This is a genomic window from Escherichia sp. E1V33 (genome assembly GCF_004211955.1).
In the GTDB taxonomy this organism is placed as follows: domain Bacteria; phylum Pseudomonadota; class Gammaproteobacteria; order Enterobacterales; family Enterobacteriaceae; genus Escherichia.
Genome location: NZ_RHJI01000033.1, coordinates 1 through 55,654, shown reverse-complemented (window position 1 = coordinate 55,654; position 55,654 = coordinate 1). Strand labels below are relative to the sequence as shown.

Sequence of the window (55,654 nt, the reverse complement as noted above, 5' to 3'; positions counted from 1 at the left end):
GAGAATTTGCCCGGCGAGTTGCAGCGCCAGAAACAGAAACTGGAACATCAGCCCGAATAACATGCCCCATAAAATTTGCTCCACCGTCAGGATCAGACTGTTGAGCGATAACAAATCGTGGGGAATGGGATGGGGGATCAACGGCGTGATGATGATTGCCAGCGCCAGCGACAAAATAATTCGCACGCGCACGGTCAGGGCGCTGTTATCCAGCACTGGCACATAGCGCAGGAACGCCATAATGCGCACGAAGGGAAACCACAGCCCCAGCGCCAGATCCATCAGTTGCGTAACGTCGCTTGTGCGCATCTTAATGCACCAGCAGGGCGGCCTGGGTAAACAGATGAATGCAGAGATCATGCAACTGGATAATCATCCATTTGCCGCACACGCCCAGCACCACCAGCGTGACAATCAGCCTTGGCAAAAAGCTCAGGGTCTGTTCGTTAATCTGCGTTACCGCCTGGAACACGCTCACCAGCAGGCCGACCAGCAGGCTTGGCACTACCAGCACCGAAACCAGTAAAATCACTACTTTTATACCGCTGGCGACAATGTCGGCGGCTACGTCTACGGTTAACATAATCAGCCCAGCCCCAGCCCGCGAATGCTGGTGGTGAGCGTGCCGATGGTCAGCGACCAGCCGTCGATCAGCACAAACAGCATCAGCTTAAAGGGCAGCGAAACAATCAGCGGCGACAGCATCATCATCCCCATCGCCATCAATACGCTTGCGACAATCAGGTCGATAACCAGAAACGGGATGTAAATCATAAAGCCAATCTGGAAGGCCGTTTTCAGCTCGCTCAACACATAGGCAGGCACCACGATAGAGAGATCCTGATCGGCGGCATTGCCCTTCGCGCCGCCGATGGTCATGATTTGCGCCATCGCTTTTTTATCGGTCTGCGCCAGCATAAAGCGTTTCAGCGGCGTCGCGGCGGTGCTTAGCGCATCGGTCAGGGTAATCTGATCGTTTTCAAACGGCACCACCGCGTGGTCGTAAATATTGAGCCAGATGGGGCGCATCACCAGCATGGTGAGGGAGAGCGCAATGCCAATCAGAATGCGGTTTGGCGGCGTTTGTTGCAGCCCCAGCGCCTGGCGCAGCAGCGACAGCACGATAATAAAGCGCGTAAAGCAGGTCATCATCAGCACCATCGTCGGCAGCAAACCGACGAGGGTCATCAGAATCAGCACCTGAATTTTGACGCTGTACTCCTGAGTGTTGCCGTGGGTGACCACGTTAAGCAGCGCAATATCGCCGCCCTGGGCGAATGCCAGTGGGGCGAGCGCCAGCAGCCCAAGGCCCAGCGTCAGTTGAGTGCGGCGTTTCATGGTGCCAGGTCGTTGATATCGCGGGTGTTAAATTCCAGCACGCGCAGGCCGTACTTCTCGTTGACCACCACCACTTCTGCTTTGCCCAGCAGGATATTGTTTACTTTAATATCCAGCGGCTCCCCGGCGAGTTTATCCAGCTCAATCACCGTGTCGTCGTCGATGTTAAGGAGGTCGGCTAACATTATTTCTACTGATGACACTTCCAGCGTTAAGGTCACCGGAATGCGTTTTAGCAGCGTCATCGAGTCGGAAAAACGGTCTTCCAGGCGGGTGACCAGCGTTTCAGCGTCGGCGGATTTTGCGACAGGCGCAACTTCATCAGTGAGGCCAAAATCCCCGGCTAAAATATCTTCTTGCTTACTCATAGCTATTCTCATTCTTGCCCGCCAGCTCCGACAAAAACAGCTTGTCTTTGTCTTCCACAATCAGGGCGCTAAATAATTCAGATTGCCCAATCGCTACCGGGAACGTTTCTCCCAGTGAAATGGGTAAAATATCCCCGGCTTTTATCTGCGTGAGATCCGCGACATTCAGCGACAGCTCGGCAATTTTGACGTTCAGGGTCAGCGGCAGGGAGCGGATGATTTCTTTAATCAGGGCCGGTTTATTAACGGATTTCGCCACCTGCTGTGGTTTACTGTGCTCGCTGTGGCGGATCAGATTTAAAATAAAATCGGTGTGGGCGTCGTCGAGCAAAATACGAAAACTGCTCTCTTCATCGCCCGCGAGGGTAAAGGTTAATTGATACGCCCAGTGGGTAATTACCGTGCTGCTGTCCAGTTTCAATTTCAGCGCAATACCGGAGGTTTGCAGATTAAATATCAGCGTGCAGATATCCAGCGCCAGGCGGTTCTTTAATCGTGTTTCGGTTTTGGTCGGCAGGCCGTTATGCGCTTTAGCCTCTTCCAGAGACGACTCCAGACCATAAAAATTGCCCAGCAGCATTAACAATAAGGAGCGATCAATATCAAACGCCAGATGCCCGACCTGGGAAACCATCAGTTCGGCGTTTTTATTAATAATATCCATTTCGCAGCCAATCTTTTTTAAGGTGATATTGCTGCGATGCTTTTTGAGAAAGTAGCTGCCAAGATGCGAATCAATCACGTCAAAATTCCCCGTAAACAGGGTCGGCAGGCGATGGTAGGGGCGTCCGAGCCGATTACCTTCTAATTTAAAGATGCCTGGCGTTTTACTGTACTTCAGCATGGCTTACTTTCTCTGCTGTAATGGTATGGGCGTTTTTGTGCACGCAAATCCGGCAGTGACACAAGGTGAGGTATTAAATAGAGAGGGCGTGAAAGGGGCAAATTATTAATAGGGTGAAAAAATAATTAAATTATTAAAGGGTGAGATGTCGGGCATCGTCATAAAACATTGCACGAACTGTAGGCATGATAAGACGCGCAGCGTCGCATCAGGCATCGGTGCACCATTGCCGGATGCGGCGTAAACGCCTTATCCGGCCTACGACTCTAAATTATTGTTTAATATGAAATAATATTTTTATTATCGTTTAATTCGAACTTGTTAATCCCGCCGATGATACGCTTCAGAACATCCTGTTTTCTGTCGCTACTTATATCGTTCACCCTATGTCTGAACTTATTGCAACTGCCGCTTCCAGCATTAACGCTTTTACTCTGGCAAAGCGTGTCGCCGCTTTTAACGTACCGGTGCTCATTCAGGGCGAAACCGGTGCGGGCAAAGAGTGCGTGGCGAAATATATTCACACCGTAGCCTTTGGTGAAAATGATAACGCGCCCTATATCGGCGTGAACTGCGCGGCGATCCCGGAAAACATGCTGGAAGCCACGTTATTTGGCTACGACAAAGGTGCATTTACCGGCGCGATTGCCAGCGTCCCTGGAAAAATGGAACTGGCGAATAACGGCACCTTATTGCTCGATGAAATTGGCGATATGCCGCTGGCATTACAGGCCAAAATATTACGCGTATTGCAGGAACAGCAGGTTGAGCGATTAGGCAGCAACCGACAAATTAAACTCAATTTTCGCCTGATTGCCTGCACCAATAAAAACCTTGAACAGGAAGTGGCTGCCGGGCGTTTTCGTGAAGATCTCTATTATCGTCTGGCGGTTATTCCTATTACCATGCCGCCGCTGCGCGAACGTCTGAACGATATTATTCCGCTGGCTGAGTCATTTATTAAAAAATACTCCACGGTGCTGGTGAAAAATATCACCCTTTCAGAATCTACCCGCCGTGCGCTGCTCAATTACCGCTGGCCCGGCAACGTGCGCCAGCTGGAGAACGCCATTCAGCGGGGAATGATCTTAAACCGCGACGGCGTGATTTACCCGGATGCCTTAGGCCTGCCGGAAACGACCATTGCCGACCACAGCGAACTGCAATGGCCTGCTCAGCCCGCCGTCCACATTGCCGAAACCAGCGATTTAGGCCAGCACGGACGAAGCGCGCAATATCAATATATCGCCGACCTGATGCGTAAATATCAGGGCAACCGCAGCAAAATCGCCGACCTGTTAGGCATTACCCCGCGCGCACTGCGCTATCGGCTGGCCTCCATGCGCAAGCAAGGTATCGAAGTTTTCTCCTGACCCGGAAGTTAAAAATGAGCATTACCACAATCAACAGCACCATGCAGGCGCAAATCATGCAGGACGTGCAGCGGATGCAGGCCAACGCCCAGGCGCCAGTGCTGCCCGCCATGACCTTCAGTTCCACCAACCCGGACGTTTCGTTTAACCGCATTATGCAGGGCGCGCTCGGTCACGTTGACCAGTTCCAGCAGGTGGCGGAGCAGCAGCAAACGGCTGTCGACCTGGGTAAAAGCGATGACCTGGCAGGCGCGATGATCGCCAGCCAGCAGGCGTCGCTCTCTTTCTCCGCGCTGGTTCAGGTGCGCAATAAAATCGCCACCGGATTTAACGATCTGATGAGTATGTCGATCTAACCCTATGAATGCACAAATAAAGAAGTTAACCCAGGCGTTTCCGGCGTTTCGACTGCGTCTCGCAGATAACAAACGCTGGGCGTTGATGGCGGGAGTGGGGCTTGCCGTGGCGGCGACGGCGATTATCGTCAGCGTGCTGTGGACCGGTAATCGCGGCTACGTCTCGCTCTACGGACGCCAGGAAAATCTGCCCGTGTCGCAGATTGTCACCGTGCTGGACGGCGAAAAGCTCACCTACCGCATCGACCCGCAGAGCGGGCAGATACTGGTGCCGGAAGATGAACTGTCGAAAACGCGCATGACCCTTGCCGCCAAAGGCGTGCAGGCGATTTTGCCCAGCGGCTACGAGCTGATGGACAAAGACGAAGTGCTCGGCAGCAGCCAGTTCGTGCAGAACGTGCGCTACAAACGCAGCCTCGAAGGGGAACTGGCGCAGAGCATCATGTCGCTGGACGCGGTGGAGAGCGCGCGGGTGCATCTGGCGCTCAACGAAGAAAGCTCGTTTGTGGTCAGCGATGTGCCGCAAAACAGCGCCTCGGTAGTGGTGCGCCTGCACTATGGCGCGAAGCTGAACATGGACCAGGTGAACGCCATCGTGCATCTGGTTTCCGGCAGTATTCCGGGGCTGCACGCCAGCAAAGTCAGCGTCGTCGATCAGGCGGGAAATCTGCTGACCGACGGCATCGGCGCAGGCGAGGCGGTTTCTGCCGCTACCCGTAAACGCGATCAGATCCTTAAAGACATCCAGGACAAAACCCGCGCCAGCGTGGCGAACGTGCTGGATTCGCTGGTCGGCAGCGGGAATTACCGCGTCAGCGTAATGCCGGATCTCGACCTCAGCACCATCGACGAAACCCAGGAACACTACGGCGACGCGCCGAAAATCAACCGCGAAGAGAGCGTGCTGGACAGCGACACCAATCAGGTGGCGATGGGTGTACCCGGTTCGCTCAGCAACCGCCCGCCCGTTGCGCCTAATCAGATCACCAACGGTGCGACGCCCGCCGACGAAAACCGCTCGCCGGAAGCGCTTTCAAAACACAGCGAAAGCAAGCGCGATTACTCTTACGACCGCAGCGTCCAGCATATTCAGCATCCCGGCTTTGCGGTGAAACGCCTTAACGTGGCGGTGGTGCTCAATCAAAACGCCCCGGCGCTGAAAAACTGGAAGCCGGAGCAGACCACGCAACTGACCGCGCTACTGAACAATGCCGCCGGTATCGACGCCCAGCGCGGCGACAATCTCACCTTATCGCTGCTCAACTTTGTGCCGCAGGTGGCCCCGGTCGAACCGGTGATCCCGCTGTGGAAAGATGACAGCGTGCTGGCCTGGGTGCGGCTGATTGGCTGCGGCCTGCTGGCGCTGTTGCTGCTGTTCTTCGTGGTGCGCCCGTTGATGAAACGACTGACGGCGGTACGTGCGCCGGTTATCACACCAGAACCGGAAGCCGTCAGCGAACCGTGGATCGCCACGCCGGAAGATGAACGTAAAAACGTCGACCTGCCGTCGCTACCCGGTGATGACAGCTTGCCGTCCCAGAGTTCCGGCCTCGAAGTGAAACTCGAGTTCCTGCAAAAACTGGCCATGAGCGACACCGATCGCGTAGCCGAAGTTCTCAGACAATGGATTACCAGCAATGAGCGAATTGACAATAAATAAGAGCAACAGCTACCTGGAACAGGCGGCGATCCTGCTGCTGTGTCTGGGCGAAGAAGCGGCGGCGACGGTGATGCAAAAACTCAGCCGCGAAGAAGTGGTGCGCCTGAGCGAAAACATGGCGCGGCTTTCCGGCGTCAAAACCAGCATGGCGCGCAAAGTGATCAATAACTTCTTTGATGAGTTCCGCGAACAGAGCGGGATCAACGGCGCATCGCGATCCATGTTGCAGGGCATTCTTAACAAAGCCCTCGGCACCGAGATCGCCAGCAGCGTGATCAACGGTATCTACGGCGATGAGATCCGCTCGCGAATGGCGCGCCTGCAATGGGTGGAGCCGCGCCAGTTAGCGATGCTGATCTCCGAAGAACATCTGCAATTGCAGGCGGTGTTCCTTGCGTTTCTGACGCCGGAAATCTCGGCGGCGGTGCTCTCGTATCTCAACGAATCGGTGCAAAACGAAATTCTCTATCGGGTGGCGAAACTCAACGACGTCAACCGCGACGTGGTGGATGAACTGGATCGCCTGATCGAACGCGGCCTGTCGGTGCTTTCGGAACACGGCTCGAAGGTGAAAGGCATTAAACAGGCGGCGGATATCGTCAACCGCTTCCAGGGCAACCAGCAGGTGATCCTCGATCAGATGCGCGAGCGCGACGAAGAGGTGCTGGAGCAGCTCCAGGATGAGATGTACGACTTCTTTATCCTCAGCCGCCAGAACGAAGAAGTGCGCCAGCGCCTGCTCGACGAAGTGCCGATGGAAGACTGGGCGGTGGCGCTGAAAGGCACCGAAGCCCTGCTGCGCCGCTCGATTTACGCGGTAATGCCAAAACGTCAGGTGCAACAACTGGAAGCGATCACCGCGCGTCTGGGGCCGGTGCCGGTCAGCCGTATCGAACAGATCCGCCGCGAAATCATGGGCATTGCCCGTGAACTGGAAGAGGCGGGCGAAATTCAGCTACAGCTCTTTGCGGAACAGACGGCGGAGTAACCCATGACCATTGAAACACTGCGCGGGCGCTATCGCCTGCACCGTTTCCCGCCGCGCCAGCGTGCGGTGACCGGAGAACCGCTGACAGCCAGCATTAGCGCCGCCGATTACCAGCGCCAGTTGATGGACGGTTTTCAGGAAGGGCTGCAAAAAGGATTTGCTCAGGGAATGACCGAAGGTCAGGAGCAGGGCTTTAGCGAAGGTCATCAGCAAGGTTTTGCCGAGGGGCGACGCCAGGGCTACACCGAAGGTAGCCTCGCCGGGCAGCAGGAAGGGCGCAAACAGTTTGTTGAGGCGGCGCAGCCGCTGGAAGCCATCAGCGGTAAAGTGAACGACTTTCTCGCCCATATCGAACGCAAACAGCGGGAAGATTTGCTGCAACTGGTGGAAAAAGTCACCCGCCAGGTGATCCGCTGCGAACTGGCGCTGCAACCGACGCAGTTGCTGGCGCTGGTGGAAGAGGCGCTGGCGGCCTTCCCGGCGATGCCGGAAACCCTGCAAGTGATGTTAAGCACAGACGAATTTAACCGCCTGCGCGACGCGGTGCCGGAAAAGGTCAGCGAATGGGGGCTGACGCCTTCGCCAGATCTGCCGCCGGGCGAATGCCGGGTGATCACCGATAAATCAGAACTGGATATCGGCTGCGAGCATCGCCTGGAACAATGCATGACTGCTCTGCAAGAAACACTGACGCCGGAGTCGCAGAGTGAGTGATTTTTCTGCTTTCGATAACGCCCTGCGCTCGCTGGAGTCGATCCCGCTGGCCCGCGTCGCCGGGCGGCTGGTACGCCTTAACGGCATCCTGCTGGAGAGCGTCGGCTGCCCGCTAATGACCGGGCAACTGTGCCGTATCGAAAGCGCCAATCACACGCTGATCGATGCGCAGGCCGTAGGCTTTAATCGTGACATCACCTACCTGATGCCGTTTAAACAGCCGGTCGGCCTGATGGCAGGGGCGCGCGTCTTCCCGGAAGAAAAGGCCCACGATATTCTGATTGGCGAAAGCTGGTTAGGCCGCGTGGTGAATGGCCTCGGCGAGCCGCTGGATGGCAAAGGCCGCCTGAACGGCAATGACCTTCTGCCGCCGCTGCCGCCCTCGGTTAATCCCTTAACCCGGCGTTCAGTGGACGAACCGCTGGACGTGGGCGTGAAAGCGATTAACGGCCTGCTGACCATCGGCAAAGGCCAGCGCGTCGGGCTGATGGCGGGTAGCGGTGTGGGGAAAAGCGTGCTGTTGGGGATGATCACCCGCCAGACCAAAGCCGACATTGTGGTGGTCGGGCTGATTGGCGAACGCGGGCGCGAAGTGAAAGAGTTTATCGACCACTCGCTGGGCGCGGACGGGCTGGCAAAGTCCATCGTCGTTGTCGCGCCTGCCGATGAATCGCCGCTGATGCGCCTGAAAGCCACCGAATTGTGCCACTCCATCGCCGCCTGGTTTCGCGACCGCGGGCATCACGTTTTACTGCTGGTGGATTCCCTGACCCGCTACGCTATGGCCCAGCGGGAAATTGCTCTCTCGCTCGGCGAACCGCCCGCCACCAAAGGCTATCCGCCATCGGCATTCGGCATGATCCCCAAACTGGTCGAGAGCGCAGGCAACAGCGAAAGCGCAGGATCGATGACCGCAATCTACACCGTGCTGGCGGAAGGCGACGACCAGCAAGACCCGATTGTCGACTGCGCCCGCGCGGTGCTGGACGGGCATATCGTATTAACCCGCAAACTGGCGGAGGCGGGGCACTATCCGGCCATTGATATCGGCCAGTCGATCAGCCGCTGCATGAATCAGGTCACCAGCCTGGAACATCAGCAATCCGCCCGCGCGTTAAAGCAAAACTACGCCGCCTACATGGAGATCAAACCGCTGATCCCGCTCGGCGGCTACGTGGCAGGCGCGGACGCCAGCGTCGACAAAGCGGTGAAAATGTTTCCGGCCATCGAGCGGTTTTTACGCCAGGAGATGCGCGAACCAGCCTCCCTCGAACTGGTGCAGAGCCGCCTGCAAATCCTCTTTCCCACAGCCAAAAAGGCAGAACAGTAACCATGCGACAAATCATTGATACGCTGGCGCAGTTACAGCGCCTGCGGGATAAATCGGTCAAAGACAAAACCGTCGAGCTGGCAAAGCAAAAACAGATTTGCGCGGGCTATGACAACAATATCAAAGCATTAGGCTATCTGGTGGAGAAAACGTCTGCGGGCGCGGCGGCGTCGGTGGAATCGCTGAAAAACGTCAGCGGCTACAAAGGCACTTTGCGCAAGGTAATCGCCTGGCAGGAACAGGAAAAAACGCTGGCTAAAATCAAAGCCACGCGAATGCAGAAAAACCTGACGGCGGCGGCGTGCGAAGAGAAAGTGGTAGCCCTGACGCTGGACGACAAACGCCGCGAGCAACAGGAAAGCGCCACGGCGAAAGCGCAAAAAGCGGTGGATGATATCGCCGTTCAGTGCTGGCTGCGGCATAAATTAGCGGAGTAGCCATGAAAACGGTCATCACCTTCGGCACCTTCGATGTGTTTCATGTCGGTCATCTGCGCCTTTTACAACGCGCCCGCACGCTGGGCGCGCGGCTGCTGGTCGGCGTATCGTCCGATGCCTTAAATATCGCCAAAAAGGGCAGGGCACCGGTTTACCACCAGGATGACCGCATGGCGATTATCGCCGGGCTGGCGTGCGTGGATGGTGTATTTCTGGAGGAGTCTTTGGAGCAGAAAGCGGAGTATTTGTGGGGGTACGGTGCGGATATTTTGGTGATGGGCGATGACTGGGCGGGGAAGTTTGACGATTTCTCGTGTGTCTGTGAGGTGGTCTATTTTCCCCGTACGCCGTCGGTATCGACGACGGGGATCATTGAGGTGATTAGGGGTAAATCAGCCACCTACTGATTTAATTCCCGTAGCAGTCTGGTATTGAGATACAGTTTTTCCCGGCCTACGCTCATCTCCTCCAGTACGCCCGCTTCCGTCAATTGCTTAAGATAAGATGATGCCGTCTGCCGTTTGGCTATATTGCGTTCGACAAGGTTTTCGATCCGGCAGTAGGGCTGGGCAAAAAGCGTCTGCACTAACTCATGGCTGTAGATTTTTGGCAGATTCTCGCGGACATATTCCGTTGTTTCAGTAATCAATTGCCGAACAACCTTTATTTTTGTTGTTGTCCATCGGGAGGTGTTTTCAACCGCCGCCAGCATAAATAAAATCCACGACTCCCAATCTCCTTCTTCCGTCACTTGGCGCAGATAGGTGTAGTAAGCCGCGCGATTTTCGAGAATGTAACGCGACAGATACAGAATCGGCAGTGACAGTAATTCAGACTGGATCAGATACAAGATATTCAGAATACGGCCCGTTCGTCCGTTACCGTCCGGGAAGGGATGAATGCATTCAAACTGATAGTGCGCAATGGCCATTTTTACCAGCGGATCTAAATCATCATCGCCATGAATAAACCGTTCCCAGTTCGCCAGTAAGTTGCGGATAGTATCTTCACCAACGGGGGGCGTGTAGACGGTGTTATTATCCTGATCGCGCAATACGGTACCTGGCGTTTTACGGATATCGGTTTGCACCGCGCGTAACTTTGTACAGATCGCGATTGCAGTATTCGTACAAAGCGGCCAGGCCTCGAGATGGGTAAAACCATCATTCAGGGCTGTGCGATAGCGCAACGCCTCTTTGGTCGCCGGATCGGCGCCTTCTTCACGATCGGCATACTGAAACAGTCGATCGCTGGTGGTTACGATGTTTTCAATTCGCGAAGAATCTTTCGCTTCCAGCATCGGAAGAATGTTGATTAGTAGTCCCTGATCTGGAAGCAACTCACCCGCCGTTTTCAGCTCTGCAATGGCGGCCCGCGCACTGATACACGCTTTCAGGACGTTACGTGTTTCTATGCGTTCTAAATCTGGGGGTAAACCCGGCAGATCGTTGTAGGGGATTTCAGGGTTCCATTTCATATGTTTAAAAAATCGCGTTTTATCGACATATAGTCATCATATGTCGATACCATAAACATGTCACTGTAATATGTTCAAAAAATCGCGTTTTTTCGACATAACGCCAAAACATGTCGATGGCATGGACATATTCTGGCGATATGTTTAGAAAAATACATTTTATCGACATATCCACTGCGATTCACTTTGCGTGAATTGCGGCTGCTGGTCGGCGTATCGTCCGACGTCCTGAACATCGCCAAAAAGGGCAGGGCGACGGTTTACCATCAGGAGACCGTATGGCGATTATCGCCGGGCGTGCGTGGATGGCGTATTTTTGGAGGAATCGCTGGAGCAGAATGCGGAATATCTGCGGGCTTACAGTGCGGATATTTTTGTGATGGGCGATAACTGGGCCGGGAAGTTTGACAGCTTAGCGTATATTTGTGAGGTGGTGTATTTCCCCCGTACGCCGTCGGTGTCGACGACGGGGATCATTGAGGTGATTAGGGGGGATTATATAAAGTACTAACACAGAGATGTTTGTTTCTTTCCTGATGCGGCGTAAACGCCTTATCCGGCCTACAGGACGTGATCGACCCGTAGGCCTGATAAGCGAAGCGCATCAGGCACTTGCGCGGTTTACCCAAACGCCTCCACAATCACCTGTGCCGCCCGTTCTCCCGCTTTGCCATCCATAAACGCATCGCAATAGTGATGACGAATCTCCGTAAGCTTCGCCTGCACCGCGACCCAGTCAAACGCCTCTGACAACAAGTAACGCAGCTCTGCCATGTCATGAGCCACCGGCAATATTTCGCGGATTCGCTGGTCGGCGCTTTCGGGCGTGGAGTAGCTTTTCTCACCGTCGAGCAACGTTGCCATGCCAGGAAAGTCGAGCAGGATCACCCGCTTATCAATGTGAATAGCATCGAAAATAAAGCCACTGTTATCGGTGAGCACGTAATCGGCCTTTTCCAGCAGCGCCAGAGTATGTTGCGCTGAGTCGGTGCGCTGTTTTAAGTGCCTGCGCGCCAGGGCCAGCGATGCGGCTTCTTCCGGGCGTGAGCAGGTGCCGTGGTGCAGTTTGCAAATCAGGTTCACATCACCGCTTAAGCGGCCCAATTTTTCTGCCCAGTGGGGCAGGGAGCTTAGTGCGCCAAACGTTGGGGCGTAGAGCACCGTAGGTTTACGGTCATCCAGTTCGATATTTCCCGGCAACGCGCGATCAAACGTGCCGTTATGCCAGGCGTCGAAGCGCGGGTTGCCGACCACTTTTGCGCTGCCGAAATGTTCCAGCGCCTGCTGGCTGTAGTGGCTGTAACACAAAATGCGCTGATAAAAACGGTTCCAGTCGGCGTGGTTCCACGTCTCTTTGGCTAAGCCGTACATGGCGCGGATGTTTACCGTTGCCAGGCCATTGAGCGCGGGCGTGTGGTAGGGGCTGACCAGGCATTTCAACCGCTGACCATGAGCCTGCATTTCAGATAAGCGCATTCCTTTAAGCTGCGGATCGTCGATGCTTTTTAGCGTCTCCAGCATTTCGTCAAGAAACGGTTTAAACACGCGGTCGTTGATCACCAGCGTGCAGCTCTGCCCCTGCGCCTCCAGGGCGGTGATGATTGGGCGGTAGAGCGCGTAGTGGAAGGAGGTTTCCATAAAAAAGCCGATGGTGTCGGCAATGGGTAGCGCGGATGGCTTTGTGGCTACGGGTAACTTATTGAAATAGTGACTAATATTGTCGGTCACTTTTTTCTCGATATCGCTAAAGCCCGGTCGCTGATAACTAAGACTCGGGTAACAGGCCAGCCATTTGTCGGTGCGCAGCAGCGGCTGCCAGCAGGCTTCCAGCGAGTGCTCATCGTTGTTCATCTGCTGTGCCAGCTGCGGGTAGTAGCGGCTGTTCACCAGATAAGCGCACACTTTGCGGCAGTCCCGCGCGTGTACCAGCCCCGGCAAACTTTTTAGCATCGTTCCCTGCGAAATTTCGCCGCCAAGGATCATCACCTGCCAGGGAATTTTCGCCAGGCTCGCCAGCAGCGTGTTCAGCACCTGAATATGTTTCTCCTGCTTGAGAATAACCGCGTCATCTTCCAGCAGCAGATAGTTTTGCCAGCCATGTTGTTGCGCCAGGCGCAGCGCCTGTAAGTGCGACAGGCGGCGGCCCCGTTGACCGTTTTCATCTTCAAAGGCGGCAAGACGGGTGATCTTCTCGGACGGAATATGCAGCAGTGCCAGTTCTTCACGGATCTGCTGTAAGCGATCCGGGCGTTTATCCAGATTCAGCAGAACGATCTGAACGATCGCCTGATGGTTGATCGCCTGGTGATGAGTGGCGTTATGCAGACTCAGATAAGCATTGCGCAGCAGCGGATCGCTGACGGTATCCGTAAGCGCCGCGTTTACTGGCGTGCTGGCCCCGAGAATAAAGTCTTTATCAAAAGTGTTGTGGCTGTGCGAGATACACAGAATCGTGCGCTCGCCGGGCAGTTGTAGTGGGTTAACGCTGAAATTGTCGGTGAAACTTTTCTCCTCGCCTAAATTGCAATCGTCGTCGTAACGGTGCTTTTTCAGGTAGTTACGGTGATAGCAAAAGGTGCCGTTGAGGATGTTATGCGGGCCAAAGCTGCGGCTTTGAAAGATACGGTTGATATGGCTGTACCAGATGGGGATCTGGTCGGAGCCGGAGATGAGCGCCCGATGTTTTTGCATCATGGCAATGGTCCAGGAGATTTTATCTGCCGGGTAGTAGTCGTCGTCATCCATACAGAGGATGTATTCGCCGCGCGCCAGTTCGTTGAGCATGTTACGTTTTTTGCCCAGCGGCAGTTTTTCCGGGTGATGGATGTAGCGGATGTTGAAGGCTTCCGGCGTGCCATAGGTCAGGCGGTCGATGATGTGTTGATGGCTTTGCGGGGAGTCGTCGAGGATGACCAGTTCGCGGCGGTCTGCCGGGTAGTCCTGATAGCGGTACATGTAGAGCAGGTACGGCAGGAATGCGGCACGGTTCCAGGTTGGCGTGACGACGCTGACAAAGGGTTTTTCGCGGTGGGTAGCGAGTGTTTTGATGATGGTTGGTGTTGGCATGGTGTTTGGGTGAGTTAAGGGGTGAATGTGATGAATGTGCGCGCTGATGCCCTCACCCCGACCCTCTCCCACAGGGAGAGGGAGAAAACCAGCGCAGATTTTAACACCGTGCTCGATCGGTCCCCTCGCCCCTTTGGGGAGAGGGTTAGGGTGAGGGGCAAAGCGCGCACGGTGCCTCTTCACGTCAGCAGCGAAAAAGCTGACAGCAGCGGCTCTGCGGCACATAACGACTGGATCTGCTGGCGAATCAGCTGCGCATTTTCACTGTTCCGCCAGCGTTCAAACATCGCAAAGAGGGCGAAAATATCCTCCTGCCGCAGCGGAGAATCATCCAGCGTCCACAAGCTGATTAACGTGCGGATGAGATAAAAATCGCACACCAGCGGGCAATAATCTGCACCGTCAGTCTGCCCAATTACATCGTGGTAAACGCGGTAAATCAGCCAGTTACGCATCATCCAGGGCGCGGTGGCAAAATGCTGTTGCCAGGTGGTTTGCCACTGCGTCTGAAGCTGCTGCTGCAACAGGGCTTCGCTGTTGGCGTCATGTAGCGTCAGCAAGGTAACCTGCAACGGCAGCGAGGCTTTGCGCGGGCTTTCCGGCAGAATCGACCAGTCAAACGCAAAATTCCCGAGCAGCGTCACCAGTTGGCGCGCCAGCTGTGGCACAGGCGGTAGCTGGGCGTACTGTGCCTGTAGCGTACCTTTTTTCGCATGATCGGCCAGCGCCTGTGGCAGCGTCGTCAAGCGGGCCAGGATGTCTCCGTCTCTGCCCGGCATTTTGCTGGCGCGGGAGAGCAAAATCCCGACGGCATACAGGGAAAGCTCCGGGGTTAAATCGGGGAGCGTAAGGGTGCTCAAAATTATCTGGTTTACTATCGCATCGCGCGCGGAGAGCTCTGCGGCATCATCTTCCACAGGGCGGTAGGTGAGCTGTAAATCAAAGGCCCTGGCATCGTTGAGCACCGCTTCGCAGCTGGCAATATCGATCAATGACAGGCTCAGGCGGATCTCGTTTTTCCACACCTTGCGGACGTATAAAGGCGAACCGGGGTGACGCGCTAAAAATTTGCGCACGTATTCCGGTTCGTAACATTCAATAAAACTCATAGGTGGCTTCCAGTCTTTAATGCTGTGCGGGATGTGCAATAAGCATGCCGGGAATTTTGTTATTCAAAAACAATGGATTGGAAATCGGGCGGAAAATCCGTTCCCGCTATAGGGGAAGGTATTGTCGTTATTCCTGATATAAAAAATCCGCTTCGCCGCCTAAAAAAGACTGGATAAATTCATACTGGCGAATCAACAGCTCGCCGTTTTTATCGTTGTAGGCTTTACAGCGTTCCGCTTTTTGCTCAAGGCGTTGCCACAACTGTTGTGCCGCCGCTTTTTGTACCGCCGGAAGCCAGGCAAAAACCTGCGCCAGACCGTCACGATTAACACTGACATTGAGCATTTTCAGCAGGCTGTGTCGCTGATGGCTATGCCCATGTAACTGCTCATAGTGATGCGTTATCTCATCGTTTATCGCCAGCAACTCTTCGCTCGCGCGGCGAATCATGCAGATCCGCTGGCGCTGGAGAAGTTCGCGCAGGGAATCGTACAGCGCGTCGTCGTCACGAATTCCCTGCAACAACGCCTTCACCTGTTGTAACCGGATACTCACTTCATCGGCCTCTTAGTTCTGGAAAAAACTCAGCATGTCGCTGGCTAACTGTTCGGTGTCCACTTGCAGGCTGCCGGAGGCCAGCATCGCCTGCATTTGCGCCACTTTGTCGCTGTCGATATCGCTCTCTTGCTGGTCGTTCAGCGTTTGCTGGGCGGACTGCAATCCCGCCTGAGTAATGTCGTCGGCGCTCAGCGTCGTGGTGGTGGTCGCCGTGGTTTTGCGCGGCTGGCTGGAGCCTGCCGTCGTGGCTGTCGGGCGATTGCCTGGCATAGTCGGGGTGATTTTCATCGCAACCTCGTCTCGGTATTTGGGGGGGTTACTCCGGTAAAGCGGTTAACAGGCGGCAAAACTTTAATCGCCTGCGCAAATTACTCCGCGTTTACCGTCGTCACCACGCCGCTTTCGGCCACCATCGCGCTGATGACCCGCTGGCTGCTGGCATTGCGCACTTTCACCATCTCGCCTTTGCGACCATTTTTCAGCGCCACGCCGGGCATCGAGGCGGTGATCCCCGCGCTCTGGTAAACAATCATCACCGGCTGATCGCGCTCGACCAGCACTGGCGAAACCAGCTCTTCTTTGTTGAGCGGCCTGCCCGGTTGCAGCGCGTGCTTACTGCTTAAACCAATCGCGTCATCGAGCTCCATCAACACATCGCGGCGCTGGGCGCTGATGTTGTAGGGCTTCAACTCCACATCATTTGCCGTGAGCGGCGTATCGCGGGCAACCAGTGACTTTGTCATCACCACCGGCACCAGTACATCCGGGCGCACCGCCACGTTCATCTGCCAGCTTTGCGGGCAACTGACGGTGAAGTTCATCCGGTTGAGGGCGATTTCCGCAGGCGAAGTGAGCGTGACGCCGGGTGCCGTAGCACAGGGCGCGGCGGTCGCAATCTGCGAGGGAATGTAGACCTTAAAGGTGTAGCGATAGTCATGCCACTGCCGCTGTTGCGCCAGCGATTCAATTTCCTGGCTCGCGGCATTCAGCACCTGGGCGTTGACTTGTTCCCGCGCGCTGTGTTGCACGGGGTGGACGGCGGCGTAGCCCGGTAAGGCCAGCGCCAGGAGGAAATAAAACTTCCGCCTGCAAAATTGAAAACTCATAAACCCTTTCTCATCAGTCACTTAAAAAATGGCACGGTAATTGCCTAGCGTATGCGGATTGAAGCAGGAGTGACGCAGGAAATGGGGATCAGTTTTCAAAAGGCATTGGGAGTGCATCCGCAGGCAGTGAAGTTACGTCTTGAGAGGACCGAGCTACTGACTGCGAATCTGGCGAACGTCGATACGCCAAATTTCAAGGCTAAAGATATTGATTTTGCCAGGGAGATGCAACGGGCAAATAACGCGGCGGTGGATGTCCAGTACCGCGTGCCGATGCAGCCGTCCGAGGATGGCAACACCGTGGAACTGAACAGCGAACAGGCGCGGTTTTCACAAAATAGTATGGATTATCAAAGCAGTCTGACCTTTCTGAATCTGCAAATCAGCGGCATCAGAGAGGCCATTGAAGGGAAATAAGCATGTCTTTTACTGATATCTATCAGATTTCCGGCTCGGCGATGACGGCGCAAACGCTACGTCTGAATACCGTCGCCAGTAACCTGGCGAACGCCGAGGCGCCTGCCGGTAGCGAGGCGCAGGCGTATAAAGCGCGCAGCCCGGTGTTTGCGGCGGTGTATCACAACAGCCTGCTGGCGGGAGCGCATCGTCATGCGATCGACGGCGCCAGCGTGCAGGTGCAGGACGTGCTGCAAACCGGCGGGGCGGTGAAACGCTATGAACCGCATTCGCCGCTCGCCGATGCCAACGGGGATGTCTGGTATCCCGACGTCAACGTGGTGGAACAGATGGCGGACATGATGTCGGCTTCGCGCGATTTCGAAACCAACGTCGATGTGCTCAACAACGTGAAAAGTATGCAGCAAAGCCTGCTGAAACTGGGAGAAGCCTGATGAATACCCTGGCGCTTAATGCGCAGCAACAGCCGCACTCTTCGTCGGTGGGAAGTAGCGCGGTGGCGCAAAACAGCTCGGTGGATGACACGTCGGATACCAGCACGTCATCAACGGATTCGTCGCCCGTCGATACCTTTCTGACGCTGTTTGTCGCCGAGATCCAAAACCAGGACCCGACCGACCCGACCGACGCCACCGAATATATCGACCAGCTTTCGTCGATGGCGCAGGTGGCGATGATGGAAGAGATGAGCGTGCAGGCCAACACCAACGCGGTGCTGATGAGCAACATTCAGGTAATGGCGCTCGGCAACCTGGTGGGCGACGACATTATGGTGCAGACCACCGCCTTGCAGGTGAGCGACCAGACCATTAACGGTCGCGCTACGCTGGACGACGCCTGTACTACCGCCGATCTCCACTTTACCGATGCCGCAGGCGATGACTATACGGTGTCGCTGATCCCGGAAGGCAGTTCGTCCGTCGGGCCAGGCCAGGTCGATTTCTCGGTGAATCCCGCCGATTACGGCATCCCGCCGGGCGATTACGACGTCTCGGTGGTCACTAATACCGGGGAAGAAGAGGTGCCGATTGAAGTCTCCGGCGAAGTTGAAGATGTGCGCATTCCGCTCGACGGCAGCTCTCCGGTGCTCAACGTTGCTGGTGTAGGCGAAGTGCCGTTCACCATGATTAGCCAGTTTGGCGTACCCGATGCCGACAGTGATGTGGCGTGATGTCCGGTGCCAAATTGCCTGATGCGCTTCGCTTATCAGGCCTACATGAAACTGCATGGTTTTGTAGGCCGGATAAGGCGTTCACGCCGCATCCGGCAAAACAACGGGCACGCTGTCAAAATTTGAATTAACAGGACGAAACAATGAGTTATGAAATTGCCGCAACGGGGCTGAATGCCGTTAACGAACAGCTCGACGGGATCAGTAACAACATCGCCAACGCCGGAACGGTAGGCTATAAGTCGATGACCACCCAGTTTTCAGCCATGTATGCCGGAAGCCAGGCGATGGGCGTCAGCGTGGCGGGCACCGCGCAAAGTATTTCGCGCGGCGGTTCGCTGGTATCCACCGGCAACGCGCTGGATCTGGCGATTAATGACGACGGCTTTTTTGTTACCTGCGACAGCGCGGGCAACATTTCTTATACCCGCGCCGGATCGTTTGAAACCGACAAAAACGGCTATATCGTCAACGCCTCGGGCGACTATTTACAAGGTTATCCGGTCGATGACACGGGCACCCTGCAAACCGGTACGGTGACTGATATCCAGATCAAAACCGGCAATATCCCGGCGCAGGCCAGCAGCAGCCTGACCTTTACTGCCAACTTCGATGCCAGCGATGCGGCTATCGACCGTACAACCGTGCCGTTCGATCCAACCAACAGCAGCTCGTATACCGACAGCTACACCACCACGGTGTATGACTCATTGGGTAACGAACACTCGATATGCCAGTACTTCACCAAAACCAGCGACAACACCTGGGAAGTTCAGTACACCTTCGACGGTCAGCAGCAGACCGGCGTTCCGGCGACCACCTTAACCTTCGACCCGAACACCGGGAAGCTGACTTCGCCAACCACACCGCAGACCATTGAATTTCAGACCGACGCCGCCGCACCCATCGACTTAACCGTCGATTACACCACCTGTACGCAATACGGCTCGGACTTCTCGGTCACCACCAACGCTGCCAACGGCTACGCTTCCGCAACGCAAAACGGCGTGCAGGTTGATAACGATGGCAAAGTTTACGCCACCTACAGCAACGGCGAGCGCATGTTGCAGGGGCAGGTGGTGCTGGCGACCTTCCCGAATGAAAACGGTCTCGAAGCGGTGAGTGGCACTGCGTGGGTACAAACGGGCGAATCCGGCACCCCGCTGATTGGCGTTCCCGGCTCCGGCACCTGCGGTACGCTCTCATCGGGCGTGCTCGAAAGCTCTAACGTCGATATCACCAGCGAACTGGTCAACCTGATGACCGCCCAGCGTAACTATCAGGCCAATACCAAAGTTATCGCTACCAGCACGCAGCTCGATGACGCGCTGTTCCAGGCAATGTAATGGACCGTTTGATTTATACCGCCCTGAGCGGTGCTTCTCAGACCCTGTACGAGCAGCAGATCAGCGCCAACAACCTGGCGAACGTCAACACCAACGGTTTTCGCGCCGATATGGCGATGGCGACCAACGACAAGGTGAAAGGCATCGGCTTCGACACGCGTTATATGGCGCAGGAAGGGGCCAGCGGCGTGAACGACAGCACTGGCGTGGCGGAGAAAACCGAACGCCCGCTGGACGTGGCGATTCAGGGCGCGGGTTACATTGCGGTGCAGGATAAACACGGTAACGAAGTTTATACCCGCAACGGCAACATTCAGCAGGACGACCAGGGGCAACTGACCATCGACGGCAATCTGGTGCTGGGGGATAACGGGCCGATCATTCTGCCGCCGAACGCCATTGCTTCGTTTGGCAGCGACGGCACGCTGTCGGTGACGCCCGATGACGGCGACGTGACCGCGACGATGGATATCGACCGCCTGAAGCTGGTGGATATCCCGGTCGCTAACCTGGCGAAAAATCCTGAAGGGATGCTGGTGACTGGCGACGGCATTCCGGCCCAGCGCGATGAAAACATCAAAGTCAGCGGCGGTTTTCTCGAAGGCAGCAACGTCTCGGCGGTAAGCGAGATGATGTCGTCCATCGCCATGAACCGCCAGTTTGAAGCGCAGATCAAGATGATGAAAACCGCCGAAGATATCAGCGACGCGGGCAACCGCTTATTGCGCGGCTCGTAACCGCACATCGTAGGCCGGATAAGGCGTTCACGCCGCATCCGGCAGTTATGCGGTGGCGCCTGATGCGACGCTTTGCGTCTTATCAGGCCTACAAGCCTGTGCCCAAATCGTAGGCCGGATAAGGCGTTTACGCCGCATCCGGCAACCGCGGCCTAAAAATAACACGGAATCTAACACCATGAACGCAGCATTATGGATCAGCAAAACCGGCCTCTCGGCGCAGGATGCTGAAATGAGCGCGATTGCCAACAATATCGCCAACGTTAACACCACCGGCTTCAAGCGCGACCGGGTGATGTTTCAGGATCTGTTCTACCAGACCCAGGAAGCGCCGGGCGCGATGCTTGACCAGAACAACATCATGCCGACCGGGCTGCAATTCGGTAGCGGCGTGCGCATTGTCGGCACCCAGAAAACCTTCACCGAAGGCAATGTCGAAACCACCGACAACGCGATGAATGTCGCCATTATGGGGCAGGGATTTTTGCAGGTGCAAAAGGCTAACGGCGATATCGCTTATACACGCGATGGTAATTTGCAGGTGAACGCTGACGGCGTACTGACCAACTCGCAGGGCTTGCCTTTACAGCCGGAGATCGACGTTCCGGCGGGGGCGACTAATGTTGCTTTTGGTGAGGACGGCACGGTGACGGCGATCTTACCTGGCGACAGCGACGTGACCGAGTTAGGGCAACTGACGCTGGTTAACTTCGCTAACCCGGCGGGGCTTTCCGCCGAGGGTGACAACCTCTATCTGGAAACCACCGCCAGCGGTCAGCCGACAGAAGGTGTGCCGGGCGAAGATGGGCTTGGCACTTTGCAGGACAACGCACTGGAAGGCTCGAACGTGGATATCGTCAACGAAATGGTGGCGATGATTACGGTGCAACGCGCGTACGAGATGAACGCCAAAATGGTGTCGGCGGCGGACGATATGCTGCAGTACATCAGTCAGACGTTGTAAGGGTGTAGGGCTGCGTGCGGTCTGTAACCCTCACCCCGGCCCTCTCCCTGGAAGGGAGAGGGGGAAAAGCGGCGCACATTGTAACAACGCGCACAGGTCAGTCCCCTCGCCCCTCTGGGGAGAGGGCTAGGGTGAGGGGGAATAAACAGCTCCACACCCACCAAACAACCGGCCACTCCCGTGGCCTGCAACACTAAACAGGCAGAATGTGAAAAATTATCTCTGGCTGGTGGCGCTGCTTCCACTCCTTAGCGGGTGTGAATCGCAGGCCATTCTGGTCAAAAAAGACGACGCATACTTTGCGCCACCGAAAACCGAAGCGCCGCCTCCGGCAGACGGGCGTGCCGGGGGCGTGTTTGAAACCGGCTACAACTGGTCGCTAACCGCCGATCGGCGGGCTTACCGCGTGGGCGATATCCTGACGGTGATCCTCGAAGAATCCACCCAGTCGAGCAAACAGGCGAAAACCAACTTCGGTAAAAACAACACCGTCGATATCGGCGCGCCGACCATTTTTGGACACACCAAAGATAAGCTTTCCGGCTCCATCGACGCTAACCGCGACTTTGACGGCAGCGCCACTTCCCAGCAGCAGAACAGCCTGCGCGGGGAGATCACCGTTTCCGTCCACGCGGTGCAGCCCAACGGCATCCTGGAAATTCGCGGCGAAAAATGGCTCACCCTCAACCAGGGCGATGAGTACATCCGCTTAAGCGGCCTGGTACGCGCCGACGACATCCAGAACGACAACTCGGTTTCCTCCCAGCGGATCGCCGATGCCCGCATCTCCTATGCCGGACGCGGCGCGTTAAGCGACGCCAACGCCGCAGGCTGGCTGACGCGGCTGTTTAACCATCCTCTGTTCCCGATTTAATGCCGGAGAGTGCAATGCAAAACTGGATAAAGGCCGCAGTTATCGCCGTGAGCCTGGCGCTGCCCGGCGTGGCGCTGGCGCAATCGCTGGAGTCGCTGGTCAACGTACAGGGTGTGCGCGAAAACCAACTGGTCGGCTACAGCCTGGTGGTCGGCCTCGACGGCACCGGCGATAAAAACCAGGTCAAATTCACCAACCAGACCATCACCAATATGCTGCGCCAGTTTGGCGTGCAGTTGCCGAATAAAATCGACCCGAAGGTGAAAAACGTCGCAGCGGTGGCGGTGAGTGCCACATTGCCGCCAATGTACTCGCGCGGGCAGACCATTGATGTCACCGTTTCGTCGATTGGCGATGCCAAAAGTATTCGTGGCGGCACTTTGTTGCTGACGCAGTTGCACGGCGCGGATGGCGAGGTTTATGCCCTGGCGCAGGGCAGCGTGGTGGTGGGCGGGATGAACGCCACCGGGGCCAGCGGTTCCAGCGTGACGGTTAATACGCCAACCGCCGGGTTAATTCCTAACGGCGCGACGGTGGAGCGCGAGATCCCCAGCGATTTTCAGATGGGCGACACCATCACCCTCAACCTGAAACGCCCGTCGTTTAAAGACGCTAACAACATTGCGGCGGCAATTAACGCTTCGTTTGGCGGCATTGCCACCGCACAGAGTTCCACCAACGTTACCGTGCGTGCGCCCACCAGCCCCGGCGCGCGGGTGGCGTTTATGTCGCAACTGGACGATGTGCAGGTGCAGGCGGAGAAAATCCGCGCCCGTGTGGTGTTTAACTCGCGTACCGGTACGGTGGTGATGGGCGATGGCGTTGCGCTGCACGCGGCGGCGGTGTCGCACGGCAGTTTGACCGTCTCGATTAACGAAACCAGCAACGTCAGCCAGCCGAATGCCTTTGCGGGCGGGCGCACGGCGGTAACGCCGCAGAGCAATATCGCGGTGAATCATGCGCGCCCGGGCGTGGTGAGTTTGCCGGAGTCGAGCAGCCTGAAAACGCTGGTGAATGCGCTGAACAGTTTAGGCGCAACGCCGGACGACATTATGTCGATTTTGCAGGCGCTGCATGAAGCAGGCGCGCTGGATGCCGACCTGGAGGTGATCTGATGAAAGTGAACGGCAGCGGCGGGATTGACGGCAGCGATGCGTTAATGGGGCCGAAGGTTCAGGCCAATGATATTAAGCAGGCCGCGGAGCAGTTTGAGGCGATTTTTTTACGCAACATGCTGAAAGAAATGCGCAAAACCAACGAGTTGTTTGATTCGAAAGATAACCCGTTTAACAGCGATTCGGTGCGCATGATGCAGGGGTTTTATGACGATGAGTTGTGTAACACCCTGGCGCAACAGCACGGGATTGGGATTGCGGCGATGATTGTGAAGCAGTTGTCGCCGAAGCATAAATGAGGCTCCGACGTTTGGTGCCTGATGCGACGCTGTCGCGTCTTATCAGGCCTACGAGGTGCCCGTATGTAGGCCGGATAAGGCGTCCACGCCGCATCCGGCGTTCGGCACCCGGTTTACGGAACTTAAGAATCCCCATCTTCACGCCGCTTTTAACCGGCACGATTTACCGGTAAGGATCCAACATGGACATGATTAACATCGGCTACAGCGGCGCATCAACGGCGCAGGTGGAGCTGAACGTCACGGCGCAAAACACCGCCAACGCCATGACCACGGGCTATACCCGTCAGGTGGCGGAGATCAGCACCATCGGTGCCAGCGGCGGTTCGCCGAACAGCGCTGGTAACGGCGTGCAGGTCGACAGCATTCGCCGCGTCTCTAACCAGTATCAGGTGAATCAGGTGTGGTATGCCGCCAGCGATTACGGCTATTACAGCACCCAGCAGGGGTATCTCACGCAATTGGAAGCGGTATTGAGCGACGATAACAGCAGCCTGAGCGGCGGCTTCGATAACTTCTTCGCCGCCCTCAACGAAGCGACCACCAGCCCCGATGATTCCGCCCTGCGCGAGCAGGTGATCAGTGAAGCCGGGGCGCTGTCGTTGCGTATCGACAACACGCTGGATTACATCGACTCGCAAAGTACGGAAATCATCAGCCAGCAGCAGGCGATGGTGTCGCAAATCAATACGCTTACCAGCGGCATCGCCAGCTATAACCAGCAAATCGCCCAGGCCGAGGCCAACGGTGATAACGCCTCCGCGCTGTACGACGCCCGCGACCAGATGGTAGAAGAACTGAGCGGGATGATGGATGTGCAGGTCAATATCGACGACCAGGGCAACTACAACGTTACCCTGAAAAACGGTCAGCCGCTGGTGAGCGGGCAGCAAAGCTCGACCATCGCGCTGGAAACCAACGCCGACGGTACGCCGACCATGTCGCTGACCTTCGCCGGAACCACCTCGACGATGACCACCGACACCGGCGGTTCATTAGGCGCACTGTTTGATTATCAAAACGATGTACTGACGCCGCTGACCGACACCATCAACAGCATGGCGTCGCAGTTCGCCGATGCAGTCAACAACCAGCTGGCGCAGGGCTACGATCTCAACGGTAATCCCGGCGAGCCGCTGTTTATCTATGACGCCAGCAATGCCGATGGCCCGCTGACCGTGAATCCGGATATCACCGCCGATGAGCTGGCGTTCTCCAGTTCGCCGGACGAAAGCGGTAACAGCGACAATCTCCAGGCACTGATCAATATCTCCACCGAACCGCTGGAGATCGACAATCTTGGCAGCGTGACGGTTGGGCAGGCGTGCTCGTCAATCATCAGCAATATCGGCATTTACAGTCAGCAAAACCAGACGGAAGTCGATGCCGCGTCCAATGTTTATTCCGAAGCGCAAAACCAGCAAAGCAGCGTCAGCGGCGTCAGCATGGACGAAGAAGCGGTGAACCTGATCACCTATCAACAAATTTATGAAGCCAATCTGAAAGTCATTTCCGCCGGGGCCGATATTTTCGATTCGGTGCTGGAAATGTGCAGCTAAGCGGGAGCGCGAAAATGCGAGTAACCACCCAACAAACCTACGTCTCGATGACGCAAAGTTTTAATAATCTCTCCGGCGATCTGGCGCATGTGGTCGAGCAGATGGCAACCGGCAAGGAAATTTTGCAGCCGTCGGATGACCCGATCGCCGCCACGCGCATCACCCAGTTGAACCGTCAGCAGTCGGCGATTGAGCAGTATCAGAGCAATATCGACTCCGCGTCGGCGGGCTTAAGCCAGCAGGAATCGATCCTCGATGGCGTCAACAATAGCCTGCTGGCGGTGCGCGACGATCTGTTGGAAGCGGCGAATGGCACCAATACCGCCGATTCGCTCGCAAGCCTCGGGCAGGATATTGAGTCGCTCACCGAATCGATGGTCGCGGCGCTGAACTATCAGGACGAAGACGGGCACTACGTGTTTGGCGGTACTATCAACGATGAGCCGCCGATTGTGGCAGTGGACGATGACGGCGACGGCGTGACCGACAGCTACAGCTATCAGGGCAACAGCGATCACCGCCAGACCACCGTGTCGAACGGCGTGGAAGTGGATACCAACGTGGCGGCGAGCGATTTCTTCGGCAGCAATTTAGATGTGCTCAACACACTGAATTCCCTGTCGCAGGAGCTGCAAAACCCGGACGTCGCTCCGGCAGATCCGCAGGTGCAGAGCGATATTCAGAACGCCGTTGATGTGGTGGACACCGCCTCGGACGACCTCAACGCCTCGATTGCGTCACTCGGCGAGACGCAGAACACCATGTCGATGCTGAGCGATGCACAGACCGATATCTCCACCTCTAATGATGAGCTGATTGGTTCACTCCAGGATCTCGATTACGGCCCGGCGTCAATCACCTTTACCGGACTGGAAGTGGCAATGGAAGCGACCCTCAAGACTTACTCGAAGGTGAGTGAGTTGAATCTTTTTAGTGTGATTTAACCTTTTCAGGAACAGTATGCAGGTCGGACTTACTTCTTCGTCACTCGCCACCGGCGGCGCGCATAGCGCTGCGGTATCGTCGTCAACCGTTGCGCCCACTCAGGCGGTGCGGCAAAAACTCCCGGCGACGGCGAGTGAATATCCGGCCTCGCCGCTGATTACCACTCGCCCGCAGCGTTACAGTGTACAGCTTAACGACCAGCTCACCACGTTACAGCAGGCGGAACACTATCTCGGGCAACTGGAGCACCAGTTGCTCGATTATCGTCACAGCCAGCGCAAGGGCGGGCAGGCGCAGAGTACGGCGCTGATGCAGATGCTGGACAAACGCACCGCGCTTTCCGGCGGCGCGGTGGACCGCCAGTTACAGCCGGTGTTGCAGGGCGAAGCGCGGGTGACTTTTCACTCGCCGGATCTGGCGAATCTCGTACACAACCCCACGCCGGGAACGCGTATGTTCAGCGTTTTTGACGGGCGGCAGACTCAGCTTTCGGCGGTGATGCTGTCTGAGGATGACAACGCCGGACAGTATCAGACGCGGCTGACCAATGCTCTGCGCCGCGTGGGCGTGCAGGTACATCAGCAAGCGGACGGAATCAGTTTCTCCACCACTGAAAAACAGTGGCCTGACATCGAGCGCACCTTAAGCGCGCGCACCGATGGCGATAAATCAGCATTTATGCCGCTGAAAACCTTTGCCGAGCCGTCACAGGCGGACCGCTTAGCGCAAAGCCTGCAACAGGGCGGGGCGGGGATTTCTCAAATGCTGGAAAACATTAATCAGCAGCGCGCGCAGATGGCGGTGCAGCAGGAAAAAGCCCGCCAGTTGATCGACGGCATGTCCCGCTTCCCGCAAACGGAAAATGCGGTGCAGGCATCGGAAAACCTTGGCGGCGTGCTGGATAGCGCCAATCATAACTATCAGGTTTTATTGCAGGCGGTGAACGGTCAGGCGCGAATATCCAGCCAGACGGTGAGGAATTTATTGGGGTAATTATCGGCAGGCCGGATAAGACGCGTTTAGCGTCGCATCCGGCATTTATTAGCGCTCATCAGCATTTCTGCACAGTATTTAACAACTTCTCTAAATTCTGATACATCGCGCTATTAATATCGCTATTCTGCCAGCTATCCACATTAAAGGTTAATTGCCAGCTACCATTGCACTGGTTACGCAGAACAATATCACTTTCCAGTCGGTTACGAACATATTTATAATATGTTGTCATTGTCATATTATGCGCTGACAATAAATTATCGAGTTTGTCTTTCCCTGGTGCGAGGGTTTGTGACAGTAACGGTGCGGAATTATTTTCTTTTCCAGAACTAAGATGAAATATTTTTATTCTTGGACTGTTAATTGACTCTTTTACCAGCTGCGGGGCGTCAGGTGTACTTTTCAAGTGTGAATACCCCACGGTCGAGCCAATAAATATAACAGCCGCGGCTAACGCTAACCCCATTATTCCTTTATGTTTTTTTCTAACAGGCACAGGCGGTGTTGTCGAAGATATCTCTTCTGGCACAGTTCCCTGTATCTGGCCGGTAATAATCAGCGCTTCCGCAGGCGATGACTCCGGCAAAGACACATACTCTTTATTGCATAAGTAACCTTTCTTCGGGATGGTTTTAATAATGTTCTGTTGTTTGCCATCATCGTCGATAGCAACGCGCAACGCATGGATCGCCGTCGGCAGGCTGTTACCGCCGACAATGCGGTTCTTCCATACTTCGGCACATAAATAAGATCGCGATAAAACTACATCGGCATTTTTTGCTAATGTTTCCAGCAAAATAAAATGGTATTCGCCGAGACGACGTGTTTCACCCGTTTCGCAATGTATTAAGGCATTAAGCGACGGGTCCATCCGCCAGTTGTTGATAATAATACTCATAGTTGAGTTTACCTTAGCAAGGGATAAATGTTCCTGATAGTGCTTTGCATAAAGCACAGTCTTATACGTCCCTGAGAAGATGATTTTTCTGCGTGATAATTAATATTTTATGGTAATAGGATTATTCTTAATCACTATATGGCGTGGAAATGTAACGAAATGACAGGACAGGTACAATAGCCAAATGTGTACTATTTGCAACGCAATGTAAATTTTAGCATCAGTACATTGAGAAAAAAACGCGTTAATTGATGACAACCTTAACTATATCAAGAGCTTGATAAAGACATATTTTGATACCTGGCCATGTGGCAGATATTGCTAATAATCTTTTTATCTGAATTTAAACTCTGCTTTTTTTAGCTAAAAGTGGCATCAGATAATACGTATCGAAAATTTTTTCATAGCGATTTTAAGTTTGCTCCCGATGTGTCGTTTTTACAGGGTATCGAAATGAAAACGATTAATCCCAAGGAGCAGTATCATGTTATCTATTAACACCAATAACGCCTCAATGGCCGCCGTTAATGCAATCAGCAAAAGCAGCTCTTCTCTGTCTACATCTATGGAACGCCTGGCGACAGGTAACCGGATTAACTCTTCTGCCGATGACGCAGCGGGCAAACAAATTGCTAACCGTCTGACTGCACAGTCCAGCGGTATGGGTGTTGCGCTGAGCAACATCAATGATGCCACCGCGATGCTGCAAACCGCTGACAGCATGTTCGACGAAATGTCTGACGTGCTGGGCCGTATGAAAGACCTGTCAACTCAGGCAGCGAACGGCACCTACAGCGACGACGATCTGCAGGCGATGCAGGACGAATACGACGAACTGGGTCAGCAGATGTCTGACATGCTGCAAAACACCACTTACGGCGGTACCAACCTGTTCGGTGTTTCCGGTACCAGCAACACCGGTACTGACGGTCTGTTCCAGAGCGCGGTGACGTTCCAGGTGGGCGCGGAATCTTCCGACACCATGACCGTGAACATTTCAAGCCAACTGAACACCCTGGTGACCGATCTTTCTGCTATCAGTAACTCCTTTAGTGCGGATCAGGCAGACACCACGGGTACTGCAGGCGTGTCTGGCGGTACTGAGCTGACTGCGTCTGGCTCGGCTAACCAGATGATCACCAGCATTTCTACCGCGATGGATGACGTGTCGCAGATCCAGTCCAAGCTGGGTGCGTCTATTAACCGTCTGAACGACACTGCCAACAACCTGACCAGCATGCAGGACAACACCGAAGTTGCTATCGGTAACATTATGGATACCGACTACGCGACGGAAGCGTCCAACATGACTAAACAGCAGGTGCTGATGCAGACCGGCATCACCATGCTGAAACAGTCCAACAGCATGTCCAGCATGGTTTCCAGCCTGCTGCAGTAATGGCGGATTTGCGTAGGCATGATAAGACGCGTCAGCGTCGCATCAGGCATTATGCACCGATTGCCGGATGCGGCGTAAACGCCTTATCCGGCCTACGAACAACACCGCCTGCGGGCGGTGTTGTGCTTTCTGCGGCAGGCTTTTTTCCGCCAGACCGGAAACGCCATTTCCGCCTATTTTTCAATCTATTGATTATTCACATAAAAATTATTGGCACGCCTTTTGCCAATAACCTGACATCGTTATCCGGAGTCATCAATGATCAACCCAAGAACCATTGCGCAAGAAATCGCTTATGCGGATGTCGCCACCCAGGCGACAAATTTGCAGGAAAAGCAAAGTGAGCTGGATGCTGAAAGCAGCGGCCTGGATTCGCTCAGCTCGGCGTTAAGCGATTTCCAGAGCGCCGTCGACGCGCTAAACAGCGATACCGACGGCCCGGTGACGTTTGCCGCCACCAGCAATAATGACTCGGCGACCGTTTCCGCTAACTCGCAGGCGCAGGCGGGAAGCTACTCGTTTTTCGTTGAGCAACTGGCGCAGGGGCAGCAAACCACGTTCAGTATGGGCGACGACGCTTTTTCCGCTACCGGCACCTTCGAACTGACGATGGGCGACAGCACCATGGATATTGATCTGTCGGCGGCGGATCAGAACGGCGACGGCGATGGTTTTATCGACGCCAGTGAACTGGTGAATGCGATTAACGACTCCGATGACAATCCGGGCGTTTCAGCGGCACTGGTAAAAACCGACGGCACCACCACCATTATGCTCACTTCGGATAGCACCGGGGCGCAGAGCGCGTTTTCGGTGAGCGTAACGGGGCATGACGCCAGCAACGATAGCACCAGCGCGCCCGTTGCCACGGATGTTTCCTCCGCTCAGGACGCGATTATTCATCTCGGCAGCGCTACGGGGCCAGCCATCACCAACAGCAGCAACACTTTTGATGATGTGATCCCCGGCGTCACCATGACTTTCACCGAAGTCAGCGATTCTGACAGCGATCTCATCACCTTTAACATCAGCGAAGATTCCAGCGCCAGCCAGGAGAAAGTACAGACTTTTGTCGATGCCTATAACACCTTGATTGATACGGTTGATTCGCTGACCACTCACGGTGATGACAGTACCAGCGCCGGGGTATTTGCAGGCGACGCCGGACTCAGTTCACTGGCGAATCAGCTCGATGACATCGCCCATGCCAGCTACAACGGCGTGTCGATTGTTGACTATGGCATCACCCTCGATTCTCACGGCCACTTACAGATTGACTCCGACCAGTTCAACGACGAAATGGCGAAAAACCCTGACGGTCTGACCTCTATTTTCGTTGGCGACAACAGCATGGTGGCACAGATGGACGACCTGATTAACACCTACACGGACTCCAGCAACGGCATCATCACCCTGCGCCAGCAGAACATTGACGATCAGATGAACAAAATTCAGGACGAAGGCGATCAGCTTACTGATACCTATAACGCCAACTACGACCGTTATCTCGAGGAGTACACCAACACGCTGGTCGAGGTGTACACCATGAAAGCCAGCATGGCGGCATTCGCGTAACTCAGAAGGAATATCCCTAAAGATGTACCAAGTACAGGACGGCTATTCGCAATATAAAGAGATCGATCTCGCGGCGCGTACTGCGGCGGCATCGCCTCTGGAACTGGTGCTGGTGCTGTTTTCTGGCCTGATGGATGAGCTGGAACGCGCCAAAAGCCATATTGAAGGGCGGCGTTTCGAGAAGAAAGCCCAGAGCATCAATAAATGCATCGACATTCTCAATGCGCTCACCAGTTCGCTGGAGTTTGAAACTGGCGGCGAGCTGGTGGTCAACCTTTCGCGCCTCTATGACCACTGCGTTTACCGATTGTATGAAGCCAGCGGCGAATTGTCGGCAGAGAAAATCGATGAAGTGATGCTGATCTTAAGCAACCTGCGCGAAGGCTGGGAAGGGCTTTCGGGCAAGCTGGGTTAAGACGATGGAAAAACAACGCAGGCAACTTTTCGCATTGGTCGAGGCGATGAATGAAGCCCTCGACAAGCAACGCTGGCGACGCCTTCCGGCACTGCATCAGCAGTTGATGCGCCAGTTTCACGATTACGCGGCGGCGGAAACCGACGCGGCGCAGTTGGATGCGGTGAAGGCGCGGCTGTATGACGCGTTTAATACCCTGATTAAACGGCGCGAGCAGCGCGCAGAAGTGTTGAAAGCGCGTATGGAACAGCATCAGCGGCATCAGGAAGGCGTACTGGCCTACTCAATTGTTAATTTACTTTCGGAGAAGTCATGAATCCGGCATTGCTTGCCACGCTCGGAACGCTTGCGGAAACGGCGTCGCTGAAAGCGGATATTTTACCGTCGGTGAGCGGTGAAAACGCGCCCGCGTTTACCCTGCCGAAAATGGCGGTCGCGGCGGTGGCGGAGCGCGTTCATAGCGCTAAAACCAATCAGCAACAGGCGACGCGCCCGCAGGAGAACGATCCGGTGGCGATGCAGGCGCTAATGGCGCTGTTACTTCCGCAACCAGCCGCGCCGCATCAGGACACGCCGCAGCCGCGAAACGTCGCAACATCGCCGGTTATCCAGCAATTGACGAAAGCGGTGGTGCAAAACGCGCCGCAACGCCCGACGCAACAACAGGAACTCACGCCGTTGCCGCCGCAGTTGCAGGAACTGATCAGTCAGTTGCCGCAGGCGAAACCCGAACAGCAGGCCAGACTGGCGACTTACGCCAGTGAAGATTTACATGCCATTTCGCCGACGCAGCCGCGCGTCTCAACACAGCCTGCTCGCCCGAAACCTGAACTAACTCGTGTGACCGCGCGCCCGCAGGTCGAGCGTAAAACGGAAAAAGTGCCGGACAGCGAACCGGTTATTGCGCGTGCGGTGTTGCAGGTTAAGACGCCGGAGCTGGTCAGCGATCATCAGGAGATTGTCGCCAAACCAGCCACGCTTTCGATGGATGAACTGGGCGAAAAACTGACGACGCTGTTGAAAGATCAGATCCACTTTCAGCTCAACAAACAACAGCAGATCTCCACCATCCGTCTTGATCCACCGTCGCTTGGCAAGCTTGAGATCGCCGTACAACTCGACAACGGCAAACTGATGGTGCACATCGGCGCGAACCAAAGTGAAGTTTGCCGCGCGTTGCAGCAGTTTAGCGACGATCTCCGCCAGCATCTGACGGCGCAAAATTTTATGGAGGTGAACGTACAGGTTTCCTCCGAAGGGCAGTCGCAGCAACAACAACAGTCGGGCCATCAGCAGGAAGAGGTGAGTGCTGCCTTACAGCTTGATGATGCGCCTCAATTTCAACAGAACGAATCCGTTTTGATCAAAGTGTAAAGGCAATATGAAGAAAATCGTGGTGGCGGGCGTGGTCAGCGCCGTTCTGGCGTTGGTGGTGGGGGCCGGAGCTGGATGGGGTGTCTGGCATCATTATGCCGGAAAAGGAAAACCGACTGCCGTTGCGCAGACGGAAACGGTGGAAACCCTGGATGAAAGCAAAAGCGTGTTTGTGACGTTGCCGGAAACCATTGTCACGCTGCATGACAACAACGGTGCGGACCATTATTTGTCGGCGGAATTAGTGATGGTGGTCGCCAGTGACAAAGAAGCGGAAAAAATAAAACATCAGGAGCCGCTGTATCAAAGTATTGCGGTTGAATGCCTGACGGAAATGAAATTTGAAGATTTGCGTGGCATGAAAATATCTGCCATCCGCAAACTGATTTCGGATGCGTTAAAGAAAGATCTTCAGCGTCGCAAAATGAGCGCACCGTATAAGGATTTGCTGGTGAAAAAAGTGGTCTTCCAGTAATCACCAGGCGGATATAAATATGCTACAGGATGTATTCGAGTCGGAAGAATTTGCTGCCGCGCCGGTATTAACCCCGCAGCAGGAGAGCCACTACTTGCAGGCCTATTTACCGTTGGTGCGTAAAGTGGTGCGGCAACTTGCCCCGCAGTGTAATTGCATTATTGATCGTCAGGATATGGAACAAACGGCGTTAATGGGGCTGCTTAATGCCATCCGCCGCTACGGGCTGCCGGACGAAGGTTTTGCGGGCTATGCCGTGCACCGTATTCGCGGCGCGATCCTGGATGAGCTGCGCGCTCTCGACTGGCGACCGCGCCAGCTGCGACAGAAATATCATCAGATGAAAGACCTGATTCGCGAAACGCGTAAAAAACTGGGGCACGAACCGGAGTGGTCAGAACTGGCCGTGGAAGGGATCTCGCATGAAGATTATCTCGAATATCAGCAACTGGAAGGGGCGGAAACGCTTGCCAGCCTGGACGAACTGCTGAACGGCGAAGGGCCTGGTATTCCGCTTGCTGGCCGGGAACTGGAAGATCAGTTTGTCACTCAGCAAATGCTGCAATACGCGCTTTCACAATTAAGCGAAAAAGAGCAACTGATCCTCTCCATGTATTACCAGCATGAGATGAATCTCAAAGAGATTGCGCTGGTATTAGGGCTAACCGAGGCCCGAATTTGTCAACTGAATAAACAGATCGCGCAGAAAATTCGTGATTTTGTCTATCCGAATTAAAGTGAAGAAATCATGCAAAAAATATTAGGTTTACTGGTGGTGCTCGGCTGCGTATTTGGCGGTTATTTTGAAGCGGGCGGGCAATTAGTGGCTATCTGGCAACCGGCGGAAATGATCATTATTTTAGGTGCCGGTTTCGGGGCGATGATTATTGGTAACCCGAAACATGTGCTGAAAGAGATTGCCCATCAAATTAAAGGCGTGATCAGTAAAAAACAGCTCGGGCCGGAATTTCAGCGTCAGCTATTAATGTGCCTGTATGAGTTGCTGGAAATGGTGCAAAACGGCGGCCTGCGCATGTTGGATCAACATATTGAGCAGCCAGAAGAGAGCACCGTTTTCCAGAAATACCCGCTGGTATTAACTCAGAAGCGGCTGGTGACCTTTATTGCCGATAACTTTCGCCTGATGGCGATGGGTAAAATCGACGCCCATGAACTGGAAGGCATTCTCGATCAGGAACTGGACACCGCGGAAGAGTCGCTGCTAACGCCGTCGCGCTCGCTGCAACGTACCGCCGAAGCGATGCCGGGGTTTGGCATTTGTGCGGCGGTGTTGGGCATCATCATCACCATGCAGTCAATTGACGGATCTATCGCCCTGATTGGCTTGAAAGTGGCGGCGGCGCTGGTCGGTACGTTTTTAGGCGTCTTCATTTGCTACTGCCTGATGGACCCGCTCGCCAACGCCATGGAACAACAGGCGCGGGCGGAACATTCTTTACTGGAATGTGTGCGCACCGTGCTGGTGGCGCAGGCAGGCGGCAAACCGACGCTGCTGGCGGTGGACGCCGGGCGTAAGCTGCTGCATCTGGCGTCCAAACCGACCTTCGCCAACCTCGACGCGTGGGTGAATGCGATGCTGGAGCAAGAATAAGCATGAGAAAAACGGGCAACCGCCGCGAACGTGGGGCAAAAACCACCATCGTCCGGCGGCAGATCAAAAAGAATCATGCCGGGCATCACGGTGGGGCGTGGAAGGTGGCGTTTGCCGACTTTACTCTGGCGATGATGGCGCTATTTATGACGCTGTGGATTGTCAACAGCGTCAGTAAATCCGAGCGTGAAAGCATTATCGCCGCGCTGCACGGGCAGTCGATTTTTAACGGTGGTGGGCTGTCGCCGTTAAATAAAATCAGCCCGTCTCATCCGTCAAAACCTGCCATCGTGGCGGTGCCGGAAGAGACGGAGAAAAAAGCGCGCGACGTCAACGAGAAAACGGCACTGCTGAAGAAGAAATCCGCCACCGAGTTGGGGGAGCTGGCGACCAGTATCAACACCATCGCCCGTGATGCGCATATGGAAGCGAATCTGGAGATGGAGATTGTCCCGCAGGGATTACGCGTGCTGATTAAAGACGACCAGAACCGCAATATGTTTGAACGCGGCAGCGCGAAGATTATGCCGTTCTTTAAAACGCTGCTGGTGGAGCTCGCGCCAGTGTTCGACTCGCTCGATAACAAAATTATTATTACCGGGCATACCGATGCGATGGCCTACAAAAACAATATCTACAACAACTGGAACCTTTCGGGCGATCGCGCGCTTTCAGCTCGTCGGGTGCTGGAAGAGGCCGGAATGCCGGAAGATAAAGTGATGCAGGTGAGCGCAATGGCGGATCAGATGCTGCTGGACGCGAAGAATCCGCAAAGCGCGGGCAACCGGCGCATTGAGATTATGGTGCTGACCAAAAGTGCGTCCGATACGTTGTATCAATACTTTGGTCAGCATGGGGATAAAGTGGTGCAACCGCTGGTGCAAAAGCTGGATAAGCAGCAGGTGCTTTCGCAGCGAACGCATTAAATGCTGAATCTTTACGCATTTCTCAAACCCTGAAATCACTGTATACTTTACCAGTGTTGAGAGGTGAGTAATGCGTAAAATCATTCATGTGGATATGGACTGCTTTTTCGCCGCAGTGGAGATGCGCGACAATCCCGCCCTGCGCGATATCCCTATTGCTATTGGCGGCAGCCGCGAACGTCGGGGGGTGATCAGCACCGCCAATTATCCCGCGCGTAAATTTGGCGTACGCAGCGCTATGCCGACAGGGATGGCGCTCAAATTATGCCCACATCTCACCTTGCTTCCGGGGCGCTTTGACGCCTACAAAGAAGCCTCAAATCATATCCGTGAAATCTTCTCGCGCTACACCTCTCGCATTGAGCCGTTGTCACTGGATGAGGCTTATCTCGATGTCACCGACAGCGTCCATTGCCACGGTTCTGCGACCCTCATTGCCCAGGAAATCCGCCAGACGATTTTCAACGAGCTGCAACTGACGGCGTCTGCGGGCGTTGCGCCGGTAAAGTTTCTCGCCAAAATCGCCTCCGACATGAATAAACCCAACGGCCAGTTTGTGATTACTCCGGCAGAAGTTCCGGCATTTCTGCAAACCTTACCGCTGGCAAAAATCCCCGGCGTCGGCAAAGTCTCGGCGGCAAAACTGGAAGCGATGGGGCTGCGGACCTGCGGTGATGTACAAAAGTGTGATCTGGTGACGTTGCTTAAACGTTTTGGCAAATTTGGCCGCATTTTGTGGGAGCGTAGTCAGGGGATTGACGAACGCGACGTTAACAGCGAACGGTTGCGAAAATCCGTCGGCGTGGAACGCACGATGGCGGAAGATATTCATCACTGGTCTGAATGTGAAGCGATTATCGAGCGGCTGTATCCGGAACTTGAACGCCGTCTGGCAAAGGTGAAACCTGATTTACTGATTGCTCGCCAGGGGGTGAAATTAAAGTTCGACGATTTTCAGCAAACCACTCAGGAGCACGTCTGGCCGCGACTGAATAAAGCTGACTTAATCGCCACCGCGCGTAAAACCTGGGATGAACGTCGCGGCGGGCGAGGTGTGCGACTGGTGGGGCTGCATGTGACGTTGCTTGACCCGCAAATGGAAAGGCAACTGGTGTTGGGATTATGATGTATACTATTATGTATATTCTGGTGTGCATTATTATGAGGGTATCACTGTATGCATCGAATTCTCGCTGAAAAATCGGTCAATATCACTGAGTTACGTAAAAATCCAGCAAAATACTTTATTGATCAACCGGTTGCGGTTCTTTCTAATAATCGCCCCGCAGGATATCTCTTAAGTGCCAGCGCATTCGAAGCGTTAATGGACATGCTTGCTGAACAAGAGGAGAAAAAGCCCATAAAGGCGCGCTTCCGTCCGAGTGCTGCAAGATTAGAGGAAATTACACGCCGCGCTGAACAATATCTTAATGATATGACGGATGAAGATTTCAATGACTTTAAGGAATAAGGATGCGGGTATTCAAAACAAAACTTATATTATGAATAACATACAAATAAGAGACTATCAGTCTGGCGATTTTCAGCAACTATGCGCTATTTTCCTTAGAGCGATTACGATGACCGCCAGTCAGCATTATTCACCACAACAAATTGCCGCCTGGGCGCAGATTGACGAATCTCGCTGGAAGGAGAAACTCGCGAAATCACAAGTGCGGGTTGCAGTCATTAATGCACAACCGGTCGGCTTTATTACCTGCGTTGAACATTATATCGATATGTTATTTGTTGACCCTGAATACACCCGCCGTGGGGTTGCCAGCGCTTTGTTAAAACCTTTGATTAAGTCTGAATCCGAACTTACGGTAGATGCCAGCATAACTGCAAAACCCTTTTTTGAACGTTATGGTTTTCAGACAGTTAAGCAGCAGCGCGTTGAATGCCGGGGAGCGTGGTTTACTAATTTTTATATGCGATATAAACAGCAACATTAAATCCAGCTTGCAATGAAAATAACGCAAGTCTAGTATGTGCGCGTTTTCTCATTCCACAAACTGCAAGGAGGTAAATCATGACAAATCCTTTATCAATGACTCTTTGCAGACCTTTCCAGGATTAATTCTTTTTTTCTTGCCCTGGATTCGTCTGCCATTTCCTGATTTTTTAATTGTTACTCTCAATAATTCGAGTCGCAGTACATGCAACTTGAAGTATGACGAGTATAAATGGAATGGTACATGGGCAAATATATTCGTCCCTTATCCGATGTGGTATTTACCATCGCATCTGATGACCTGTGGATCGAAAGTTCAGCGATCCAACAATTACACACCACGGCAAAACTTCCCGATATGCAACGCGTTGTGGGAATGCCTGATTTACACCCCGGACGCGGCTATCCGATTGGCGCAGCGTTCTTCTCTGTTGGTCGTTTTTACCCGGCACTGGTCGGCAATGATATCGGCTGCGGCATGGCGCTATGGCAAACAGATATTCTCGCTCGCAAATACAACGCCGATAAGTTTGAAAAGCGATTATCAGATCTGGATGACGTTGCTGAAGAAAGCTGGCCGGAGGAAAACCTGCCGTCAGCATTTGCACAGCATCCGTGGCGCAACTCGCTTAGCTCCATCGGTGGCGGCAATCACTTCGCAGAACTGCAACAAGTTGATCAAATTATCGACGCGGAACTGTTTGCACTGGCAGGTCTGGATGCACAGCATCTGCAACTGCTGGTTCATAGCGGCTCGCGTGGTTTGGGGCAGTCTATTTTACAGCGGCATATTGCCTCGTTTTCGCATCATGGTTTGTCTGAAGGCAGTGACGACGCGCTACGGTATATTGCGGAACATGACGATGCGCTGGCGTTTGCGCGTGTTAATCGCCAGATGATCGCTTTGCGCATAATGCAACAGGTGAAAGCCAAGGGAAGTCCTGTTCTGGATGTGGCGCATAACTTTGTTAGCGCGTGTCAAATCGGCGATCAACAGGGCTGGTTGCATCGTAAAGGTGCCACGCCAGATGACAACGGTCTGGTGATTATTCCCGGTTCACGCGGTGATTACTCCTGGCTGGTTAAGCCTGTTGCGAACGAAAAAACGCTCCACTCGCTGGCGCATGGGGCAGGGCGTAAATGGGGGCGCACCGAGTGTAAAGGGCGTCTGGCAGCGAAATACACGGCGACGCACCTCTCGCGTACTGAACTTGGCAGTCGGGTAATTTGTCGCGATAAACAACTCATCTTTGAAGAAGCGCCACAAGCCTATAAATCGGCTGAAAGCGTGGTGCAATGTCTGGTGCTGGCTGGGTTAATTATTCCTGTCGCGCGACTGCGTCCGGTGCTAACGCTCAAAAACAGTGGAGGGAAAAAAGGATGATCTTGCTACAACTCTCCTCTGCTCAGGGGCCGGAAGAATGTTGTCTCGCAGTGAAAAAGGCGCTGGACATGCTGATTAAAGAAGCTGCCCGACAAGACGTCACGGTAACAGTGCTGGAAACAGAAACGGGCCGTTACTCTGACACGCTGCGTTCAGCGCTGGTTTCTCTGGATGGTGACAACGCATGGGCATTAAGCGAAAGCTGGTGCGGCACTATTCAGTGGATTTGTCCGAGTCCGTATCGGCCTCATCATGGACGCAAAAACTGGTTTCTGGGCATTGGGCGTTTTACTGCTGATGAGCAGGAGCAATCCAACGCGGTCCGTTATGAGACACTGCGTTCGTCGGGGCCGGGCGGTCAACATGTCAATAAAACCGACTCGGCGGTACGCGCCACGCATCTGGCTACCGGGATTAGCGTGAAGGTTCAGTCAGAGCGCAGCCAGCATGCCAACAAACGGCTGGCGCGATTGCTGATTGCCTGGAAGCTGGAGCAACAGCAACAGGAAAATAGCGCGGTGCTGAAATCACAGCGGCGAATGTTCCATCACCAGATTGAACGTGGCAATCCGCGACGAACGTTTACAGGGATGGCTTTTATCGAAGGATAATGAAGGATGAAACTGCCGGAAGGCGATTAAACGCCATCCGGCAGCAAATCAAATAATTACTTCGCCGGAATTTCTTTCAGCAGTTCAGTCAGCAGTGTCCAGTAATGGCCAACGCTTTCGATGTGAACTTGTTCATCCGGGGAGTGTGGACCGGTGATAGTTGGCCCGATAGAAACCATGTCCATTTCCGGATACGGTTTTTTGAACAGACCACATTCCAGGCCCGCGTGGATAATCTGGATGTTCGGCGTCTTGTTGAACAGACGCTGATAGGTTTCACGTACCAGATGCATCACCGGAGAGTTTGCGTCCGGCTGCCAGCCTGGGTATGCGCCTTTCGCTTCGGTTTTCGCGCCAGCCAGTTTACCCAGCGAATCCAGCATGCTCACCACGTAGTCTTTACCGCTGTCGATCAGAGAACGGATCAGACAGTGAATTTCTACGTTATTGTCAGTCATGGTCACTACACCGACGTTCAGGGAGGTTTCAACCACTCCTTTGGCTACATCGGAGTTACGGATAACGCCGTTCGGGGTGGCGTTCAGCAGACGAATAAAGGTATCGCGAGATTTCGCAATCAGGGCAGCTTTGTCGTTCGCTACAGAGTCCAGCAGTAATGCCAGATTCTTCTCTTTTTCTGCCAGCTCGTTTTTCAGGATGTCCTGATAGGTATTCACCAGAGATTTCAGGGCGTCGACTTTATCAGCGGCGACAGCAATGGTCGCAAAGGCTTCACGCGGGATGGCGTTACGCAGTGTGCCGCCGTTGAAATCGATAAGGCGCAGATCCAGTTCTTCCGCATGACCCGCCAGGAAGCGCACCAGCAGTTTGTTGGCATTACCCAGGCCAACGTGGATTTCACCGCCGGAGTGACCGCCTTTCAGACCTTTTAAGGTTAACTTGAAGGTTTCAAAACCAGCTGGAACCGCTTCACGATCTAAATGCAGGTTGGAGGTGAAGTCGATACCCCCCGCGCAACCCATGTAGATTTCACCTTCTTCTTCGGAGTCGGTGTTAATCAGAATATCAGCCTGCAACCAGTTGCTCTGTAAGCCAAAAGCACCGTCCATACCGGCTTCTTCGGTCATGGTCAGCAGCACTTCCAGCGGACCGTGAACCACGTTTTCGTCAGCAAGAACCGCCAGCGCAGACGCCATACCAATACCGTTATCTGCGCCCAGTGTGGTGCCGCGCGCTTTAACCCATTCGCCATCAATATATGGCTGGATAGGATCTTTAGTGAAGTCATGCACGGTGTCGTTATTTTTCTGCGGCACCATATCGAGGTGAGCCTGCAAGACAACCGGTTTACGGTTTTCCATACCTGCGGTGGCAGGTTTACGAATCAGGATATTCCCCACTTGATCGCGTTCGACGTGGAAACCTTTCTCTTTTGCCCAACCTACAATGTATTCAGCGAGTTGCTCTTCGTGGTAGGACGGGTGAGGAATAGAACAGATTTTTGCAAAGATATCCCACAGCGGCTGTGGAGATAATTGAGACAGTTCAGACACGTTAAGTCTCCTTGTCGATCACCCGCAAAACAGTATTGCAGGTCACAGGGTTAGCAGAAAATGTTGTCAGCACAAGTCAGGCTTGCGAGATATGTTTGAGAATACCACTTTATCCAGCGACAGGTAGTAGCAGTGCGTAAAAAGACGCGGACTTATGTGAAATACTGGTTTTTAGTGCGCCAGATCTCTATAATCTCGCGCAACCTATTTTCCCCTCGAACACTTTTTAAGCCGTAGATAAACAGGCTGGGACACTTCACATGAGCGAAAAATACATCGTCACCTGGGACATGTTGCAGATCCATGCACGTAAACTGGCAAGCCGCCTGATGCCTTCTGAACAGTGGAAAGGCATTATTGCCGTTAGCCGTGGCGGTCTGGTACCGGGAGCATTACTGGCGCGTGAACTGGGTATTCGTCATGTCGATACCGTATGTATTTCCAGCTACGATCACGATAACCAGCGCGAACTGAAAGTACTGAAGCGCGCGGAAGGCGATGGTGAAGGCTTTATCGTCATTGATGACCTGGTAGATACCGGTGGTACTGCGGTGGCGATTCGTGAAATGTATCCTAAAGCACACTTTGTGACTATCTTCGCGAAACCGGCTGGTCGTCCACTGGTAGATGATTATGTGGTTGATATCCCACAAGATACCTGGATTGAGCAGCCGTGGGATATGGGCGTTGTGTTTGTTCCGCCTATCTCTGGTCGCTGATTTTTTAAACGCCTGGCAATGCCAGGCGTTGTTCTTTTTAACTTCAGGCAGGGTACAATAGCGTCCAGTAAGTATTCCTGGAGGTTGCATCAATGACACAGGCTAACCTGAGTGAAACCCTGTTTAAACCCCGCTTTAAACACCCTGAAACCTCGACGCTTGTCCGCCGCTTTAATCACGGTGCACAACCACCTGTGCAATCGGCCCTCGATGGCAAAACTATTCCTCACTGGTATCGCATGATTAACCGCCTGATGTGGATCTGGCGCGGCGTTGATCCGCGTGAAATCCTCGATGTCCAGGCGCGTATCGTGATGAGTGATGCCGAACGTACCGATAATGATTTATACGATACGGTAATTGGCTACCGTGGCGGCAACTGGATTTATGAGTGGGCCACTCAGGCGATGGAATGGCAACAGAAAGCATGTGCGCAAGAAGATCCGCAGATCAGCGGGCGTTACTGGCTGCATGCCGCCACACTATATAACATCGCCGCCTATCCCCATCTGAAAGGGGATGATCTGGCAGAGCAAGCGCAGGCATTAGCAAACCGAGCTTATGAAGAAGCGGCGCAGCGTCTGCCGGGCACCATGCGTCAGATGGAGTTCACCGTACCAGGTGGCTCGCCCATCACAGGCTTTTTGCATATGCCAAAAGGCGATGGCCCGTTCCCGACCGTATTAATGTGTGGTGGCCTGGATGCGATGCAGACTGACTATTACACCCTTTATGAACGTTATTTTGCGCCCCGTGGCATTGCGATGCTGACTATTGATATGCCCTCGGCCGGTTTTTCCTCGAAGTGGAAACTCACCCAGGATTCCAGCCTGCTGCACCAACACGTCTTAAAAGCGCTACCTAATGTGCCGTGGGTAGATCACACGCGCGTCGCAGCCTTTGGTTTCCGTTTTGGTGCTAACGTTGCTGTACGCCTGGCTTATCTCGAGGCATCACGTTTGAAAGCGGTGGCCTGTCTTGGCCCGGTGGTTCACACTTTGCTGAGTGATTTTAAGTGCCAGCAACAGGTGCCAGAAATGTATCTTGACGTTCTGGCAAGCCGACTGGGAATGCATGATGCTTCTGATGAAGCGTTGCGTGTTGAGCTGAATCGCTACTCATTAAAAGTGCAAGGATTGCTGGGGCGTCGTTGCCCAACGCCAATGTTATCAGGCTACTGGAAGAACGATCCGTTTAGCCCGGAAGAGGATTCACGCTTAATCACGTCGTCATCTGCTGATGGTAAATTATTAGAGATTCCGTTTAACCCCGTGTATCGGAATTTTGACAAGGCGCTTCAGGAAATCACCAACTGGATCGAAAAACGCTTGTGTTAAAAATTTGCTAAATTTTGTCAATTTGGTAAAACAGTTGCTTCACAACAGGAGATCGCAATGACGTTACCGAGTGGACACCCGAAAAGCAGATTGATCAAAAAATTTACCGCACTAGGCCCGTATATTCGTGAAGGTAAGTGCGAAGATAATCGATTCTTTTTCGATTGTCTGGCTGTATGCGTCAACGTGAAACCCGCGCCGGAAGTGCGTGAGTTTTGGGGCTGGTGGATGGAACTGGAAGCGCAGGAATCCCGTTTTACTTACAGTTACCAGTTTGGTCTGTTCGATAAAGCAGGTGACTGGAAGAGTGTTCCGGTAAACGACACTGAAGTGGTTGAACGACTGGAGCACACCCTGCGAGAGTTTCACGAGAAGCTGCGTGAGCTGTTGGTAACGTTGAATCTGAAACTGGAACCGGCGGATGATTTTCGTGACGAGCCGGTGAAGTTAACGGCGTGAGTGAAATGTGCCGGATGCATCACATCCGGCAATATTCATTAAAATTGATAGGTCATGCCAACCGCGACAATATCATCATTATTGATATTCAGCTTATTATCACTATCCAGTTGGTTGATTTTATAATCAATAAACGCTGACATATTTTTGTTGAAATAATAAGTGGCACCGACATCAATATAATTGACCAGATCCTCATCACCGATGCCCTCAATATCTTTCCCTTTCGATAAGACGTAACCCAGTGATGGACGCAAACCAAAGTCAAACTGGTATTGTGCGACCGCTTCAAAGTTCTGTGTCTTATTAGCAAAGCCGCCAGATATTGGCGTCATTTTGCGTGTTTCAGAATAGAAGGTGGCCAGATAAATATTATTAGCATCGTATTTCAGGCCCGTTGCCCACGCTTCTGCGCGCTTGCCCGTGCCACGGCTTTGCTGGTTCTGCTCGTTGGTGCGATCGGAGTTGGTATAGGCACCACTGATAGCGAAATCGCTGCCGCCAAAGTCATATGTCAATGACGTGCCGAAGCCATCGCCATTCTGCTTTTTCACATCTCGGTTTTCGTTTTTCCCTTGATATTGCAGGGTTAAGTTCAGGCCATCGATAACGCCGAAAAAGTCTGTGTTACGGTAAGTAGCCAGCCCGCTGGCGCGTTTGGTCATAAAGTTGTCGGTCTGCGCCGAGGAGTCGCCACCAAATTCCGGGAACATATCGGTCCAGGCTTCCACGTCATACAGCGCGCCCAGGTTACGACCATAGTCAAAAGACCCCAAATCTTTATATTTCAACCCGGCAAAAGCGAGACGCGTTTTTTGCTGTGCAGTATCACTCTCCGCTTTATTCCCGGCAAACTCCGCTTCCCAACGTCCATAACCAGTCAGTTGATCGTTAATTTGTGTTTCGCCTTTAAAACCAAAACGGATATAACTCTGGTCGCCATCTTTGCTGTCATTATCACTCATATAATGCATGGCTTTAACTTTGCCATAGATATCCAGTTTATTACCGTCTTTGTTATATATTTCTGCGGCCTGTACGGATGCAGATGCCACAATACCCATCACCACTAATGCCAGAGTGCTCTTTTTCATTTTCATTCCTGATTTTAATTAACGCGCGAATATTCAGCGGGAGAGCCCCGTTGAAAACAGGAAAGTTTTTAACCTGAGATTGTTAAAGATATATTACAGATTAATGATATTCTTAAAATGTGGTAATTTAGTAAATCTGTAATAAAAGCGTAAACAACTGCCGCTACGCTTGCTGATCCCGCGCAACAAAACACCATGCTTTGCTCGCAGATGGTTGGCAACCGACGACAGTCCTGCTAAAACGTTCGTTTGATATCATTTTTCCTAAAATTGAATGGCAGAGAATCATGAGTGACAGCCAGACGCTGGTGGTAAAACTCGGCACCAGTGTGCTAACAGGCGGATCGCGCCGCCTGAACCGTGCCCATATCGTTGAACTTGTTCGCCAGTGCGCGCAGCTACATGCCGCCGGGCATCGGATTGTAATTGTGACGTCGGGCGCGATCGCCGCCGGACGTGAGCACCTGGGTTACCCGGAACTGCCAGCGACTATCGCTTCAAAACAATTGCTGGCGGCGGTAGGGCAGAGTCGACTGATTCAACTGTGGGAACAGCTGTTTTCAATTTACGGCATTCATGTCGGGCAGATGCTGCTCACTCGTGCTGATATGGAAGATCGTGAACGTTTCCTGAACGCCCGCGATACCCTGCGTGCGCTGCTCGATAACAATATCGTTCCGGTAATTAATGAGAACGATGCTGTCGCTACGGCAGAGATTAAGGTCGGCGATAACGATAACCTTTCTGCGCTGGCGGCGATTCTGGCGGGTGCCGATAAACTGTTGCTGCTGACCGATCAAAAAGGTTTGTATACCGCAGACCCGCGCAGCAATCCGCAGGCAGAATTGATTAAAGATGTTTACGGCATTGATGACGCACTGCGCGCGATTGCCGGTGACAGCGTTTCAGGCCTCGGAACTGGCGGCATGAGTACCAAATTGCAGGCCGCTGACGTGGCTTGCCGTGCGGGTATCGACACCATTATTGCCGCGGGCAGCAAGCCGGGCGTCATTGGTGATGTGATGGAAGGCATTTCCGTCGGTACGCTGTTCCATGCCCAGGCGACTCCGCTTGAAAACCGTAAACGCTGGATTTTCGGTGCGCCGCCTGCGGGTGAAATCACGGTAGATGAAGGGGCAACCGCCGCCATTCTTGAACGCGGCAGCTCCCTGTTGCCGAAAGGCATTAAAAGCGTGACTGGCAATTTCTCGCGTGGTGAAGTTATCCGCATTTGTAACCTCGAAGGTCGTGATATTGCCCACGGCGTCAGTCGTTACAACAGCGATGCATTGCGCCGTATTGCCGGACACCACTCGCAAGAAATTGATGCAATACTGGGATATGAATATGGCCCGGTTGCCGTTCACCGTGATGACATGATTACCCGTTAAGGAGCAGGCTGATGCTGGAACAAATGGGCATTGCCGCGAAGCAAGCCTCGTATAAATTAGCGCAACTCTCCAGCCGCGAAAAAAATCGTGTGCTGGAGAAGATTGCTGATGAACTGGAAGCACAAAGCGAAAGCATCCTCAACGCTAACGCGCAGGATGTTGCTGACGCGCGTGCCAATGGTCTTAGCGAAGCGATGCTTGACCGTCTGGCTCTGACGCCCGCACGGCTGAAAGGCATTGCCGATGATGTGCGCCAGGTGTGCAACCTCGCCGATCCGGTGGGGCAGGTGATTGACGGCGGCGTGCTGGACAGCGGTCTGCGTCTGGAGCGTCGTCGCGTGCCGCTGGGGGTGATTGGCGTGATTTATGAAGCGCGCCCGAACGTGACGGTTGATGTCGCTTCGCTGTGCCTGAAAACCGGTAACGCAGTGATTCTACGTGGCGGTAAAGAAACCTGTCGCACTAACGCTGCAACGGTGGCAGTGATTCAGGACGCTCTGAAATCCTGCGGTTTACCGGCAGGCGCAGTACAGGCGATTGATAATCCGGATCGCGCACTGGTCAGTGAAATGCTGCGTATGGATAAATACATCGACATGCTAATCCCGCGCGGTGGCGCTGGCCTGCACAAGCTGTGCCGCGAACAGTCGACGATTCCGGTGATAACTGGTGGCATTGGCGTCTGCCATATTTACGTTGATGAAAGCGCAGAGATCGCTGAAGCATTGAAAGTGATCATCAACGCGAAAACTCAGCGTCCGAGCACCTGCAATACGGTTGAAACATTGCTGGTGAATAAAAACATTGCTGAAAGCTTCCTGCCCGCGTTAAGCAAGCAAATGGCTGAAAGCGGCGTGACATTACACGCAGATGCTGCCGCACTGGCGCAGTTACAGGCTGGCCCCGCGAAGGTGGTGGCAGTTAAAGCCGAAGAGTATGACGATGAATTTCTGTCATTAGATTTGAACGTCAAAATCGTCAGCGATCTGGACGACGCCATTGCCCATATTCGTGAACACGGCACGCAACACTCCGATGCAATCCTGACCCGCGATATGCGCAACGCCCAGCGTTTTGTTAACGAAGTGGATTCGTCCGCTGTTTACGTTAACGCCTCTACGCGTTTTACCGATGGCGGCCAGTTTGGTCTGGGAGCGGAAGTCGCGGTAAGCACACAAAAACTCCACGCGCGCGGCCCAATGGGGCTGGAAGCACTGACCACCTATAAGTGGATCGGCATTGGTGATTACACCATTCGTGCGTAAATAAAAACGGGTGATGCAAAAGTAGCCATTTGATTCACAAGGCCATTGACGCATCGCCCGGTTAGTTTTAACCTTGTCCACCGTGATTCACGTTCGTGAACATGTCCTTTCAGGGCCGATATAGCTCAGTTGGTAGAGCAGCGCATTCGTAATGCGAAGGTCGGAGGTTCGACTCCTCTTATCGGCACCATCAAGAAAATCAATAACTTAGCTTAACTTCTCTAAGAAATTGTATCTTCTGTTATCACTTACAAACGCCTATACGTTGTTATGGGCTTTGGTAGTGTAACACGTATGGGCGAGTAGTTCCCAGGCTCAACCTCGTAACAAGTTCCTTTGAAGCTGGAAGACGTGCCACCGTCTCTAAACCTTCTACCAAAACTCTTAGCAAGATGTTCCACACCTGGCGCGGTGTCCAATGATGCTACACGTCGTGAGACGTTGCAGAGGATAAACAGGCTAAATGATGGGAAGAGTTTTAAGTGCAATAGTGGATTAAAGCCCACCTCTTCAAAACCTAACTTGATCGGGAAAGAATCAAGCTCTAGCACGGTTTCGTCCACCGGAGTACAACGGGTGCCTGATAAGAGAAGAACTGCTAAGACTTCATAGCTTTTGTGAAAAAGCCCTTTTTAGTGGATACGCCTACGGCGCTTATTTTTTGGTATAACCATCAAAGGCGCTTTATGGCTCCTATTGTCTTGAAAATGTATCTTTACTTGTATTGTGTTTTATGCGTAGTCTCCCTGTGTAGTATGTAACTTGTTAATTTTCATATGAATACAGAGGCAACACGATGAAAAACATTGCAGCTATAAAACGTAATAACCGCAAGATTCACGCTCGTAAGTTCCTGTCTACGCCAGAGGGAAAAGCCTGGCTAGAGCGAAAGCAACGAGAGAACGAAGAAAGAAAACTCCTTAGTGAGTTGAAATGGCTTAAGGATTGAATCACCAGTAGGCGCATAACACATCCAGCGATCAAAGATGTGTTTATGCGCCTGATAGTGAAATTATTAAAGTCGTTTAGTTAATATCGCCATTGCTTGAGCAATAATTGCAACAGCGTCCATCTCTTCACTGGAAGCGATGCAAATGCGGTAACTAATAGCCACAACGAATACATCAATAACGAGAAAGTGAATAGTGTGAAGATGTTTTGAAAGTAAATGCATAACTTCCTCCGGTTTTACGATAGGAAGATTAGAACATGCATTAAATGATGTTACAAGGGTGGTAATTTACCCTAATAGTCTACTATTCACCTCAATCTACGTCAACCAATATTTGATGTAGATTTAATTTTCTTTTAAAAACAATGTGTTGCAATTTGTTGAATTTTGGGGTTAGGTTGTTTTTTGAACGTTTTCATCAAGTGTAAAGATACGTTTAGCCTTCATAGTGAGTTCAGTTACTGTCTTTTTCTCTGAAATCGGCGCATACGTGATCATCGCTTAACGAGAAGATCAGCGCCGTCAGGTCCACGCAGCGACAATTCTCAAATATCAAGGAGGCATTACGCCTCCTCTTCTTCCTTCTTGATACGTTGCACCGTTGAAGGAGCAACATTAAAGCTCTCGGCGGTTTTACGCACTGACACGCCAGCGGAAAGGGCTTTCTTTATACCTTCCCTATCTACTGCCTTCCCTTTACCACGCTTTGTAGGATTGACGGCTTGCGCTTCTCGTTTACGCTCTAACATCAGTTCACGTTCACACGTTGCAACTGCCGACAACATCGTAAGCATCATCTTTCCCATCGCGCTTGTAATGTCAGCAATGATTCCTTCTTTGTGAAATCGAACAATTACACCTCGATTATTAAGTTGTTCAACTAAAGCAAGGATGTCTAAGGTGTTACGTCCTAAACGGTCGAGAGAGTGCACGTGTAAGGTGTCGCCTTCTCTCAGATAGGCTAAACACGCTTGTAAGCCTGGGCGGTTAGTGTCTTTACCAGACAGCTTATCTTCAAAGACTTTATCGAGAGTTACTCCTGCAAGCTGGCGATCAGTGTTCTGATCTACAGTGCTCACACGCTTATAACCGATATTGCTCATAAAATCCTCTTAATGTGTCGATTTGGCACTACTTAAATGCAAATGAGTATACCGTATTCATTTGGTCTGTTTCAAGCCTTATGGGTACGGAATATTACACGATTTAGCTGTATTCATTTGGTATGCCTAATGGATACACAGGGGAATAGATTAAATGGTGTTCTGTTTATACAGGTTTATTTGTTAGATCAACAATTTGGCATTTCTAAACAGATGTTTGAACGTTGCCAAATGTCTTGACAACACAAGAAAAGGGCTTGCTATGCCACGCATTACACGAAATAAGGCTGTAAAAACAAAATAAATTTTAAAATTTGCACAAACGAGAAACTCGTTCGATAAATAATAGATTGCTTTTTAGCCAACAATTTATGATGGTGCTTTGTAAGCCGCACTACACAAGGCTTTGCGAAAGTGATGTAAAAGTGAAGAAATCTAACATTGCACTTTTAAAGCTACTTTTCATTGGATTTTTTAGTATGGAATTACACAGGAATAAGTTAGGGATATTCTATGATTTACACAGGGAATATAGGGGATTATGGCATTACACATAGAAAGGCATTACACAGAGTGCTATGTGACAAATGGATGTAACGAGAGGTTACATTCAGCTATCTGAAATGCTCTTTGTAAGAAAGTTGGTAGTAACGATATGTTACATAGACTAATTATTGAATGTAACGATATTACACATCGGTAGTAACGATATGTTACATCGACAGATGATTGGTAGTAACGGTAGGTCACTGTGAGCTACCCCCACAGAATTCTGTTACCCCTATCAAGTCTAACAGGGGTTTATAAAGAATAATAAACCGATGATACCCCTATCAATATTGATACCCCTATTAACTTTGATATGACTACCCCTATCAAGTCTGATACCCCTACCCCTATCAAAACTGATACCCGATAAGAATAAGTTAATAAGAATAATTAAATAATAATTAAATAATATTCTTTATATCTATATATATATGATTTTTTGCCTTCCGGCGTTAGCTTCACTCTCTGGCAAGCAGCCTTACTCCGCTACCTTTCGGGCTTCGTGGCTGGCCCGTTCCGCTCACACCGAAAGCAAAGCGTTACTTTCTTCGTGTAACTATCGTTGGCGGTAACGCCCACGAAGAAATACTATTGCGCTGTGCGCAGAAGAGTAATCACCTAACCAATCATACTGATTGCTTATGTGTTAACTCTTAATTACCCTCCTACATTTAATAACTCTCGTTATTCTCTGTAGTCGTGTAATTGTTTTCGGTGGAAAAGCCAGAGGCGACACCGAAAGAGAATTCTGATCTTATTAATCTTATCTATCTTAGTTATCTTACTTACTTTATCTACTTTATTATTAATAATATCTTTATAAGCTCTGTGTAGCTCTCTGACGCAAGAAACAGCATTCAGGAAGGGAATCACCTTAGAAAAGTGTTCTTTGCGTCATAATGTGTTTTATGAAGGATTCAGAGGTGTTTCATAACAGAGATGTATAGAGGATACTTTAGGTAATTAAAAATAAGGGGTCTAAATGCTTCTCTAACAGCATTAAGCAGGGTAGGGAATGGAAACGCATTGCCTACATATATAATCTCACTACAGGGCTTTACAGAACGTTTTATAAAGTGACTCTCTATCTTATATCTACCATCACCTTTTCATATACCTAACAAATACAAAATAAGCCCCTTAAATAAGCCTCTGGCGAGCTAAATAGCCATTACATAAGAGAATGTATTGCTTTTATCAAAATCTCGTTAGAACGCGTTTTAGAGCGTTTTAGCGGATAATGAAGAATAGCACTACACAGAAGAGCACGAATTGTTAAGCAAAATTATAACATGCTGAAAAAGATCGATTTTTTTCGAAAATGGTATTGACAAATGTTTCTTTATATGTAATAATAGGTATTAGAGGGACAGAAAACATTCTTCTCTAAATAATCAAAATCAATGCACTTTGAAGCCGTCAGGCTTGCAAGGTGTTTTTTCTTTTAACTGAATAAGGAGTTTTTTATGAAATGGTTTACACCGGAGCACGTCGTAGTGGCATTTAAAAAAGGTGAGTTATCTCGCCATCAAGTAGTAATGAATCGTAATATGGCAAGGAGTCGAGGTTATCCAGAGCGAGCAGCTTGCTTCAATGAAGCACTCAAGATTATTGATGAACTAAGAAAAAATGAAAAAGAATCTGAAACAGAGTAAAGAAGAGAAGGAGAAAACTATGAGCGAAACTACAGAAAAGAAAAGACAACCACGCACTTGCTTTCATATCCCTGATGAAGTATTTCAGGTGTTATTTAAAGAAGCCAGAAGTAGACGTATCACTGTCACAGATTACATTCTTGATATGTTGAAAAGAGAGGCTGAAACACTCTCAAATAAAAGCAAGTGATTTTTTATCACCATAGTAGCGCCGTAGAGCGTGATTACATCAAGGAGATTTTTAATGATTAAACATACAAAACCTTTTTTAGGAATAGATTATGACTTACTAGCAATCACTTCCCTGGTGATTAACGGCAAAACAAAAGAAGTAAAACTACACCATAAGATCATTTATTCTTATTTGTTAAGTTTATCTGGCACATACCAAAAGGTAACACCATCTTTGAAAGGTATTGGTGAGCGGTTAGGAGTAGGTACAGATCAGACGGTACGCCGTCATATCAAAGATCTTGTTTCTTTTGGTTGGTTGAAGATTGAGGAAAGGGCAGGTAGCACAAATGCTTATATTGTCCTTCCTTATGAACAAGAAGCCAAGACACAACAAGAAGCTACTGTTAAAGCTGTTCCTGATCAGCTTCCACCTACGGAAGATAATAAACAGCCTTCTTTTGATGTTCTTGATGATTGGGATGCGCCTTTGCCGTGGGAGACGGAAGAAACACCTGTTTCATCAAGTGAAAAGGTAGCTAATGATAATGAGGAGGATGTGTTAAAGAATTTTGCCTCTCTTATTATCAAGCAGAAGAATACTAGAACAGGAGGAGCATCATTTATAGAATTTGCAACATCGTTAGCCTATAAGCACAGGTTAAAGCTACCAAATGGTATTGAGGCATATTTTTCTAAGAATTACCCAAATGTGTATGATGACTTTGATATTCCATTTTAATAAGGAGGGTTATGATTCAATATTTAGTAAAAAATCAAGTAGACAGAATTCAGTGTAATGACACAGGAAAACGCATCTACGAAACACTTGCTTACCTCTATAAAGGAAAGCCAACACCGCTAAAATATAGCGATGTGTTACATCGAGCAGCTTGCTCTGAAGCTGGTTTAAAATTCTGGCTTAAACAGCTATCAAACTTCGGTGTTATAGAAATTAAAGAATTATCTTTCTCTACATTCAATCTCAAAAGACTAGATAAAGAAATAGAATTCATCTATTCCACTCTCTAAAATCTCTCTATGTAATTAAAATATAAAAGGAAAACATTATTATGATAGTAGCTATGTATTGGTTATTGTTCTTTCTCACGTTAGAAACATATTTCGGGGTGTTTTCCTTTAAAAGAAAAGGAAAAATAAATGGCAAAAAGAAAAAACAACGTTGTTAAGAAAATCGGTGATTCAGCTTCTCTTCTAAGTAAACCTAAATCTATTCTAAGACGCAAAGACTTTAAAGAGCTAGTTACGCTCACCAAGCATAATAGCGCCCCTGGCGAATGGAAAACAGAGATCATAGAACATTCTCCCTCTGTGCCTTGTGGAGATGAATTTAACGCCTTACAAGAAATCTTATCTTCAACACCTGGCGTATTCTGGAAACCTAGAAAAAGAAAAGAGTATATCGTTGATAGCTCTGATTTGCGCAAATACCAGATTTTAGGATTTGAAGACTATAACCATTATGTTGGTTATCTCGCCACCAATGGCCTAAATAACTTAGTTCCAGAATTCCAGATTTTAGATAATGCTGATCACTATGGAGACTTTTAATATGAACAAAAACACGTATGACACAATTTACTCACTAATTAATTATTATGAGGATGATTATCTCCTGCCTTTAAACCGCGCTGAACTTGAAGCATACAAAGAAAACACGCCAGCGGCACTAAATGAGGCGTTTAAACACTGGGATTTAGCTGTGAATGCCTTTGAGCACCTCTCTAAGCGTGTAGAGATGCTCTGTAAGCGCGAAAACGCATATCTAACAGCGGATCAGATATTTGAGCTATCAAACTGGATAGAAGATATTGAATCTGATGTTCGCTATGTGGGAGATGGCCTTGTCGAACTAGCTCAACGCTTAGGCGCTACTATCACAGAAGAATAAAAAAAGCAACAAAAAAGTTGTAAAATATCTTGACATTTCATATATTGTATGTTAATATAATTATATAGGGGTGATTATTTTTCCTTTATTGGTTCGATATTAAAAATTCTTCTTGTCGTTAAAGGGGAGTAAAATCTCCGCTCCCCGCTTCTCCTCCTTAAGTAAATACTGTGTCATTATTACCTCTTTTTTCCTTTGTTATGCATACATCTTGGAGTGTGCATAACATAGGGTAATTACAAAGGCGGCTTTAAATGCTGCCTTTTATTTTGCCCGTTATGCAACTTAAAAGTTGTATTTCTTACTTTAAACAAGGTAACAAGGTTTATATAAATGTTGTTCTTAAATGATAAAGAGCAAATCATCAAGTATAAAGATGAAATGCTGCGAATTAATCCACAAATTACCGAAATGGTAGCTAAATACGCTGGGTGTTCTGTCGAGGACGTAGAACGATGTGTTGAAAAATATTTTTCTCCTTCTTCTCCGTCTACACCTTCCCTTAATGAATTAATCAAATTAAAAGCTAAGGAGATTACTAAATGATTATTGATTTAGACACTCTGTTTCCAGTTCGAAAGACTTTCACAGATATTGTAAGTTATTGTACTGATCCGTTTGCCTCTGTAGAAAACAAGGTTTTTGCTTCTCTTCCTGCTGATGTTGAATGCGGAGACTTGATCACCAGCACTGGCGCTAAATATGAATCAGGAGATGATATCTATGTTGTTATGAGTGAATTTGTAACGGCTGGAGAAAACAAGCCTGTAGATGTGCTACGTAGCAATGCTGGGCTTGTATGCATCAAAGCTGATGCGCTGAATGCTGTAAGTGAAGCAGCAAAAACAGCATTAATTAAAAAAGGCTTCCAGCTTGAAGGGTTCCATTCTGTTTTCACTTCTTAATAAAAGGAATAATAATAAATGATTCTAGGTAATGATTACGTTGATTTAGCTCCTTTGTTCTCTGCGCATAGCACTAGAAACTATCTGCTTTCTACTCTCGACTTCACTGATCCGGTGGGCGTTAGTTCTCATAAAGTAGCTGTTTCCCAGCTTGTCGAAAGCAACGAATCTCTCTTTAACAAAGAGACAAGCCGTTTTAGTTCTGAACACAATGTTACTAAGCGAGAACAAGGTAAAGAATGGCTGATTGAAATCCCGTACTTTTTAAGGGAAGGCCTGATTGTCCCGGCAGACGTGCAAGGCAAACGTAAGCCTGGCACTGATTTTCAGGAAACACTCACTGATATCTATGCGGAATATATCGCTAAACACAATGTTGCATTCCAGCGTACTAAAGAGAGCGTGTTGGCTGCTTCCCTGTTTAGTGGTCGCACTTATACCCCGAAAACTGATGATGTTCTTATCGAGTGGGGCAAGCTGTTTAACGTATCAGCTATGAAAGCCACTGTGAACGCTTCCAGCACTGACACCACGAAGATTTTTAAAGAATTTGATCAGATTGCTACTGACATTATCGAAAAAGCACAAAGCCAGGCGGCTGCTGTAGAGCGTATTGTTGTTTTCTGTAAGCCGGAAGCCTTCTCTGCAATTCGATTCTCTGCGGGTATGGCAAACGCATTCCAGTATGTAAGCCCACTGGAAGAGGGAAACGTTGTGTATCAGCGTCGTGACCTGCTACCAGGAGTGACAGCGTTCACTATTCCAGGAACTAACATTGATGTTATTAAACTGGTAGATCCGCTACACCTGGCACATATGACCGCAGACGCTGTAGCTGTAAATAGACCCGTTTTAGT

The 55,654-nt window shown here is 51.7% G+C and carries 64 protein-coding genes, 1 tRNA gene and 1 pseudogene (1 of these 66 cut by a window edge); 51 read left to right on the top strand and 15 right to left on the bottom strand.

The genetic code is table 11. The features are described 5' to 3' along the window. The 5 genes in view from fliR to D9742_RS21985 are tightly spaced (at most 2 nt apart) and all read right to left on the bottom strand, a layout consistent with a single transcriptional unit that may run on beyond the window. Window positions 1-309 carry the 5' end (the start) of a flagellar biosynthetic protein FliR gene (fliR, locus tag D9742_RS22005; protein ID WP_001260503.1) on the bottom strand. 474 nt of this gene lie to the left of the window's left edge, so 309 of the gene's 783 nt are visible here — the first part of the coding sequence; its start codon is at window positions 307-309; the stop codon falls past the left edge of the window. Window position 310: 1 nt separating this feature from the next. Next, window positions 311-583, bottom strand: a complete 273-nt coding sequence (locus tag D9742_RS22000; protein ID WP_000958542.1) for a flagellar biosynthetic protein FliQ — start codon at window positions 581-583, stop codon at window positions 311-313. Between the two features lie 2 nt (window positions 584-585). Beyond that, on the bottom strand, window positions 586-1,338 hold the full coding sequence (fliP, locus tag D9742_RS21995; RefSeq protein WP_130238246.1) for a flagellar type III secretion system pore protein FliP: 753 nt from the start codon (window positions 1,336-1,338) through the stop codon (window positions 586-588). Then, window positions 1,335-1,706, bottom strand: coding sequence for a FliM/FliN family flagellar motor switch protein (locus D9742_RS21990; protein WP_000043127.1), 372 nt, complete (start codon window positions 1,704-1,706; stop codon window positions 1,335-1,337). Before D9742_RS21990 ends, fliP begins: the two co-directional genes overlap by 4 nt. Next, window positions 1,699-2,550 (bottom strand): FliM/FliN family flagellar motor switch protein, encoded by an 852-nt coding sequence (locus D9742_RS21985; RefSeq protein WP_130238245.1) that lies wholly within the window; start codon window positions 2,548-2,550, stop codon window positions 1,699-1,701. The genes D9742_RS21990 and D9742_RS21985 overlap by 8 nt, the downstream gene beginning before the upstream one ends. Before the next feature lie 386 nt (window positions 2,551-2,936). Here D9742_RS21985 and D9742_RS21980 point away from each other — a divergent pair, with 386 nt between their 5' ends. Genes D9742_RS21980 through D9742_RS21945 form a run of 8 tightly spaced genes read left to right on the top strand, consistent with a single transcriptional unit; the run spans window position 2,937 to window position 9,815 of the window. After that, window positions 2,937-3,923 (top strand): sigma-54 dependent transcriptional regulator, encoded by a 987-nt coding sequence (locus tag D9742_RS21980; protein ID WP_130238244.1) that lies wholly within the window; start codon window positions 2,937-2,939, stop codon window positions 3,921-3,923. A gap of 14 nt (window positions 3,924-3,937) precedes the next feature. Next, window positions 3,938-4,279 (top strand): flagellar hook-basal body complex protein FliE, encoded by a 342-nt coding sequence (locus D9742_RS21975; protein WP_130238243.1) that lies wholly within the window; start codon window positions 3,938-3,940, stop codon window positions 4,277-4,279. A 4-nt stretch (window positions 4,280-4,283) separates the two neighbouring features. Beyond that, window positions 4,284-5,939 (top strand): flagellar basal-body MS-ring/collar protein FliF, encoded by a 1,656-nt coding sequence (gene fliF / locus D9742_RS21970; RefSeq protein ID WP_130238242.1) that lies wholly within the window; start codon window positions 4,284-4,286, stop codon window positions 5,937-5,939. After that, entirely contained in the window at window positions 5,917-6,927 is a 1,011-nt protein-coding gene (locus tag D9742_RS21965) for a flagellar motor switch protein FliG (RefSeq protein WP_130238241.1), read from the top strand. Before fliF ends, D9742_RS21965 begins: the two co-directional genes overlap by 23 nt. Window positions 6,928-6,930: 3 nt before the next feature. After that, on the top strand, window positions 6,931-7,641 hold the full coding sequence (gene fliH / locus D9742_RS21960) for a flagellar assembly protein FliH (RefSeq protein WP_130238240.1): 711 nt from the start codon (window positions 6,931-6,933) through the stop codon (window positions 7,639-7,641). Further along, window positions 7,634-8,971, top strand: coding sequence for a flagellar protein export ATPase FliI (gene fliI / locus D9742_RS21955; protein ID WP_063081508.1), 1,338 nt, complete (start codon window positions 7,634-7,636; stop codon window positions 8,969-8,971). Before fliH ends, fliI begins: the two co-directional genes overlap by 8 nt. Before the next feature lie 2 nt (window positions 8,972-8,973). Then, window positions 8,974-9,408 (top strand): flagellar export protein FliJ, encoded by a 435-nt coding sequence (gene fliJ / locus D9742_RS21950; RefSeq protein ID WP_130238239.1) that lies wholly within the window; start codon window positions 8,974-8,976, stop codon window positions 9,406-9,408. A gap of 2 nt (window positions 9,409-9,410) precedes the next feature. Beyond that, window positions 9,411-9,815 carry an adenylyltransferase/cytidyltransferase family protein gene (locus tag D9742_RS21945; RefSeq protein ID WP_130238238.1) on the top strand — a complete coding sequence of 135 codons (405 nt, stop codon included), beginning with the start codon at window positions 9,411-9,413 and terminating at the stop codon, window positions 9,813-9,815. On the opposite strand, the gene D9742_RS21940 is transcribed toward D9742_RS21945, so the two are convergent. Then, entirely contained in the window at window positions 9,809-10,885 is a 1,077-nt protein-coding gene (locus D9742_RS21940; RefSeq protein ID WP_130238237.1) for a Fic family protein, read from the bottom strand. The two genes, D9742_RS21945 and D9742_RS21940, sit on opposite strands and share 7 nt — an antisense overlap. A gap of 198 nt (window positions 10,886-11,083) precedes the next feature. Between D9742_RS21940 and D9742_RS23290 the strand changes: the two are divergent. After that, a pseudogene (locus D9742_RS23290) lies at window positions 11,084-11,396 on the top strand (glycerol-3-phosphate cytidylyltransferase); the annotation flags it as partial. A gap of 110 nt (window positions 11,397-11,506) precedes the next feature. Here the strand turns inward: D9742_RS23290 and D9742_RS21930 are convergent. The 5 genes from D9742_RS21930 to flgA all read right to left on the bottom strand — a co-directional run bounded on the left by D9742_RS21930 (window position 11,507) and on the right by flgA (window position 16,725). After that, complete coding sequence (locus D9742_RS21930) at window positions 11,507-13,951, bottom strand: glycosyltransferase (protein ID WP_130238236.1); 2,445 nt, start codon at window positions 13,949-13,951, stop codon at window positions 11,507-11,509. A gap of 179 nt (window positions 13,952-14,130) precedes the next feature. Beyond that, window positions 14,131-15,060 (bottom strand): lysine-N-methylase, encoded by a 930-nt coding sequence (locus D9742_RS21925; protein WP_130238235.1) that lies wholly within the window; start codon window positions 15,058-15,060, stop codon window positions 14,131-14,133. 127 nt (window positions 15,061-15,187) lie between these two features. Continuing rightward, window positions 15,188-15,616 (bottom strand): flagellar protein FlgN, encoded by a 429-nt coding sequence (locus D9742_RS21920; RefSeq protein WP_130238234.1) that lies wholly within the window; start codon window positions 15,614-15,616, stop codon window positions 15,188-15,190. 12 nt (window positions 15,617-15,628) lie between these two features. Then, complete coding sequence (gene flgM, locus D9742_RS21915) at window positions 15,629-15,907, bottom strand: flagellar biosynthesis anti-sigma factor FlgM (RefSeq protein ID WP_000705401.1); 279 nt, start codon at window positions 15,905-15,907, stop codon at window positions 15,629-15,631. A gap of 80 nt (window positions 15,908-15,987) precedes the next feature. Then, window positions 15,988-16,725 (bottom strand): flagellar basal body P-ring formation chaperone FlgA, encoded by a 738-nt coding sequence (gene flgA / locus D9742_RS21910; RefSeq protein ID WP_130238233.1) that lies wholly within the window; start codon window positions 16,723-16,725, stop codon window positions 15,988-15,990. 81 nt (window positions 16,726-16,806) lie between these two features. Between flgA and D9742_RS21905 the strand changes: the two genes are divergently transcribed. From D9742_RS21905 to D9742_RS21850, 12 genes are all read left to right on the top strand, one after another. After that, window positions 16,807-17,142, top strand: a complete 336-nt coding sequence (locus D9742_RS21905) for a flagellar basal body protein (RefSeq protein ID WP_130238232.1) — start codon at window positions 16,807-16,809, stop codon at window positions 17,140-17,142. A gap of 2 nt (window positions 17,143-17,144) precedes the next feature. Next, complete coding sequence (flgC, locus tag D9742_RS21900; protein WP_130238231.1) at window positions 17,145-17,576, top strand: flagellar basal body rod protein FlgC; 432 nt, start codon at window positions 17,145-17,147, stop codon at window positions 17,574-17,576. Continuing rightward, entirely contained in the window at window positions 17,576-18,313 is a 738-nt protein-coding gene (locus D9742_RS21895) for a flagellar hook capping FlgD N-terminal domain-containing protein (protein WP_130238230.1), read from the top strand. Before flgC ends, D9742_RS21895 begins: the two co-directional genes overlap by 1 nt. A gap of 143 nt (window positions 18,314-18,456) precedes the next feature. Further along, window positions 18,457-19,659 (top strand): flagellar hook protein FlgE, encoded by a 1,203-nt coding sequence (gene flgE, locus D9742_RS21890; protein WP_130238229.1) that lies wholly within the window; start codon window positions 18,457-18,459, stop codon window positions 19,657-19,659. Next, window positions 19,659-20,396 carry a flagellar basal body rod protein FlgF gene (locus D9742_RS21885; protein WP_130238228.1) on the top strand — a complete coding sequence of 246 codons (738 nt, stop codon included), beginning with the start codon at window positions 19,659-19,661 and terminating at the stop codon, window positions 20,394-20,396. Before flgE ends, D9742_RS21885 begins: the two co-directional genes overlap by 1 nt. 178 nt (window positions 20,397-20,574) lie before the next feature. After that, window positions 20,575-21,360, top strand: a complete 786-nt coding sequence (gene flgG / locus D9742_RS21880; RefSeq protein ID WP_130238227.1) for a flagellar basal-body rod protein FlgG — start codon at window positions 20,575-20,577, stop codon at window positions 21,358-21,360. 208 nt (window positions 21,361-21,568) lie between these two features. Next, complete coding sequence (flgH, locus tag D9742_RS21875; protein WP_000800864.1) at window positions 21,569-22,234, top strand: flagellar basal body L-ring protein FlgH; 666 nt, start codon at window positions 21,569-21,571, stop codon at window positions 22,232-22,234. 14 nt (window positions 22,235-22,248) lie between these two features. Further along, on the top strand, window positions 22,249-23,349 hold the full coding sequence (locus tag D9742_RS21870; protein ID WP_001181888.1) for a flagellar basal body P-ring protein FlgI: 1,101 nt from the start codon (window positions 22,249-22,251) through the stop codon (window positions 23,347-23,349). Further along, window positions 23,349-23,648: a rod-binding protein gene (locus D9742_RS21865; RefSeq protein ID WP_000867281.1), complete on the top strand. Its 300-nt coding sequence runs from the start codon at window positions 23,349-23,351 to the stop codon at window positions 23,646-23,648. Before D9742_RS21870 ends, D9742_RS21865 begins: the two co-directional genes overlap by 1 nt. Window positions 23,649-23,830: 182 nt before the next feature. Further along, window positions 23,831-25,207, top strand: a complete 1,377-nt coding sequence (flgK, locus tag D9742_RS21860) for a flagellar hook-associated protein FlgK (RefSeq protein ID WP_130238226.1) — start codon at window positions 23,831-23,833, stop codon at window positions 25,205-25,207. Between the two features lie 14 nt (window positions 25,208-25,221). Beyond that, a complete protein-coding gene (gene flgL / locus D9742_RS21855; protein ID WP_130238225.1) occupies window positions 25,222-26,151 on the top strand; it encodes a flagellar hook-associated protein FlgL in 930 nt (309 codons plus the stop codon). A 16-nt stretch (window positions 26,152-26,167) separates the two neighbouring features. Continuing rightward, window positions 26,168-27,145 (top strand): flagellar hook-associated protein, encoded by a 978-nt coding sequence (locus D9742_RS21850; protein WP_130238224.1) that lies wholly within the window; start codon window positions 26,168-26,170, stop codon window positions 27,143-27,145. Window positions 27,146-27,203: 58 nt separating this feature from the next. Here D9742_RS21850 and D9742_RS21845 read toward each other — a convergent pair whose 3' ends face one another. Continuing rightward, entirely contained in the window at window positions 27,204-28,046 is an 843-nt protein-coding gene (locus D9742_RS21845; RefSeq protein ID WP_130238223.1) for a winged helix-turn-helix domain-containing protein, read from the bottom strand. 484 nt (window positions 28,047-28,530) lie between these two features. On the opposite strand from D9742_RS21845, the gene lafA reads away from it, so the two are divergent. The 14 genes from lafA (at window position 28,531) to prfH (ending at window position 39,771) form a co-directional block, all read left to right on the top strand. Continuing rightward, the gene (lafA, locus tag D9742_RS21840; protein ID WP_000949083.1) at window positions 28,531-29,445 is read left to right on the top strand and encodes a lateral flagellin LafA; all 915 of its coding nucleotides are present in this window, start codon (window positions 28,531-28,533) and stop codon (window positions 29,443-29,445) included. A gap of 258 nt (window positions 29,446-29,703) precedes the next feature. After that, on the top strand, window positions 29,704-31,020 hold the full coding sequence (fliD, locus tag D9742_RS21830) for a flagellar filament capping protein FliD (RefSeq protein ID WP_130238222.1): 1,317 nt from the start codon (window positions 29,704-29,706) through the stop codon (window positions 31,018-31,020). 22 nt (window positions 31,021-31,042) lie between these two features. Continuing rightward, a complete protein-coding gene (gene fliS / locus D9742_RS21825; protein ID WP_000285319.1) occupies window positions 31,043-31,435 on the top strand; it encodes a flagellar export chaperone FliS in 393 nt (130 codons plus the stop codon). 4 nt (window positions 31,436-31,439) lie between these two features. Then, window positions 31,440-31,751 carry a hypothetical protein gene (locus D9742_RS21820; protein WP_033815279.1) on the top strand — a complete coding sequence of 104 codons (312 nt, stop codon included), beginning with the start codon at window positions 31,440-31,442 and terminating at the stop codon, window positions 31,749-31,751. After that, complete coding sequence (locus D9742_RS21815) at window positions 31,748-32,809, top strand: flagellar hook-length control protein FliK (RefSeq protein WP_130238221.1); 1,062 nt, start codon at window positions 31,748-31,750, stop codon at window positions 32,807-32,809. Before D9742_RS21820 ends, D9742_RS21815 begins: the two co-directional genes overlap by 4 nt. A gap of 7 nt (window positions 32,810-32,816) precedes the next feature. Next, window positions 32,817-33,284, top strand: coding sequence for a flagellar basal body-associated FliL family protein (locus D9742_RS21810; RefSeq protein WP_130238220.1), 468 nt, complete (start codon window positions 32,817-32,819; stop codon window positions 33,282-33,284). A 19-nt stretch (window positions 33,285-33,303) separates the two neighbouring features. Then, entirely contained in the window at window positions 33,304-34,020 is a 717-nt protein-coding gene (locus D9742_RS21805; protein WP_000938726.1) for a FliA/WhiG family RNA polymerase sigma factor, read from the top strand. Window positions 34,021-34,032: 12 nt separating this feature from the next. After that, a complete protein-coding gene (motA, locus tag D9742_RS21800) occupies window positions 34,033-34,896 on the top strand; it encodes a flagellar motor stator protein MotA (RefSeq protein ID WP_001169519.1) in 864 nt (287 codons plus the stop codon). A 2-nt stretch (window positions 34,897-34,898) separates the two neighbouring features. Next, entirely contained in the window at window positions 34,899-35,822 is a 924-nt protein-coding gene (lafU, locus tag D9742_RS21795; RefSeq protein ID WP_130238219.1) for a putative lateral flagellar export/assembly protein LafU, read from the top strand. Window positions 35,823-35,892: 70 nt separating this feature from the next. Beyond that, window positions 35,893-36,948 (top strand): DNA polymerase IV, encoded by a 1,056-nt coding sequence (gene dinB / locus D9742_RS21790; protein WP_001226166.1) that lies wholly within the window; start codon window positions 35,893-35,895, stop codon window positions 36,946-36,948. A 51-nt stretch (window positions 36,949-36,999) separates the two neighbouring features. Next, a complete protein-coding gene (gene yafN, locus D9742_RS21785) occupies window positions 37,000-37,293 on the top strand; it encodes a type I toxin-antitoxin system antitoxin YafN (protein ID WP_130238218.1) in 294 nt (97 codons plus the stop codon). 31 nt (window positions 37,294-37,324) lie between these two features. After that, a complete protein-coding gene (locus tag D9742_RS21780) occupies window positions 37,325-37,777 on the top strand; it encodes a GNAT family N-acetyltransferase (RefSeq protein WP_130238258.1) in 453 nt (150 codons plus the stop codon). A gap of 243 nt (window positions 37,778-38,020) precedes the next feature. Further along, window positions 38,021-39,160, top strand: coding sequence for an RNA ligase RtcB family protein (locus D9742_RS21775; protein WP_205712881.1), 1,140 nt, complete (start codon window positions 38,021-38,023; stop codon window positions 39,158-39,160). Continuing rightward, the gene (prfH, locus tag D9742_RS21770) at window positions 39,157-39,771 is read left to right on the top strand and encodes a peptide chain release factor H (protein ID WP_130238216.1); all 615 of its coding nucleotides are present in this window, start codon (window positions 39,157-39,159) and stop codon (window positions 39,769-39,771) included. Before D9742_RS21775 ends, prfH begins: the two co-directional genes overlap by 4 nt. A 56-nt stretch (window positions 39,772-39,827) precedes the next feature. Here prfH and pepD read toward each other — a convergent pair whose 3' ends face one another. Further along, complete coding sequence (gene pepD / locus D9742_RS21765) at window positions 39,828-41,285, bottom strand: cytosol nonspecific dipeptidase (RefSeq protein WP_001293002.1); 1,458 nt, start codon at window positions 41,283-41,285, stop codon at window positions 39,828-39,830. A gap of 260 nt (window positions 41,286-41,545) precedes the next feature. Between pepD and gpt the strand changes: the two genes are divergently transcribed. From gpt to crl, 3 genes are all read left to right on the top strand, one after another. Next, the gene (gpt, locus tag D9742_RS21760) at window positions 41,546-42,004 is read left to right on the top strand and encodes a xanthine phosphoribosyltransferase (protein WP_001291990.1); all 459 of its coding nucleotides are present in this window, start codon (window positions 41,546-41,548) and stop codon (window positions 42,002-42,004) included. 92 nt (window positions 42,005-42,096) lie between these two features. After that, window positions 42,097-43,341, top strand: a complete 1,245-nt coding sequence (gene frsA / locus D9742_RS21755) for an esterase FrsA (RefSeq protein WP_130238215.1) — start codon at window positions 42,097-42,099, stop codon at window positions 43,339-43,341. A gap of 57 nt (window positions 43,342-43,398) precedes the next feature. Continuing rightward, window positions 43,399-43,800 (top strand): sigma factor-binding protein Crl, encoded by a 402-nt coding sequence (crl, locus tag D9742_RS21750; RefSeq protein WP_130238214.1) that lies wholly within the window; start codon window positions 43,399-43,401, stop codon window positions 43,798-43,800. 38 nt (window positions 43,801-43,838) lie between these two features. Here the strand turns inward: crl and phoE are convergent, their stop codons facing one another. After that, the gene (phoE, locus tag D9742_RS21745; RefSeq protein ID WP_130238213.1) at window positions 43,839-44,894 is read right to left on the bottom strand and encodes a phosphoporin PhoE; all 1,056 of its coding nucleotides are present in this window, start codon (window positions 44,892-44,894) and stop codon (window positions 43,839-43,841) included. 287 nt (window positions 44,895-45,181) lie between these two features. Between phoE and proB the strand changes: the two genes are divergently transcribed. The 4 genes from proB to D9742_RS23200 all read left to right on the top strand — a co-directional run bounded on the left by proB (window position 45,182) and on the right by D9742_RS23200 (window position 48,499). Beyond that, window positions 45,182-46,285: a glutamate 5-kinase gene (proB, locus tag D9742_RS21740; RefSeq protein ID WP_001285288.1), complete on the top strand. Its 1,104-nt coding sequence runs from the start codon at window positions 45,182-45,184 to the stop codon at window positions 46,283-46,285. Between the two features lie 11 nt (window positions 46,286-46,296). Next, window positions 46,297-47,550, top strand: a complete 1,254-nt coding sequence (gene proA, locus D9742_RS21735) for a glutamate-5-semialdehyde dehydrogenase (RefSeq protein ID WP_130238212.1) — start codon at window positions 46,297-46,299, stop codon at window positions 47,548-47,550. 114 nt (window positions 47,551-47,664) lie between these two features. Then, window positions 47,665-47,740: transfer RNA gene (locus D9742_RS21730), tRNA-Thr, on the top strand. A gap of 606 nt (window positions 47,741-48,346) precedes the next feature. Continuing rightward, complete coding sequence (locus D9742_RS23200) at window positions 48,347-48,499, top strand: hypothetical protein (RefSeq protein ID WP_000788776.1); 153 nt, start codon at window positions 48,347-48,349, stop codon at window positions 48,497-48,499. Between the two features lie 566 nt (window positions 48,500-49,065). On the opposite strand, the gene D9742_RS21720 is transcribed toward D9742_RS23200, so the two are convergent. After that, window positions 49,066-49,605, bottom strand: a complete 540-nt coding sequence (locus tag D9742_RS21720; protein WP_033560634.1) for a recombinase family protein — start codon at window positions 49,603-49,605, stop codon at window positions 49,066-49,068. Between the two features lie 2,015 nt (window positions 49,606-51,620). Between D9742_RS21720 and D9742_RS21710 the strand changes: the two genes are divergently transcribed. The 9 genes from D9742_RS21710 to D9742_RS21675 all read left to right on the top strand — a co-directional run. Beyond that, window positions 51,621-51,809 (top strand): hypothetical protein, encoded by a 189-nt coding sequence (locus D9742_RS21710; protein ID WP_024215448.1) that lies wholly within the window; start codon window positions 51,621-51,623, stop codon window positions 51,807-51,809. A gap of 19 nt (window positions 51,810-51,828) precedes the next feature. Further along, window positions 51,829-51,999, top strand: a complete 171-nt coding sequence (locus tag D9742_RS23195) for a hypothetical protein (protein ID WP_000005469.1) — start codon at window positions 51,829-51,831, stop codon at window positions 51,997-51,999. Window positions 52,000-52,053: 54 nt separating this feature from the next. Next, on the top strand, window positions 52,054-52,722 hold the full coding sequence (locus tag D9742_RS21705; RefSeq protein WP_089638754.1) for a helix-turn-helix domain-containing protein: 669 nt from the start codon (window positions 52,054-52,056) through the stop codon (window positions 52,720-52,722). Window positions 52,723-52,733: 11 nt separating this feature from the next. Beyond that, window positions 52,734-53,012, top strand: a complete 279-nt coding sequence (locus tag D9742_RS21700; protein WP_024215446.1) for a hypothetical protein — start codon at window positions 52,734-52,736, stop codon at window positions 53,010-53,012. A 129-nt stretch (window positions 53,013-53,141) separates the two neighbouring features. After that, the gene (locus D9742_RS21695) at window positions 53,142-53,552 is read left to right on the top strand and encodes a hypothetical protein (protein ID WP_001403519.1); all 411 of its coding nucleotides are present in this window, start codon (window positions 53,142-53,144) and stop codon (window positions 53,550-53,552) included. 1 nt (window position 53,553) lies between these two features. Beyond that, on the top strand, window positions 53,554-53,892 hold the full coding sequence (locus D9742_RS21690) for a hypothetical protein (RefSeq protein WP_130238211.1): 339 nt from the start codon (window positions 53,554-53,556) through the stop codon (window positions 53,890-53,892). Window positions 53,893-54,225: 333 nt separating this feature from the next. Further along, window positions 54,226-54,438: a hypothetical protein gene (locus D9742_RS21685; RefSeq protein ID WP_024233086.1), complete on the top strand. Its 213-nt coding sequence runs from the start codon at window positions 54,226-54,228 to the stop codon at window positions 54,436-54,438. Beyond that, window positions 54,435-54,797: a hypothetical protein gene (locus tag D9742_RS21680; RefSeq protein ID WP_000582631.1), complete on the top strand. Its 363-nt coding sequence runs from the start codon at window positions 54,435-54,437 to the stop codon at window positions 54,795-54,797. The genes D9742_RS21685 and D9742_RS21680 overlap by 4 nt, the downstream gene beginning before the upstream one ends. Window positions 54,798-54,815: 18 nt before the next feature. Continuing rightward, window positions 54,816-55,654: major capsid protein (locus D9742_RS21675; RefSeq protein ID WP_130238210.1), on the top strand; the 839-nt coding region annotated here is incomplete at its 3' end.

Excerpts from the sequence above, each read along its gene's own strand:
- D9742_RS21680 (WP_000582631.1), top strand. The coding sequence starts at position 54,435 with ATGATTATTGATTTAGACACTCTGTTTCCAGTTCGAAAGACTTTCACA.
- D9742_RS21945 (WP_130238238.1), top strand. The coding sequence starts at position 9,411 with ATGAAAACGGTCATCACCTTCGGCACCTTCGATGTGTTTCATGTCGGT.
- fliP (WP_130238246.1), bottom strand. The coding sequence starts at position 1,338 with ATGAAACGCCGCACTCAACTGACGCTGGGCCTTGGGCTGCTGGCGCTC.
- flgM (WP_000705401.1), bottom strand. The coding sequence starts at position 15,907 with ATGAAAATCACCCCGACTATGCCAGGCAATCGCCCGACAGCCACGACG.
- lafU (WP_130238219.1), top strand. The coding sequence starts at position 34,899 with ATGAGAAAAACGGGCAACCGCCGCGAACGTGGGGCAAAAACCACCATC.
- D9742_RS21805 (WP_000938726.1), top strand. The coding sequence starts at position 33,304 with ATGCTACAGGATGTATTCGAGTCGGAAGAATTTGCTGCCGCGCCGGTA.
- D9742_RS21780 (WP_130238258.1), top strand. The coding sequence starts at position 37,325 with ATGAATAACATACAAATAAGAGACTATCAGTCTGGCGATTTTCAGCAA.
- D9742_RS21700 (WP_024215446.1), top strand. The coding sequence starts at position 52,734 with ATGATTCAATATTTAGTAAAAAATCAAGTAGACAGAATTCAGTGTAAT.
- flgE (WP_130238229.1), top strand. The coding sequence starts at position 18,457 with ATGAGTTATGAAATTGCCGCAACGGGGCTGAATGCCGTTAACGAACAG.
- fliS (WP_000285319.1), top strand. The coding sequence starts at position 31,043 with ATGTACCAAGTACAGGACGGCTATTCGCAATATAAAGAGATCGATCTC.
- D9742_RS21985 (WP_130238245.1), bottom strand. The coding sequence starts at position 2,550 with ATGCTGAAGTACAGTAAAACGCCAGGCATCTTTAAATTAGAAGGTAAT.
- D9742_RS21845 (WP_130238223.1), bottom strand. The coding sequence starts at position 28,046 with ATGAGTATTATTATCAACAACTGGCGGATGGACCCGTCGCTTAATGCC.
- proB (WP_001285288.1), top strand. The coding sequence starts at position 45,182 with ATGAGTGACAGCCAGACGCTGGTGGTAAAACTCGGCACCAGTGTGCTA.
- D9742_RS21815 (WP_130238221.1), top strand. The coding sequence starts at position 31,748 with ATGAATCCGGCATTGCTTGCCACGCTCGGAACGCTTGCGGAAACGGCG.
- fliD (WP_130238222.1), top strand. The coding sequence starts at position 29,704 with ATGATCAACCCAAGAACCATTGCGCAAGAAATCGCTTATGCGGATGTC.
- fliJ (WP_130238239.1), top strand. The coding sequence starts at position 8,974 with ATGCGACAAATCATTGATACGCTGGCGCAGTTACAGCGCCTGCGGGAT.
- flgG (WP_130238227.1), top strand. The coding sequence starts at position 20,575 with ATGAACGCAGCATTATGGATCAGCAAAACCGGCCTCTCGGCGCAGGAT.
- D9742_RS23200 (WP_000788776.1), top strand. The coding sequence starts at position 48,347 with ATGAAAAACATTGCAGCTATAAAACGTAATAACCGCAAGATTCACGCT.
- D9742_RS22000 (WP_000958542.1), bottom strand. The coding sequence starts at position 583 with ATGTTAACCGTAGACGTAGCCGCCGACATTGTCGCCAGCGGTATAAAA.
- lafA (WP_000949083.1), top strand. The coding sequence starts at position 28,531 with ATGTTATCTATTAACACCAATAACGCCTCAATGGCCGCCGTTAATGCA.
- motA (WP_001169519.1), top strand. The coding sequence starts at position 34,033 with ATGCAAAAAATATTAGGTTTACTGGTGGTGCTCGGCTGCGTATTTGGC.
- D9742_RS21905 (WP_130238232.1), top strand. The coding sequence starts at position 16,807 with ATGGGGATCAGTTTTCAAAAGGCATTGGGAGTGCATCCGCAGGCAGTG.
- fliF (WP_130238242.1), top strand. The coding sequence starts at position 4,284 with ATGAATGCACAAATAAAGAAGTTAACCCAGGCGTTTCCGGCGTTTCGA.
- flgA (WP_130238233.1), bottom strand. The coding sequence starts at position 16,725 with ATGAGTTTTCAATTTTGCAGGCGGAAGTTTTATTTCCTCCTGGCGCTG.
- flgK (WP_130238226.1), top strand. The coding sequence starts at position 23,831 with ATGGACATGATTAACATCGGCTACAGCGGCGCATCAACGGCGCAGGTG.
- D9742_RS21850 (WP_130238224.1), top strand. The coding sequence starts at position 26,168 with ATGCAGGTCGGACTTACTTCTTCGTCACTCGCCACCGGCGGCGCGCAT.
- D9742_RS21930 (WP_130238236.1), bottom strand. The coding sequence starts at position 13,951 with ATGCCAACACCAACCATCATCAAAACACTCGCTACCCACCGCGAAAAA.
- D9742_RS21865 (WP_000867281.1), top strand. The coding sequence starts at position 23,349 with ATGAAAGTGAACGGCAGCGGCGGGATTGACGGCAGCGATGCGTTAATG.
- D9742_RS21990 (WP_000043127.1), bottom strand. The coding sequence starts at position 1,706 with ATGAGTAAGCAAGAAGATATTTTAGCCGGGGATTTTGGCCTCACTGAT.
- D9742_RS21720 (WP_033560634.1), bottom strand. The coding sequence starts at position 49,605 with ATGAGCAATATCGGTTATAAGCGTGTGAGCACTGTAGATCAGAACACT.
- D9742_RS21895 (WP_130238230.1), top strand. The coding sequence starts at position 17,576 with ATGAATACCCTGGCGCTTAATGCGCAGCAACAGCCGCACTCTTCGTCG.
- crl (WP_130238214.1), top strand. The coding sequence starts at position 43,399 with ATGACGTTACCGAGTGGACACCCGAAAAGCAGATTGATCAAAAAATTT.
- gpt (WP_001291990.1), top strand. The coding sequence starts at position 41,546 with ATGAGCGAAAAATACATCGTCACCTGGGACATGTTGCAGATCCATGCA.
- D9742_RS21870 (WP_001181888.1), top strand. The coding sequence starts at position 22,249 with ATGCAAAACTGGATAAAGGCCGCAGTTATCGCCGTGAGCCTGGCGCTG.
- D9742_RS23195 (WP_000005469.1), top strand. The coding sequence starts at position 51,829 with ATGAGCGAAACTACAGAAAAGAAAAGACAACCACGCACTTGCTTTCAT.
- flgL (WP_130238225.1), top strand. The coding sequence starts at position 25,222 with ATGCGAGTAACCACCCAACAAACCTACGTCTCGATGACGCAAAGTTTT.
- D9742_RS21705 (WP_089638754.1), top strand. The coding sequence starts at position 52,054 with ATGATTAAACATACAAAACCTTTTTTAGGAATAGATTATGACTTACTA.
- D9742_RS21685 (WP_024233086.1), top strand. The coding sequence starts at position 54,226 with ATGTTGTTCTTAAATGATAAAGAGCAAATCATCAAGTATAAAGATGAA.
- D9742_RS21965 (WP_130238241.1), top strand. The coding sequence starts at position 5,917 with ATGAGCGAATTGACAATAAATAAGAGCAACAGCTACCTGGAACAGGCG.
- D9742_RS21690 (WP_130238211.1), top strand. The coding sequence starts at position 53,554 with ATGAACAAAAACACGTATGACACAATTTACTCACTAATTAATTATTAT.
- proA (WP_130238212.1), top strand. The coding sequence starts at position 46,297 with ATGCTGGAACAAATGGGCATTGCCGCGAAGCAAGCCTCGTATAAATTA.
- D9742_RS21980 (WP_130238244.1), top strand. The coding sequence starts at position 2,937 with ATGTCTGAACTTATTGCAACTGCCGCTTCCAGCATTAACGCTTTTACT.
- D9742_RS21775 (WP_205712881.1), top strand. The coding sequence starts at position 38,021 with ATGGGCAAATATATTCGTCCCTTATCCGATGTGGTATTTACCATCGCA.
- flgC (WP_130238231.1), top strand. The coding sequence starts at position 17,145 with ATGTCTTTTACTGATATCTATCAGATTTCCGGCTCGGCGATGACGGCG.
- yafN (WP_130238218.1), top strand. The coding sequence starts at position 37,000 with ATGCATCGAATTCTCGCTGAAAAATCGGTCAATATCACTGAGTTACGT.
- frsA (WP_130238215.1), top strand. The coding sequence starts at position 42,097 with ATGACACAGGCTAACCTGAGTGAAACCCTGTTTAAACCCCGCTTTAAA.
- D9742_RS21975 (WP_130238243.1), top strand. The coding sequence starts at position 3,938 with ATGAGCATTACCACAATCAACAGCACCATGCAGGCGCAAATCATGCAG.
- D9742_RS21885 (WP_130238228.1), top strand. The coding sequence starts at position 19,659 with ATGGACCGTTTGATTTATACCGCCCTGAGCGGTGCTTCTCAGACCCTG.
- D9742_RS21710 (WP_024215448.1), top strand. The coding sequence starts at position 51,621 with ATGAAATGGTTTACACCGGAGCACGTCGTAGTGGCATTTAAAAAAGGT.
- prfH (WP_130238216.1), top strand. The coding sequence starts at position 39,157 with ATGATCTTGCTACAACTCTCCTCTGCTCAGGGGCCGGAAGAATGTTGT.
- D9742_RS21820 (WP_033815279.1), top strand. The coding sequence starts at position 31,440 with ATGGAAAAACAACGCAGGCAACTTTTCGCATTGGTCGAGGCGATGAAT.
- D9742_RS21940 (WP_130238237.1), bottom strand. The coding sequence starts at position 10,885 with ATGAAATGGAACCCTGAAATCCCCTACAACGATCTGCCGGGTTTACCC.
- fliH (WP_130238240.1), top strand. The coding sequence starts at position 6,931 with ATGACCATTGAAACACTGCGCGGGCGCTATCGCCTGCACCGTTTCCCG.
- D9742_RS21810 (WP_130238220.1), top strand. The coding sequence starts at position 32,817 with ATGAAGAAAATCGTGGTGGCGGGCGTGGTCAGCGCCGTTCTGGCGTTG.
- D9742_RS21695 (WP_001403519.1), top strand. The coding sequence starts at position 53,142 with ATGGCAAAAAGAAAAAACAACGTTGTTAAGAAAATCGGTGATTCAGCT.
- D9742_RS21925 (WP_130238235.1), bottom strand. The coding sequence starts at position 15,060 with ATGAGTTTTATTGAATGTTACGAACCGGAATACGTGCGCAAATTTTTA.
- phoE (WP_130238213.1), bottom strand. The coding sequence starts at position 44,894 with ATGAAAAAGAGCACTCTGGCATTAGTGGTGATGGGTATTGTGGCATCT.
- dinB (WP_001226166.1), top strand. The coding sequence starts at position 35,893 with ATGCGTAAAATCATTCATGTGGATATGGACTGCTTTTTCGCCGCAGTG.